The 57,671-nt window shown below is 42.3% G+C and carries 56 protein-coding genes, 1 riboswitch and 1 other annotated feature (2 of these 58 only partly in view); of the genes, 19 read left to right on the forward strand and 37 right to left on the reverse strand.

The genetic code is table 11. The features are described 5' to 3' along the window. A protein-coding gene (locus tag PV403_RS15770) for an NAD(P)/FAD-dependent oxidoreductase (protein WP_213534052.1) crosses the window boundary here: on the reverse strand, window positions 1-895 show its 5' portion. 296 nt of this gene lie to the left of the window's left edge; only the first 895 of its 1,191 coding nucleotides appear in the window; the start codon lies at window positions 893-895; the stop codon falls past the left edge of the window. A 497-nt stretch (window positions 896-1,392) separates the two neighbouring features. Here PV403_RS15770 and PV403_RS15775 point away from each other — a divergent pair, with 497 nt between their 5' ends. Together PV403_RS15775 and PV403_RS15780 are read left to right on the forward strand one after the other, a co-directional pair. Further along, window positions 1,393-2,400, forward strand: coding sequence for an NAD(P)/FAD-dependent oxidoreductase (locus PV403_RS15775; RefSeq protein ID WP_213534053.1), 1,008 nt, complete (start codon window positions 1,393-1,395; stop codon window positions 2,398-2,400). A gap of 84 nt (window positions 2,401-2,484) precedes the next feature. Further along, window positions 2,485-2,763: a hypothetical protein gene (locus PV403_RS15780; RefSeq protein ID WP_213534054.1), complete on the forward strand. Its 279-nt coding sequence runs from the start codon at window positions 2,485-2,487 to the stop codon at window positions 2,761-2,763. On the opposite strand, the gene PV403_RS15785 is transcribed toward PV403_RS15780, so the two are convergent. Together PV403_RS15785 and PV403_RS15790 are read right to left on the reverse strand one after the other, a co-directional pair. Further along, the gene (locus PV403_RS15785; RefSeq protein ID WP_160034807.1) at window positions 2,760-2,903 is read right to left on the reverse strand and encodes a sporulation histidine kinase inhibitor Sda; all 144 of its coding nucleotides are present in this window, start codon (window positions 2,901-2,903) and stop codon (window positions 2,760-2,762) included. The two genes, PV403_RS15780 and PV403_RS15785, sit on opposite strands and share 4 nt — an antisense overlap. Window positions 2,904-3,219: 316 nt before the next feature. Then, window positions 3,220-3,879 carry a YheC/YheD family protein gene (locus PV403_RS15790; RefSeq protein ID WP_332085240.1) on the reverse strand — a complete coding sequence of 220 codons (660 nt, stop codon included), beginning with the start codon at window positions 3,877-3,879 and terminating at the stop codon, window positions 3,220-3,222. A 197-nt stretch (window positions 3,880-4,076) separates the two neighbouring features. Between PV403_RS15790 and PV403_RS15795 the strand changes: the two genes are divergently transcribed. Then, window positions 4,077-4,280: a hypothetical protein gene (locus tag PV403_RS15795; protein ID WP_213534056.1), complete on the forward strand. Its 204-nt coding sequence runs from the start codon at window positions 4,077-4,079 to the stop codon at window positions 4,278-4,280. A gap of 111 nt (window positions 4,281-4,391) precedes the next feature. Next, entirely contained in the window at window positions 4,392-5,921 is a 1,530-nt protein-coding gene (locus tag PV403_RS15800) for a Ppx/GppA phosphatase family protein (protein ID WP_332085242.1), read from the forward strand. Here the strand turns inward: PV403_RS15800 and ppk1 are convergent. Then, entirely contained in the window at window positions 5,896-7,989 is a 2,094-nt protein-coding gene (gene ppk1 / locus PV403_RS15805; RefSeq protein ID WP_332085243.1) for a polyphosphate kinase 1, read from the reverse strand. The genes PV403_RS15800 and ppk1 overlap by 26 nt on opposite strands. 287 nt (window positions 7,990-8,276) lie before the next feature. Between ppk1 and PV403_RS15810 the strand changes: the two genes are divergently transcribed. Then, complete coding sequence (locus tag PV403_RS15810) at window positions 8,277-8,504, forward strand: hypothetical protein (RefSeq protein WP_160034799.1); 228 nt, start codon at window positions 8,277-8,279, stop codon at window positions 8,502-8,504. A 70-nt stretch (window positions 8,505-8,574) separates the two neighbouring features. Here the strand turns inward: PV403_RS15810 and PV403_RS15815 are convergent, their stop codons facing one another. The 4 genes from PV403_RS15815 to PV403_RS15830 form a co-directional block, all read right to left on the reverse strand. Continuing rightward, window positions 8,575-8,952 (reverse strand): VOC family protein, encoded by a 378-nt coding sequence (locus PV403_RS15815; protein WP_442951767.1) that lies wholly within the window; start codon window positions 8,950-8,952, stop codon window positions 8,575-8,577. 230 nt (window positions 8,953-9,182) lie between these two features. Then, window positions 9,183-13,004 (reverse strand): glycosyl hydrolase family 18 protein, encoded by a 3,822-nt coding sequence (locus PV403_RS15820; RefSeq protein ID WP_332085245.1) that lies wholly within the window; start codon window positions 13,002-13,004, stop codon window positions 9,183-9,185. A gap of 445 nt (window positions 13,005-13,449) precedes the next feature. Then, window positions 13,450-14,232: a hypothetical protein gene (locus PV403_RS15825; protein ID WP_332085246.1), complete on the reverse strand. Its 783-nt coding sequence runs from the start codon at window positions 14,230-14,232 to the stop codon at window positions 13,450-13,452. Window positions 14,233-14,436: 204 nt separating this feature from the next. Next, window positions 14,437-14,796 carry a HesB/IscA family protein gene (locus PV403_RS15830; protein ID WP_191801981.1) on the reverse strand — a complete coding sequence of 120 codons (360 nt, stop codon included), beginning with the start codon at window positions 14,794-14,796 and terminating at the stop codon, window positions 14,437-14,439. Between the two features lie 364 nt (window positions 14,797-15,160). On the opposite strand from PV403_RS15830, the gene mqnE reads away from it, so the two are divergent. Together mqnE and PV403_RS15840 are read left to right on the forward strand one after the other, a co-directional pair. Next, window positions 15,161-16,267, forward strand: coding sequence for an aminofutalosine synthase MqnE (mqnE, locus tag PV403_RS15835; RefSeq protein WP_332085247.1), 1,107 nt, complete (start codon window positions 15,161-15,163; stop codon window positions 16,265-16,267). Window positions 16,268-16,444: 177 nt separating this feature from the next. Further along, window positions 16,445-17,506, forward strand: a complete 1,062-nt coding sequence (locus PV403_RS15840) for an NAD(P)/FAD-dependent oxidoreductase (RefSeq protein ID WP_213534068.1) — start codon at window positions 16,445-16,447, stop codon at window positions 17,504-17,506. A gap of 18 nt (window positions 17,507-17,524) precedes the next feature. Here the strand turns inward: PV403_RS15840 and PV403_RS15845 are convergent, their stop codons facing one another. After that, window positions 17,525-17,776 carry a YuzB family protein gene (locus PV403_RS15845; RefSeq protein ID WP_332085248.1) on the reverse strand — a complete coding sequence of 84 codons (252 nt, stop codon included), beginning with the start codon at window positions 17,774-17,776 and terminating at the stop codon, window positions 17,525-17,527. Window positions 17,777-17,857: 81 nt separating this feature from the next. On the opposite strand from PV403_RS15845, the gene PV403_RS15850 reads away from it, so the two are divergent. Continuing rightward, a complete protein-coding gene (locus PV403_RS15850; RefSeq protein ID WP_160034785.1) occupies window positions 17,858-18,106 on the forward strand; it encodes a NifU family protein in 249 nt (82 codons plus the stop codon). A 47-nt stretch (window positions 18,107-18,153) separates the two neighbouring features. Here PV403_RS15850 and PV403_RS15855 read toward each other — a convergent pair whose 3' ends face one another. From PV403_RS15855 to PV403_RS15890, 8 genes are all read right to left on the reverse strand, one after another. After that, the gene (locus PV403_RS15855; protein ID WP_213534072.1) at window positions 18,154-18,924 is read right to left on the reverse strand and encodes an SDR family oxidoreductase; all 771 of its coding nucleotides are present in this window, start codon (window positions 18,922-18,924) and stop codon (window positions 18,154-18,156) included. Window positions 18,925-19,056: 132 nt separating this feature from the next. Then, the gene (locus PV403_RS15860) at window positions 19,057-19,896 is read right to left on the reverse strand and encodes a MetQ/NlpA family ABC transporter substrate-binding protein (protein ID WP_332085249.1); all 840 of its coding nucleotides are present in this window, start codon (window positions 19,894-19,896) and stop codon (window positions 19,057-19,059) included. Between the two features lie 48 nt (window positions 19,897-19,944). After that, window positions 19,945-20,613, reverse strand: coding sequence for a methionine ABC transporter permease (locus tag PV403_RS15865; protein WP_213534176.1), 669 nt, complete (start codon window positions 20,611-20,613; stop codon window positions 19,945-19,947). Beyond that, a complete protein-coding gene (locus PV403_RS15870; protein ID WP_213534076.1) occupies window positions 20,600-21,625 on the reverse strand; it encodes a methionine ABC transporter ATP-binding protein in 1,026 nt (341 codons plus the stop codon). Before PV403_RS15870 ends, PV403_RS15865 begins: the two co-directional genes overlap by 14 nt. Before the next feature lie 101 nt (window positions 21,626-21,726). Then, window positions 21,727-21,859: riboswitch (SAM riboswitch) on the reverse strand. A gap of 118 nt (window positions 21,860-21,977) precedes the next feature. Then, window positions 21,978-22,697 (reverse strand): Cthe_2314 family HEPN domain-containing protein, encoded by a 720-nt coding sequence (locus PV403_RS15875; RefSeq protein WP_213534078.1) that lies wholly within the window; start codon window positions 22,695-22,697, stop codon window positions 21,978-21,980. A 58-nt stretch (window positions 22,698-22,755) separates the two neighbouring features. After that, entirely contained in the window at window positions 22,756-24,531 is a 1,776-nt protein-coding gene (locus PV403_RS15880; protein WP_213534080.1) for a UbiD family decarboxylase, read from the reverse strand. A gap of 161 nt (window positions 24,532-24,692) precedes the next feature. Further along, the gene (locus PV403_RS15885; RefSeq protein WP_332085250.1) at window positions 24,693-25,637 is read right to left on the reverse strand and encodes a COX15/CtaA family protein; all 945 of its coding nucleotides are present in this window, start codon (window positions 25,635-25,637) and stop codon (window positions 24,693-24,695) included. A 262-nt stretch (window positions 25,638-25,899) separates the two neighbouring features. Next, entirely contained in the window at window positions 25,900-26,244 is a 345-nt protein-coding gene (locus PV403_RS15890) for a thioredoxin family protein (protein WP_332085251.1), read from the reverse strand. 140 nt (window positions 26,245-26,384) lie between these two features. On the opposite strand from PV403_RS15890, the gene PV403_RS15895 reads away from it, so the two are divergent. Beyond that, window positions 26,385-27,695: a DUF2515 family protein gene (locus PV403_RS15895; protein ID WP_213534084.1), complete on the forward strand. Its 1,311-nt coding sequence runs from the start codon at window positions 26,385-26,387 to the stop codon at window positions 27,693-27,695. 41 nt (window positions 27,696-27,736) lie between these two features. On the opposite strand, the gene PV403_RS15900 is transcribed toward PV403_RS15895, so the two are convergent. From PV403_RS15900 to PV403_RS15955, 12 genes are all read right to left on the reverse strand, one after another. After that, entirely contained in the window at window positions 27,737-29,368 is a 1,632-nt protein-coding gene (locus PV403_RS15900) for a putative polysaccharide biosynthesis protein (RefSeq protein WP_332085252.1), read from the reverse strand. A gap of 51 nt (window positions 29,369-29,419) precedes the next feature. Continuing rightward, a complete protein-coding gene (locus tag PV403_RS15905; protein WP_213534088.1) occupies window positions 29,420-29,905 on the reverse strand; it encodes a DUF456 domain-containing protein in 486 nt (161 codons plus the stop codon). Window positions 29,906-29,912: 7 nt separating this feature from the next. Further along, window positions 29,913-30,665, reverse strand: coding sequence for an HAD family hydrolase (locus PV403_RS15910; RefSeq protein WP_374705828.1), 753 nt, complete (start codon window positions 30,663-30,665; stop codon window positions 29,913-29,915). Window positions 30,666-30,883: 218 nt separating this feature from the next. After that, window positions 30,884-31,765: a metal ABC transporter permease gene (locus PV403_RS15915; RefSeq protein WP_213534090.1), complete on the reverse strand. Its 882-nt coding sequence runs from the start codon at window positions 31,763-31,765 to the stop codon at window positions 30,884-30,886. Window positions 31,766-31,777: 12 nt separating this feature from the next. Beyond that, window positions 31,778-32,707 (reverse strand): metal ABC transporter permease, encoded by a 930-nt coding sequence (locus PV403_RS15920; RefSeq protein ID WP_213534092.1) that lies wholly within the window; start codon window positions 32,705-32,707, stop codon window positions 31,778-31,780. Window positions 32,708-32,712: 5 nt separating this feature from the next. Further along, on the reverse strand, window positions 32,713-33,519 hold the full coding sequence (locus PV403_RS15925) for a metal ABC transporter ATP-binding protein (RefSeq protein WP_213534094.1): 807 nt from the start codon (window positions 33,517-33,519) through the stop codon (window positions 32,713-32,715). A 29-nt stretch (window positions 33,520-33,548) separates the two neighbouring features. Beyond that, window positions 33,549-34,502, reverse strand: coding sequence for a metal ABC transporter solute-binding protein, Zn/Mn family (locus tag PV403_RS15930; protein WP_213534096.1), 954 nt, complete (start codon window positions 34,500-34,502; stop codon window positions 33,549-33,551). A gap of 225 nt (window positions 34,503-34,727) precedes the next feature. Beyond that, the gene (locus tag PV403_RS15935; RefSeq protein ID WP_332085253.1) at window positions 34,728-36,761 is read right to left on the reverse strand and encodes a peptidoglycan D,D-transpeptidase FtsI family protein; all 2,034 of its coding nucleotides are present in this window, start codon (window positions 36,759-36,761) and stop codon (window positions 34,728-34,730) included. Between the two features lie 124 nt (window positions 36,762-36,885). Then, complete coding sequence (locus PV403_RS15940) at window positions 36,886-38,928, reverse strand: peptidoglycan D,D-transpeptidase FtsI family protein (protein ID WP_213534100.1); 2,043 nt, start codon at window positions 38,926-38,928, stop codon at window positions 36,886-36,888. Window positions 38,929-39,106: 178 nt separating this feature from the next. Then, window positions 39,107-41,173 carry a peptidoglycan D,D-transpeptidase FtsI family protein gene (locus PV403_RS15945; protein ID WP_213534102.1) on the reverse strand — a complete coding sequence of 689 codons (2,067 nt, stop codon included), beginning with the start codon at window positions 41,171-41,173 and terminating at the stop codon, window positions 39,107-39,109. Window positions 41,174-41,212: 39 nt separating this feature from the next. After that, entirely contained in the window at window positions 41,213-42,364 is a 1,152-nt protein-coding gene (locus PV403_RS15950) for a transglutaminase domain-containing protein (RefSeq protein ID WP_213534104.1), read from the reverse strand. Between the two features lie 41 nt (window positions 42,365-42,405). Beyond that, window positions 42,406-42,840 carry a hypothetical protein gene (locus PV403_RS15955; RefSeq protein ID WP_213534106.1) on the reverse strand — a complete coding sequence of 145 codons (435 nt, stop codon included), beginning with the start codon at window positions 42,838-42,840 and terminating at the stop codon, window positions 42,406-42,408. Window positions 42,841-43,021: 181 nt separating this feature from the next. Between PV403_RS15955 and PV403_RS15960 the strand changes: the two genes are divergently transcribed. Together PV403_RS15960 and PV403_RS15965 are read left to right on the forward strand one after the other, a co-directional pair. Next, complete coding sequence (locus tag PV403_RS15960; RefSeq protein ID WP_332085254.1) at window positions 43,022-44,173, forward strand: MFS transporter; 1,152 nt, start codon at window positions 43,022-43,024, stop codon at window positions 44,171-44,173. Window positions 44,174-44,346: 173 nt separating this feature from the next. Next, complete coding sequence (locus PV403_RS15965; RefSeq protein ID WP_213534182.1) at window positions 44,347-44,703, forward strand: toprim domain-containing protein; 357 nt, start codon at window positions 44,347-44,349, stop codon at window positions 44,701-44,703. Between the two features lie 49 nt (window positions 44,704-44,752). Here the strand turns inward: PV403_RS15965 and PV403_RS15970 are convergent, their stop codons facing one another. Together PV403_RS15970 and cyoE are read right to left on the reverse strand one after the other, a co-directional pair. Beyond that, window positions 44,753-45,313, reverse strand: a complete 561-nt coding sequence (locus tag PV403_RS15970; RefSeq protein ID WP_213534184.1) for an SCO family protein — start codon at window positions 45,311-45,313, stop codon at window positions 44,753-44,755. A 272-nt stretch (window positions 45,314-45,585) separates the two neighbouring features. Next, on the reverse strand, window positions 45,586-46,518 hold the full coding sequence (gene cyoE / locus PV403_RS15975; RefSeq protein WP_213534109.1) for a heme o synthase: 933 nt from the start codon (window positions 46,516-46,518) through the stop codon (window positions 45,586-45,588). 317 nt (window positions 46,519-46,835) lie between these two features. Between cyoE and PV403_RS15980 the strand changes: the two genes are divergently transcribed. Continuing rightward, window positions 46,836-47,825 carry a metal-dependent hydrolase gene (locus PV403_RS15980; RefSeq protein ID WP_332085255.1) on the forward strand — a complete coding sequence of 330 codons (990 nt, stop codon included), beginning with the start codon at window positions 46,836-46,838 and terminating at the stop codon, window positions 47,823-47,825. 153 nt (window positions 47,826-47,978) lie between these two features. On the opposite strand, the gene PV403_RS15985 is transcribed toward PV403_RS15980, so the two are convergent. Then, a complete protein-coding gene (locus tag PV403_RS15985) occupies window positions 47,979-48,197 on the reverse strand; it encodes an alpha/beta-type small acid-soluble spore protein (protein ID WP_160034732.1) in 219 nt (72 codons plus the stop codon). Between the two features lie 121 nt (window positions 48,198-48,318). Here PV403_RS15985 and PV403_RS15990 point away from each other — a divergent pair, with 121 nt between their 5' ends. Continuing rightward, window positions 48,319-48,501, forward strand: coding sequence for a hypothetical protein (locus PV403_RS15990; RefSeq protein WP_213534113.1), 183 nt, complete (start codon window positions 48,319-48,321; stop codon window positions 48,499-48,501). Window positions 48,502-48,504: 3 nt separating this feature from the next. Here the strand turns inward: PV403_RS15990 and trpS are convergent, their stop codons facing one another. Next, window positions 48,505-49,485 carry a tryptophan--tRNA ligase gene (gene trpS, locus PV403_RS15995; RefSeq protein WP_213534115.1) on the reverse strand — a complete coding sequence of 327 codons (981 nt, stop codon included), beginning with the start codon at window positions 49,483-49,485 and terminating at the stop codon, window positions 48,505-48,507. Window positions 49,486-49,553: 68 nt separating this feature from the next. Then, window positions 49,554-49,798: a binding site (T-box leader), on the reverse strand. Window positions 49,799-49,983: 185 nt separating this feature from the next. On the opposite strand from trpS, the gene PV403_RS16000 reads away from it, so the two are divergent. Continuing rightward, window positions 49,984-50,961 (forward strand): aldose 1-epimerase, encoded by a 978-nt coding sequence (locus tag PV403_RS16000; RefSeq protein WP_332085256.1) that lies wholly within the window; start codon window positions 49,984-49,986, stop codon window positions 50,959-50,961. A gap of 213 nt (window positions 50,962-51,174) precedes the next feature. After that, on the forward strand, window positions 51,175-51,390 hold the full coding sequence (locus PV403_RS16005; RefSeq protein ID WP_191801921.1) for an alpha/beta-type small acid-soluble spore protein: 216 nt from the start codon (window positions 51,175-51,177) through the stop codon (window positions 51,388-51,390). A gap of 98 nt (window positions 51,391-51,488) precedes the next feature. On the opposite strand, the gene PV403_RS16010 is transcribed toward PV403_RS16005, so the two are convergent. Both PV403_RS16010 and PV403_RS16015 read right to left on the reverse strand, forming a co-directional pair. Beyond that, window positions 51,489-51,893: an O-methyltransferase gene (locus PV403_RS16010; RefSeq protein ID WP_213534119.1), complete on the reverse strand. Its 405-nt coding sequence runs from the start codon at window positions 51,891-51,893 to the stop codon at window positions 51,489-51,491. A gap of 206 nt (window positions 51,894-52,099) precedes the next feature. Beyond that, window positions 52,100-53,896, reverse strand: a complete 1,797-nt coding sequence (locus PV403_RS16015; RefSeq protein ID WP_213534121.1) for a M3 family oligoendopeptidase — start codon at window positions 53,894-53,896, stop codon at window positions 52,100-52,102. Window positions 53,897-54,056: 160 nt separating this feature from the next. Here PV403_RS16015 and PV403_RS16020 point away from each other — a divergent pair, with 160 nt between their 5' ends. Next, window positions 54,057-54,251, forward strand: coding sequence for a YycC family protein (locus PV403_RS16020; protein WP_213534123.1), 195 nt, complete (start codon window positions 54,057-54,059; stop codon window positions 54,249-54,251). Further along, on the forward strand, window positions 54,248-54,484 hold the full coding sequence (locus tag PV403_RS16025; RefSeq protein WP_213534125.1) for a hypothetical protein: 237 nt from the start codon (window positions 54,248-54,250) through the stop codon (window positions 54,482-54,484). The genes PV403_RS16020 and PV403_RS16025 overlap by 4 nt, the downstream gene beginning before the upstream one ends. A 42-nt stretch (window positions 54,485-54,526) precedes the next feature. On the opposite strand, the gene PV403_RS16030 is transcribed toward PV403_RS16025, so the two are convergent. Further along, window positions 54,527-54,907 carry a globin domain-containing protein gene (locus PV403_RS16030; protein WP_213534127.1) on the reverse strand — a complete coding sequence of 127 codons (381 nt, stop codon included), beginning with the start codon at window positions 54,905-54,907 and terminating at the stop codon, window positions 54,527-54,529. 442 nt (window positions 54,908-55,349) lie between these two features. Here PV403_RS16030 and ylbJ point away from each other — a divergent pair, with 442 nt between their 5' ends. Further along, complete coding sequence (gene ylbJ / locus PV403_RS16035) at window positions 55,350-56,570, forward strand: sporulation integral membrane protein YlbJ (RefSeq protein ID WP_213534129.1); 1,221 nt, start codon at window positions 55,350-55,352, stop codon at window positions 56,568-56,570. A gap of 80 nt (window positions 56,571-56,650) precedes the next feature. Beyond that, window positions 56,651-57,457, forward strand: coding sequence for an NAD kinase (locus PV403_RS16040; protein ID WP_213534131.1), 807 nt, complete (start codon window positions 56,651-56,653; stop codon window positions 57,455-57,457). Between the two features lie 24 nt (window positions 57,458-57,481). Here PV403_RS16040 and PV403_RS16045 read toward each other — a convergent pair whose 3' ends face one another. Beyond that, window positions 57,482-57,671: the final stretch of a YutD family protein gene (locus PV403_RS16045; RefSeq protein WP_213534133.1), read on the reverse strand. Its footprint extends 326 nt past the window's final position; only the last 190 of its 516 coding nucleotides appear in the window; its start codon lies off the right edge, out of view — the gene reads right to left on this strand; its stop codon occupies window positions 57,482-57,484.

Raw genomic sequence — 57,671 nt, forward strand, 5'->3', positions numbered from 1 at the left:
GTGAGCTGTCTCCTATAATGTAAATATGATCGTAACCTGGCGCTCTCAAATACTCATCTACTTTGACACGTCCGCGTGTCACCTCAAATCCGGCATTCTCGATCAGCTTGTTACCTCGAATTCCCCCCGTCCACACCACGGTAGAGGCTTCAATTCGTTCGCCATCTCCAATGATGACACCACCGGCAAAACACTCTTTGATCGGCACGCCGATTCGAAGAATAATCCCTTTATTCTTTAGTACATCCATAGCATACTCTACTAGTTCTTTATCAAAGCCGGGAAGCGCCGTGGGAGCTGCCTCGACATTGTAGAGTTCAACTTTTTCTGGATCTACATCAAACTCTTTGCATAGACGAGGTAAGCGGTCTGCCAGCTCAGATACAAATTCTACTCCGCTAAATCCAGCTCCTCCAACCACAAATCGTAGACGGCTTGCTACGTTGTCATTTTTATAACAAGCAAACTGGTATTCAATATGTTCTCGAATTAATCTTACGGAATTAATACTGCGAATCGTCATTGCATGTTCTTTCATCCCGGGAATCCCAAATGTCTCGGGTTCTCCGCCTAGACTGACGACCAAAATATCATACGATAAGGTGCCGTCTTCCAGAATTACTTTTTTCTCGTGCGGCCTAATATCTTTTACAGCAGATTTCACAAGATCGATCTTGAACTCGTCAATCAGCTTAGAAATGGGTACCCTTGCATGATCAATAGTATCCGTTCCAGCAGCTGGCATGTGCAGATGCGTTGTTATGTAGTGGTAGTCATGCCTGTTTACAAGCGTGACATCTGCTTCATTGTAGTTCAGTTCCTTTTGAAGTCGCTGTGCGGTTAATATACCGCCATAGCCTGCGCCAAGGATGACGATCTTAGGAATGTTACTCATGCGCCTACCCCTCCAAAATCATTCAACTCATTAATAAAAGGCCTAAGAATATAGCATGAAATTAACGCGTGAAAGCGATAATTTCCAAGTAAGGATTGCTTAGGCATCCTATAATCCCAACTTATAAAAATTGATTACGATCCACCTAAAGACAAAGATAGTTCTATCCCTATTCATTAAAACGACATGTTATGTCATGAGGTTTCAAAACTTTATAAAATAAACGGAAAATACGTAAAAATCAAGAAAAAAATTCACGCAACAAAAATGATAGCGATACAACCTTAAAATAGCAAGTGAAAATATACCCTTTTATAGGTGTAAAATAATGAACAACTACTTTAAATACAGGAGAAACCGAATGGAAGTCACCTTTGCAACAAATTGCGGTAGTGTCTATAATGAAAATGACTTTAAACTTAAGAATCGACAATCTCGTGGATATCCGTGACGTTATTGATTCACAATAACATATAGAGAAAGGTGTGTTCTATAAAATGACGACCTCTGCATCTGAAACTACTTACGAGATGACCGATTTACTCATTATCGGCGGTGGTCCTTCCGGAATGTTTGCTGCTTTTTATGGCGGTATGCGTCAGGCATCTGTAAAAATTGTGGAAAGTATGCCTCAACTGGGAGGCCAGCTTGCCGCTTTATACCCGGAGAAATTCATTTATGATGTAGCCGGCTTCCCTAAAATTACAGCAGGAGAACTGGTGAATAATCTCCTCACACAAATGGATCGTTTTGATACAGACATTAGACTTGAAGAAAAAGTCATTTCTGTAGAGAAAAAAGAAGAACGGCACTTCGTTGTTACGACAGACAAAGATGTTCATCATGCAAAATCCATCATTATTACAGCAGGTGTAGGCGCTTTCGAACCACGCAGACTGGATCTAGAGGGCGCAGCACGTTTCGAAAAAGCAAATCTACATTATTTTGTAAGTGACTTGAGCCGTTTCGCAGGTAAAAAAGTGCTGATCAGCGGCGGCGGCGACTCTGCTGTTGACTGGGCGCTTATGCTTGAGCCCATTGCTGAACAAGTTACACTAATCCACCGCCGGGACAAATTCCGTGCACACGAACATAGTGTTGAGAATCTGATGGCTTCCAAAGTAAATGTGATCACTCCTACCGAAATCGCTGAGCTGCACGGAGAAGATCGCATTACAAAAGTTACTCTATCTCATGTAAAAACCAAAGAAACACAAGAAATCGAAGTCGATGATGTCATTGTAAACTTTGGTTTCATCTCTTCTCTTGGTCCTATTGCTGAATGGGGAATTGATATTCAAGGTAACTCCATCGTTGTTGACACTCGAATGGAGACAAGCATACCTGGCATATTTGCAGCGGGCGATATTACCACATACGAAGGCAAACTAAAACTGATTGCTGTCGGCTTCGGTGAAGCACCTACAGCGGTCAATAATGCCAAAGTATATGTGGACCCGAGTGCCAAATTATCTCCTGGACACAGCAGCAATATGAAAATGTAATATTAAGTTAAATGATAATTGAAGAATAATACACCAATAAAAAAGGGTATCTTACTCCTGACAACGATTCAGGAGGGATACCCTTTGTCTTATATGTGCCCACTATGTAACGGTCTTAATATACCTGCTGCACAACCTTGCCCCACCTGTGGTGAGCCTATCGTGGATTACGGATTAACGGAAGATTACGCCGGGCCTTACAGCCCATATGTGTCATCTTCCGATTATCTTACGATACCAGAAGCTAAAGGCTACTGCATTCACCTCATGTTCTGTCCTCACTGTCTGACGCAGTCTTCCTATGCTGTAGAAACATGGGAAGTGCAAGGTCATATTAGACCGTCAAACCACGAGGATCTCTAATGAAAAATGGCAGGGACGTCGGTGTTCAGTTCACGCCTGAGGATCTCACCTAATAATAACTCGATGAAATCGCGTTCAAGCTGAAGCTCGATTGCCATGTGATAAGAATCGAGCAACATCTCATCTGAAAGCATAGCCATCTCCGACACAACCTTTCTTTATTTTCCTCGTCTCTATTCTATCAAAGATCAAAAAGTAGAACAAGCGTTCTGTTATCCACAACCAAATGTGGAAATCCTGTGTATATTTTGTTAATAAATAGAAAAATCCGAAGTTCTAAAAGGAAGGATATGTGGACAAAATTTATACACAGGACAATAAAGTCATTTTCCAAAAAAATATATTTTAATTATTATTAGAGAAATTAGCTAGATTCAAAGTGAAATGACTAGAAAAAAAGAAACACCCGAACTTATTAACCATTAATTATCTTCCCTAATCACTTTTTTTATCAAATCATTGCGGTCTCGTGTTCACTTCCAGAATCCATATTTTACCGGAGTGATCGAGCCCATAGTCAAAGCCAAGTTCACCAATGCCTGGGAACCTTTCTTCTAGAAGTACGGTGCAGGTCCGTGTAAGTTTGCGCATCTCTTGCTGTTTCACTCTCGCATCAATATGAGGTAAGGAACGACGTAAAGCCTCCCGGCATTTCAGAAGCGTTCCTCCTTTACATACATTGGTTATGACGAGACCTTTTCGAGCATGCCTTCCAAGCATGGCTGTAATCTTCCACTCTGTCTCTTTCTTCACAAATTTTACTCGGTAGTCAATAGGACGTCCCTTCATACGAGCCAAAGTAATGCCTTGCTGAATAAGATAAGTTCTTCTCAATTTATTTTTTGCAAGTGAACGATACATCGATTTATAGTTAGAGAAGCTATACGTATGAGACATTTTCGTAAAGAAATATTTCTCTCCCTCTTTACTCACACGGATAACTCCGTTCCCACCCCCGCCATGCACTGGCTTAACAAATACCATTCCATATTTCTGTAACATATCTTTCAAATGTTGCTCGGTAAATATCGCTGTTTCTGGGATATGATTTGCGATATGAGGATTTGTCTGAAGAACTTCTGTTTTGATCCACTTACTTCCAATAGTTCGATTCATACGTTTCCCTCCTTCAGAACATAAAAAATGAAGTCAGATCGAGTCCTAATATATATATATTTCTGTAACTCTTTCTTCTCTTGTATGTCTGTCCTTATAGAAACGCCTTTTTATGAGGGAAAAGAGAATTGGGATTTTTAGCAAAGATAGGCTATATTAAGAGGTAGATTACGATTAGGAAAGGAGCTTATTACTTCGTGGCTCAATTTATTGAAAGTTTTTATGGGGTTGCCTATTTTGCCATGGCCATCGTACTCGTGGCGGTCACCCTCCTCACCTTTATCACCGGCATTAAGTTTATTCGTGATAAAAAACATATCGGATTTGGAATCGGCTGTATTGGCTTTTCCATTCTTTTTACCGTAATTATTATAGAAGCCATTAAGTTAGTTAGCGCTTAAGCATTGGATCACAGGGGACCATCTTCTCCAAATAAGAGAGAGGTGGTTTTTTCGTATATCTCTTTTTCGGTTACAATAACAAAAACGAGGAAAGAAGGAGCTGTGCTACCTATGTCGGAGCGTATGGGAATCATTGATATCGGATCAAACTCCATCAGACTTGTCATCTATAAAGTGCTGAATATGGGGGCCTACCGGGTTTTATATGAGAAAAAGTATGCGGCAAGACTGAGTCAAAAGGTAGATACGGACGGGACGATCAGCTATGAATCAATCAGCTCTATTCTGCCGGTACTTCGCAGTTATCAGGATATATGTGCAAGCTACCAAGTAACTCACGTCAGAGCAGCCGCTACAGCGGCGATACGTAATGCACAGAATAGCAGCGACATAACGAAGTGGATTAAGGAAGAAACTGGTCTTGAAATCCAGCTGATCTCTGGCGAAGATGAAGGGCGCCTTGGCTTTTTGGGTGTCATTGAGTCCATTTCCTTATCTGACGGATTTATTATTGACATCGGCGGAGGAAGTACGGAGATTACTCTTTTTCTAAATGGTCAATATGAGGAAAGTCTTTCTATTCCATACGGTGCTGTAAATGCACATGCCCGCTATGGAACTTCTACTCACTGGAGTCGTGAGATGGTAGACGATTTCGTAAGTTCCATACATACCTTTTTAAAAGAACATGATTGGACACAGCAGCATCCAGGTCTTACCCTGGTTGGTCTTGGAGGCACGGTTCGTTCTCTAGCTAAGATGGTGCAGAAAAAACAAGAGTATTCTCTTCCCGTCATGCACAATTACCGAATGGAACCGGAAGATATTCGCGTATTTTATAATACCCTTCCTTATATTCCTTCAGATCAACGAAAAAAAACACCCGGCTTATCAAAAGACCGGGCAGACCTGATCATACCTGGTGTAATTTTGTTGCAAACGATCTTCGACTGGCTGGAATCTACACATTACATCGTCAGTGGAGCAGGTCTTCGGGATGGACTCTTCTATGAACTCATGCAAAAAGACTATCCTGATTACATGAATCAGGAAGTATTAACAAAAAGTATTTGGAATCTGCTTCATTTTCATTCCACAGCCCCCGCAGGGCATATGAACCAAGTCCATTCCTGTATGCAGCAGCTGTATCAGGTGCTTGAAGGGGAAGCTTCGGTATCCGACAGCAGAATTATGTATGCCTCCTCCATGCTGTATCGCATTGGGGAACAAATTCAGCATCATAAAGCAAGCCAGCACTCACTCTACTGGATCAAGAATCACGGAGTATGGGGCCTTAGCCACCGTGAAACGATCATCACTGCCATCATAGCCGACTATCATCCAAAAGGCCGTACTCCTGCTGAGATCGATTTTCATCAAGACATCTTATATTCAGAAGACTATAAACGAATTACTCGCCTTGGTTCATTGCTAAAACTTGCTTCTGCCTTGTATGGAAACGGAGGAACTGCCGTAGAATCGATGACAGTAGACAAAAAAGACGACTTCCTGCAGCTACATTTAACTTGCCGCAGAATGCCGTCTATGGAACAGAAAGAAATGGAAGACATAAAAAAAGAAGTAGAAAAGGCTTGGAAAATACATTTATATTGGACTACCTCGATTTCTTCCAAGTCTTAATCTGAATCGCCTCAAATTGACTCCGAAGTAAAGGCTCCTTGTTATTCACCGGGACATAGGTTCCGTTAGATAATAACAGGCGGGCCTTTACATTGTCTTGAAGCGAAAGTTCCAGCGTATTCACCAGTATTTCTTTTAATTTGCGGTCATTAACCGGGCACATGAGTTCGATCCGGCGATCCAGATTTCTTGTCATCCAGTCTGCACTCGATAAATAAACTTCGAAGTCTCCTCCATTCTCAAAGTAGAATATACGCGAATGCTCTAAGAAACGATCGACAATACTGATAACTCGTATATTCTCGCTGATCCCTTCAAGGCCCGGACGCAGGCAGCAAACCCCTCTAACGATAAGCTGAATTTGTACTCCTGCTTGTGATGCTGCATATAGTTCATCGATCATTTCCTGATTAGAAAGAGAGTTCACCTTGGCAATCATTCTTGCCGGTTTGCCGTTCTTGGCATTTGCTGCTTCTCGCTGGATCATTTCAAACAATTTATTTTTCAGCCCCTCTGGTGCGAGGTGAATTTCACCCAGCCCCTGAGCTTCTGAATAACCGGTAATCTCATTAAATACTTGTGAAACATCTTCACCAATCTGTGGACTCGAGGTTAATAACCCGATATCCGTATAGATCCGTGCCGTGTTCGCATTATAGTTACCCGTGCCTACATGAACATATCTGCGAAGTGTATCTTGTTCTCTGCGTACAATTAGAATGATTTTCGCATGCGTTTTGAGACCTAATAAGCCATAAACTACGTGGCAGCCGGCTTTTTCAAGTTCTCTGGCCCAAGCTATATTTCGTTCTTCATCAAATCTTGCTTTGAGTTCTACGACGACGGTGACCTGTTTCCCCATCTCCGCAGCATGTGCCAATGCAGGAATTAACCGTGAGTCTCCATTGACCCGATACAACGTCATTTTGATCGCCATCACATCTGGATCTTCTGCTGCTTCTTCTAGAAAATCAGTCACTGCATCAAAAGATTCATAGGGATGGTACAAGAGAACATCTTGTCTGCGTAAAATTTTAAAAAAGCTTTCGTCCGTATGAAAAATTTCTGGATATACCGGTTTCAGATTCGGATATTTTAAATGATTATATCCTTCAAGCTGGTCAACAAAACTGCCTAGAAACCCAAGATCCAGCGGACCCTGAATCTCAAACATCTGGTCGTCTTTAATACCGAATTCATGCTTTAAGTACGCAAGCGCATTCGGGTGAATGCCCTCCTCCACTTCAAGGCATACCGGAGCCCCCCGCCGGCGGCGTCTTAGCTCTTTTTCTATTTCTTCCAGTAAATCTTCTACTTCTTCTTCATTAATATAAAGATCCGAATTTCGGGTTAAACGAAAGCCATGAACCGACTCTGGTATGTACCCGCTGAACAGCGTATGAATATGATGTTTTATCAGCTCTTCGGTAAGGATAAATGATTTTTTCTTACTGTTCGAACGGAGTGGAACCTGAATCACTCTTGGAATATTGGAAGGGACTTGGACGATAGCAAAATAAAATTCATTTGCGTCTCCTTCTTTCCGCAAGACGACGGCGAGATAAACAAACTTATGATGCACAAGGGGAAAAGGTCTGCTTTGATCTACAGCCATAGGTGTAAGCACAGGAAAAACAATGTCATGATAATATTGCTCCATTGCCTTCTGCTGGGTTGCATTCAGATCTGTGTACTGCATAAATACAATGCCTTTTTTGGAGAGCTGTCTCATGAGATCCCGATAGGAGCGGTACTGTTCCTGAATCATCTTAGAGATCCGCTTCATTAATCGTTTGTATAGACCCGTTGGTGTGTAACCCGAAAAATCTTTTTTCATCAGCTCTGCCTTTATCTTCTCTCTCGTTTCGGCTACCCGCACACTCATAAATTCATCTAGATTCGAGGTAACAATGGATAAAAAACGAACACGTTCTAATAGAGGTGTATCCACATTTTGTGCTTCCTGAAGTACTCTTCGGTTGAACTCAAGCCAGCTTAAATCTCGATTCAAATAAGAATATACTTCACGTTCCGTCCTGTTTTCTAGAATCACATTCTCTTTTTTCATAAGACCCCTCACAGTAAGAATCATTGTAGTAGCTTATTCTATTGTAAACCTTCTTAAAAGAGTCAATCATCAGCCCTATGTTAAATTTATGTAAATATAATGTAAAATCTTCCATTCAGTTGCATATATATATCATAGATAGAATGAAGAATTCATAAAGTTTCGAGCACGAATCTGCCAAATTCTATCGAATGCTTTACAATAGAGTAGAGAGAAGGTAAAGTGTTTACGTCAGCTCTCTTTAGGGCATTAGAACGTAAATTAACACCTAATAGAAGGAGGATACGATGAATTCTAACAAATCTAGAACGCTGCAAAAAAACATAGAGTTTTTTACCGCCGCCTTATCTCAAACCGTCGTTTCCGTCTGGCAGGAAGATTCCGCAGGCGTATATTGCGAAATCGCTCGCGGATATGTAGAAATGTTTTCTAATGATCAGGTTCGAGTTAGAAGTGAGGATGGGATGGAACACCATTACTCCAGAGATACCGTTATATTTCAAACCGAGGTTTAATATATAGATACGACTACACGACACGAAGCAGTTATCCGTTGTAATGTAGTCGTTTTTTATTACTTACAGGTTAGGATGAATAGGGTGCATCAAATTCAATGATGTTCTGATCAGGATCGAGTATGAAAATTTGGGCAAATCCAGCCACACTGTTTGGTCTTGCTTCGTAGGGGATTCCTACTGATTCAAGCCAATGTTTTGTCTTTTCATAACTTTTTACCCACACAGCGAAGTGTCCGTCAGTTGTATCCACGCCGCTGGTCCGAAGTGTCTCTCCTGCGGGGTGCTGCAATAGATGCAGCTGATACCCTTCTCCGATCGCGTACCAAACTCCTGTTGAATCAAAAGGAGGCCGCGTTATCTGTTTTAATTGTAATTTTTCAGAATAGAACTGATGAGCCCTCGCTAAGTCTCGAACAGCCAAACTCACATGATGGATTCGTTCCATTTCAATCACGATGGTTGCACCTCTTCTATTTCTTTTGTGTATCTATATAGGAAATATATTACAAAATAGTCTGTAATGCTATGCTAACACATCCTGCGCTTCTTGTTGATATAAAATCACGGATTATCGATATACTATTTGTTTTTTTATGATGCAGGTAAAAAATACAGAAAGGCTGTCACCATCTCTGTAGTGATGGTGACAGCCTTTCCTTGTAATCCATAATAAATTTAATTAGACAGTTGCAAATAACGAAGTGTTCTCATCAGAATGACAACGGCTTCTTCTTTCGTTACCTTTTTATGCGGAGCCAGCTGACTCGAAGATACTCCATTCAGCAGTTTCTTTTCGACAAGCAGTGCTACGGACGTCTGGGCATAAGGTGAAATATCTCCACGGTCCTTAAATGGTGCAAGGGAAGCTACGTCATCCTCTTCGTGCTTACCTGCATAATGAAGTACATTCACTATGATCACCGCAAGCTCTTGACGAGTGATATCCGCTTTTCCATTAAATGTACCATCCGTTTTTCCTTTTACAAGGGATGCCGCTTTGGCGGCAGCAATCTCTTTCTCATACTTTGATCCCTTAGTTACATCAATGAAGTTAGTGTCGTTTTCATTTGGAAGGAGGCCTAGACCTCTTACGAGAATAGAAATGACCTCTTCGCGTGAAATCGTTTCTTTACCTTGAATACTGCCTTTTACATCAGACAGAAGAATCTGCTTCATCAAAGCCTGTTCCACATCTTCCCCTGCCCACTTCGAGACTGAACCTGTGAATATACTGCTGCTTTGTGCCAAGAAGTAAATACCGCTTGCTGTTTTCTTCATCTCTACCATAACCTTGCCATTAGCAGAGCTCGTTACCAATGTCGGTACAGGACGAATTTCATTCGTACTTTGAAGATAAACAAACCCGCTCAGTTTTTTCTTATCTACTTCTTTTGCATCCAGTGTAATGAGTTCGCTGATATAAAAGGTGCCGAATCTACTGACCTCCTCTGCTGTTCCTTGAGCATTCATGTGCTCTACCTTCAGGTGCATTGGCTTATTCACAGTCCTCAGGTCTTTAAGCCAAGCATTTAGTCCCTTATCCTCTGTTTCGGAAATTGCTGAAACCGTTACTCTGCTATCCCCTGCTTTTGATAATAGGGACACAGGAATATGTTGTTCCGCTCCGTTAATGACCAAGATCAGTTTTGCTGATGCAGATTTCTTACGGATTTCTTCAATTATTGCTTGCGGAAGTGTAACTTCATTCTGATCTGTACTGGTTTTTACGATCACCCTGAAGTTCGTTTCCGCTGCTTTACGAATGGTTTTTAGAGCCTGATCTGTAACCACTGTAATTTTTGCTGTACTTCCATCTATGACCACTTTCGTCTCTAGCTGATTTGTCCCCAGTTCCTGTGCTGGTGGAGCTGGCGTTACAGTAACAGGAGTAGATGGGCTTGTGTTGGTGTTAGGATTTGGATTCGGCTGTGGGTCAGATCCAGGGGAAGTCACTTTTACTTTTTGAGTTATAAAATTCGATACTTTTTCCACGGAATCGCCCGATCTCTTTGTTGCGAGCAGCCGCACTACATGATCTTTGCTTGGATCTACAGAAATGGTATAGCTATTTTTCTCCGTTCCCCCGATATATTCATTGTTTATGAATACTTCGTAATGTGTCGCCCCTGGCACAGTGTTCCAATGCATTTGGTACTTCTGATCTTCTACTTTTTCAAAGCTAACATTCGTTGGAGCCTTAAGCTCTTCTGTATTCACAGCCCCGTCCATTGGAAGATTGGAGGCCAATTCATTAATTAGTGTATGACTGCGATCACTTGTTACATCCCAGTTCATTGAACCGGCAATATCCAGTGATCTAACCATGGAAGCTGTATATTTCATTGTGGTTTCATCATTATAAGTTATGAATATCTTCGTCTCTGGATTGTATACGTAAGATACTTTGGCTGCCTCATTCCACGTTTGAATGTATCCATTTTTATTCACATAGTTGTTCTCGATATCCGTAAAGTCATAGATGCCGGCTTCCCAAGATCCTTTCGGCGGAGCGCCAGTACATACTGCATATTCTCCTGGCGAAGGACAATCAGACCAGCCTTTACCGTAATATGGTACGCCCGCTAACAACTTGTACTCAGGAACACCTCCGTTTAAATGACCGAGTAAAGCACCCAGCACATTGTTACGAGGAGCAGAACTTTTGGGAAGATTGCGATCATAATACAGCGGCGCATTGTGATTCGCTAATTGTTCCCACGTTCCGCTGTAGTCATAGGTCATAATATTGATGAAATCAAGGTAAGTAACGGAGTTTTGCAAATCCGCATTTACCACGAAATTATCTCCTTGTGCTGATGCAATCGTTAGTAAATAATACTTGCCGTCTTCAGCACCAGCTGCATCCAAAGCTTCACGCGCAGTTTTCATGAGAAGTGTGAAATTTTCCGTATCCTCCGGACCGCGTGAATTATTGTCTTCCCCGCCCTCTACTGGATACTCCCAGTCAATGTCGAGCCCATCTAATTCGTATGCTCTCAGGAAATCTACTGCAGAGTTCGCAAAAGCACGACGAGTAACTTCGGAGTTCGCCATCAATGAGAAATAATCTGACCAAGACCAACCGCCAACAGATATCATCATTTTGAAGTCCGGATTTTCCGATTTTTTTGCATTAAAGCGAGTGAAATTTTGGATGTCTTTCTCCTTATCACCGATGATCATCTCCCCATCAAACACGTAATCTGATTGGAGTGGAATGGCTGCATCCTGACAAGGCTCTCCTTTACTATTGATGCCTTTCCAGCACAGATCTGCAAAAGCATAGTTGACATGAGTAAGCTTTGTAACGGCTACATCTTCAGGCTGAAAATTACGTCCATCGGGATATACAGCCCAGGCAGGAAAATAAGACACATGGCTGTAGCTGCTTCCAGGTACCACAGAAACTCTGCCACTTACTTCTGATGTCCAAAGACTGTTTTTGGCAATAACGTAGTATTCATACTTTTGTCCTTCCGCTGCATGATCTGCAACATAACGAACGTCTGCTGTCGTTCCAATCTGAACTCCGTTCTGGTATACCTCATACTCTGCAGCTCCAGGGACAGGCGCCCAGCCAAGACTTACCTCCGACCTCGTAGCAGTAATGACACTAAGCCCTTTAGGAGCAACCAGCTCCCCCCATGTGATCGTTACGGCATTGCTGTTCTTTGAGACAGGATAATCTGTCTTCTGAGCAGCAACTTCAAACTTGTATGTCTTTCCTTGGGTGAGTCCACCGTCAGGTTTGTACTCATACAATGTATCCTGTTCGTTCCAAGTCCCACCGACCCATCCTCCATTTACATAGACATCATATCCGGTTGCTCCAGGGCTTGCTCCCCAGCTGAGGTTCACCGCATCAGACGAAACATCACTAACCGTTAATGCGCTCGGTGGTGTGAGCGGTGTATCCGGATATTCACTTGTATCCGCAGGAGTTGTGAACTCTAGAATATTACTTTTGTTCCCCGCATCGCCGTTCCAAGTAATGTAGATCCGGTATGTAGTTTCCGGATTCAGTCCGGTAAGGGTTCGCGTATAATAACTTCCCCATGTGATCCAGGCATTTGTATCCGCATTATAGATTTGAATGTCGTTATCCTCGACATCTTCCCGGAAATCCCACTCGATTTTAGCTATATTGTGCTTCAGACCATCTTCCGCTAATCTTAGATGCTGAGGAGCGGTCATATCAACTTCTTCATCAAGAACTTCATCTTCAACAGTGACTTCGCTTTCATCAGTGACTTCGCTTTCATCAGTAACTTCAATTTCAATTGGTATTTCACTTTCATCCGGCACTATACTTTCGCTTGGCAATTCACTTTCAGAAATAGCTTCATCCGCTGAAGTTGTGACAGCGGCAGGTGAAGCAGATGTTATTCCTTCTTCCGCATGAGCATAAGAAGGTTGGACCAAGGGTGTGAAAATTAAGATAAACGCAAGAAAGAAATTAATCCATTTGGTTTCTTTTTTCCTCAAAAATGAATTCATTTTTTTCACCTCTATCAAGTTATTAAATTTGTAAATTAAGTTAATCTCTGAAGTCATCCATAGATTCAGTAGGTTGTTATCGGAAATTTAGCGTGGGTGTGAATTGAATTTTTTTAAAGAAGTACCTGCATGAGGATAGAATATCGAGCGATGTAGGATGGTTTTTTGAAAGCGTTTACTAGATTATCTACAATACTAATGACCGCCTCCGTAAATGTGGCATTTCCTGCTTATTCCCTCCTCTCCGTACGGCTGTAAAATGACCAACTGGAGTTACTTTAATAATGGATCCGATATAAAAAAATAAAAAGGGGAATAAACCTGCAATCCTGGGATAATATTTTCTTATCCTTGAATAAACCTTTGTATAATAAAACAATAAAAAAAAACACCTAGAGTCCATCCAGTGGATGGATCATAGGTGTTAGGTACGATAAGAACCCTATTATTTACTCTCCCACACGACACGACTCGTGACCAAATCGATAATTTTTGCATTTTCGACAAAAGCGGCAAGCTGTAACGCTTCCTGTTTATTTAAAAAAGCATCAAAATAGGAACCATCTACATATAAAGCAACACCATGTTCTTCGGAAGGCACTTCGGTAGAAGTCTCTGCATTCGTCAAAATCGCCTCTGCGCTGTCCTTGCTGGGTTGTTCTGTTTCTTGCGAGAATACGTTCTGTAGCGGCGCAGTTTCTTCTATTGCTATTACTGCTTCACTTTCTACGTTTTCGATCTCTATAGTAAACTCATCGGTCTTTTCAGGCTGATCCGTATCTGTACCATCTGCATATTCAGTCGTAATCTGCTCTGTATCCCCATCTTCTGTCGAAACAAGAAATTCCGTAGTATAAGGTTCCTGATAATAAACCACCTTATTGGAAGAAGAGCTTAGTCTCATAAAGCTCAAAAACGTCTCAGTGTACGATACCGTAATCGTTCCTTCTGTAGCATTTGGAAGCTGCTTATACTCCACGATTAACTGACCTTCTGAATCATACCAATCATTATCCAGTGCTTCCTGTTTAAACTCGCTAAGCGCCACAGATGAGGGCGGAAACTCTAAGTAATCTGAAGCTTTTTTTACTATATGTTCTGAGATGGGCTGTGCAATGTAATCCGAAAATACAGGTTCAACTACCTTTTTCACCAGAATCAATAGAACTGCACAAATAATCAGCATGACAAGGATAGTTCGTAGGACCCTATTTATGTTATTCGCCATCATATTATCCCCTTTTTCTATGTACAAAGACCTGCTTATATAAAAGATATCGGTGAGTACGATCATTATGATGAGTCTAAATCATTCATAAAAAATCAAAAAACCTCCTGAACTAAGCATCACTTTCGCTATACTCAGGTTCAGGAGGTATTGTCCTACACATTTTAAAACCAATATAAAATTTTTATTGTATGAAAACCGCTTTTAGCAAGGCTCTTCATTTGGTTTGCCTGCATCTGTTGCCGTACGGAAAGAAGATCCGCAGCCGCAAGTGGCAATCGCGTTCGGGTTATGAATCGTGAATCCCCCGGTCATACCGGATTCTTCAAAGTCGATTTCCAGACCTTCTAACAGACGAAGACTGTCTTTCTCCACAACTACCTTCATATCCTGAATCGTCATAAATACATCTTGATCTGTTTCGTTATCGTCAAATCCCATTGCATATGAAAATCCGGTACAGCCACCGGGTGCTACGCCAAGACGCAAAAACATATTTGGTGTTTCTTGTTGCTCGAGCATCTCTTTCAAACGCTCTGCTGCTGTATCACTAATGGTAATCATCGGTCATACCTCCTTCTATCTAATAAGATTCAATCATCTCACGTTCAAAGTGACGTAAAAATAAGTTGAATTCCTATATCTTATGTAGAATTATACTCCACCTGTTCTCCTACCTCAAGAGATGAACATGGAATAAAGGCCCTAAGTAAACAAGCTTTTTACACCTATGTATTGAACCGCTCGGATGTGAGGTTTATAATAGTAGGGAATTGTACATGGAAATGTCGAAGAATTGTCACAGAAATCTGCTTTTGTAGCCGTAATTTTAGTTGTAACTTTTTTCACATTCTTAACATGACTACCGTTTGGTCTTTGAATCATTTTATTATGGAAAACATAAAGTCATGACTCAGGAGGAATTAGCATGTCTACATTAATCACACCATTTACAGATACCAAAATGGCTGCCATCGTCGAAAAAGTACAGAATGGACAGCGTTTGACACTGGAAGACGGTGTTTATCTTTATGAGAGCGATGATCTTCTTACGATCGGACAACTTGCCAATGAAGCAAATCTTCGCAAAAACGGTAAAAAAGTATATTTCATCGAAAATATGAGTTTGTATTTTACGAATGTATGTGAAGCACGCTGTGCATTTTGTAACTTCAGAAAAGACCAGGGGAAAGAAGGATCTTATACTCTTTCCGGACAAGAGATGATTGACTATGTAGAACAGCACATCCATCCTGGTGTTAGGGAGTTCCACATTGTTGGTGGACATAATCCTCATGTGCCATTCGAGTATTATGTTGATTCCCTGCGCGCTCTGAACGAAAAATATCCGAATGTTACGCTTAAAGCGTATACGGCAGCTGAAATTGACTTCTTCACACGAATTAGCGGCCTCAGTGTCAAAGAAGTTTTGCAAGAACTGCAAAACGCAGGACTCCAATCCCTCACAGGTGGCGGGGCAGAAATTCTATCTGATGAATATCGTCAGAAAATGAAAGTAACCAAAGCCAATGTTGATCGCTACCTCGAAGTCCACCGGACAGCTCATCAGCTTGGTATGAAGACACACACAACCATGCTTTATGGTTCTGTTGAATCCTACGAAGATCGAATTCAGCATATGCTTCAAATTCGTGAGCTCCAAGATGAAACGGGTGGATTTATGGTCTTTATTCCGCTCTCGATGCAGCCGAAAAGTAAAAATGCCGGTATTATGCGCCGTAACTCAGCCTATGAAGATCTTAAAACCATCGCGATCTCTAGACTCATGCTTGATAACATCGATCATGTGAAAGCCTATTTTATTAATATTGGTCCTCAATTAACGCAAGTAGCACTCAGCTTTGGTGCTTCTGATGTGCATGGTACGATTGTACGTGAACAGATCAGCCACGCTGCTGGTGCGCTTACACCTGCAGGGCTGACTCGTAAAGAACTGATCTGGCTTGTAAAAGGTGCGGGCCGTATTCCCGTTGAACGCGACACCTTCTACAATGAGATTGAAGTTTTCGAATAATGATCTGATACTTGAAAGAGTTCCCACTTGGATTCAGCTCTTTACCAAAGAGCTGAATCCAATTTATTGTTTCCGCAATTTACATTCATTATCCCATCATCCCATCGGCCTTATTATCATGACCGAGCGTAAACTAACATCTTTGCAAGATCGCATAAGAAAGGAAGTTATATCGTCATGAAAAATATCGTTATCCTCGGAGGCGGCTACGGCGGTCTTACCGTAATTAAACATCTTCTTGAAGGCTCTATCCCAAATGATACCCAAATTGTCCTCGTGGACCGCATGCCTTTTCAAGGGCTTAAAACTGAATATTACGCACTTGCTGCAGGGACTGTATCTGATTATGATCTGCGTGTGCAGTACCCTGTTCATGAACGTCTGACCTATAAATATGGTGAAGTTGAATCTATTGATTTAGAAGGAAAAGTGATTCAAATTCAAAATGAGGACCCCCTTCCTTATGATCAATTAGTTATTGGTCTTGGGTGCACAGACCGTTTTCATGGAACCCCGGGTGCAGAAGAATATAGTAATACCATTCAAAGCTTCCGAAGCACACGTGAGACCTATCTGCGCCTTAGTGAAATCAAACCTTATGGCCAAGTTCACATTGTAGGAGGAGGACTCAGCGGAGTCGAAATCGCTGCTGAAATCAGAGAAAGCCGTTCAGATCTAAATGTAACCATCTTAGACCGAGGTGATCGTGTTCTTTCTGCTTTTCCGCAGCGATTATCTGCTTATGTAGGAGAATGGTTTGCAGAACATCAGGTAGAGATTAAAAATCATATTTCGGTATCCAGGGTTGAACCCCATGCCATTTATAATCGGGATGAAGAAATCGTAACTGATGCGGTAATATGGACAGCAGGAATTCAGCCTGTAAAAATCGTCCGTGATCTAAATGTACAGAAAGATCCCCAAGGCCGAGTTACTCTTAATGAGTATTATCAAATTCCTGAATATCCTGAAGTATATGTTGTGGGTGACTGTGCGAGCCTTCCTTTTGCACCAAGCGCACAGGCTGCAGAAGTGCAAGGAGAACAAATTGCACATATCATTCATGCATTTTGGAAGAATGAAAAACCCAAAACCGAAGCTCTCAAACTGCGCGGTACTCTAGGAGCACTCGGCAAGAAAGCTGGTTTTGGGCTTATGGGTAAGACATCGATGATGGGACGTGTTCCGCGGATTCTGAAAAGCGGTGTCCTCTGGATGTCGAAACGTCATCTGGGTTAAAAAAGAGAGTCTCTCCCTTTAAAGATCCAGGTCATTCCATGCGTCAATTTCTGCAATTTTGGACAAAATGGCTTCATGTAGTTCCTTTGCACTTGTTGCTGTGACAACTTCCCCATTCACAAGAGCAAATGGAGTATTGCTGCATTGTCCGCAATTAGTGAGGCATCCGTATTCGATTACATCGTATTCGAGGTTTTCTTCCAGTGCCTCAAAGACCTCATCCGTTCCAAAATGCATGTTGTTGGTACAAAATTCAATAATGGGTCTCAAATTATTCACCTGCTTTAGTTTTGACCATTTTATTTTGACTTTAATTGTACTATAATAAAGGGAAGGAAAGGAGTTGACAATATGAGCGAAAACGTACAAAGCAGCACCATGTATGATGAAGTTCTAGAAGTTCTTGATAAACTTCGCCCATTCCTGCAACGCGATGGCGGTGACGTGGAATTGGTTGATGTTGAAGACGGCATCGTTAAGCTGAAACTAATGGGTGCTTGTGGTAGTTGCCCAAGCTCCACCATTACATTAAAAGCAGGGATTGAACGCGCACTCGTTGAAGAAGTAGAGGGCGTACAAGAAGTAGTTCAAGTATTCTAATCATCCCCTCAGCATATAAGAGAGTCCCGAATAGGGGACTCTCTTCTTTATTCTGTAATGGTTGGACGAATAGGATCGAGTCCTCCCGATATATCCATAATATTCCCAGTTATAAAGTCCGATTGATCCTGACATAGGTAATGAATAACTCTTGCCACATCTTCTCCGCTTCCTGGTCTTCCTCTTGGTGTCTCCTTATCAATTAACCCACTTACTTGTTCAATGGTCATCTCTTTATGCGCTCCCCGAATATCACCAGGGCAAATCATATTTACGGTAATGCCATAAGGTGCTTCTTCGACCGCAAGCGTCTTTGTAAAAGAAACAAGCCCTACCTTCGCGGAGGCATAAACCGCCCGCTGTGGCCAAGATCTCGCTTCACCCGCATGACTGAATCCGAAATGGATAATACGTCCCCAATTTTTCTTCCGCATACCCGGAAGCACCCGGTGATCTAACAACATCGTCCCTACCAGGTTTCCTTGCGTTAACATCATAATGTCTTCTTGCGTATATTCCGAAAACAGCTTCCGCTCCCTAATGAAAGGACCGGCGTTGTTTATAAGTATATCCACTACACCAAGCTTATGCTCTACTGTTGAGATCAACCGTTCGATATCTTCTGCCTTACATATGTCCGCCTGTACTGCGATGCAACGAACACCCAGCTTTTTGACGGCGGCGCATAATTCCTCTGCTTCCTTCTGACTATGCACATAATTCAGAGCAATATCATACCCTTCTGCTGCAAGCCGAAGTGCTGTCATCTTGCCAAGTCCCTTTGCGCTTCCTGTAATCAGAGCGACTTTGTTGTCCAATATCCCTTCCTCCTCCTAAAAAGAGCGGTTCCTACTCAGTATAATATAGCTGGAGTAATAAGAAAAGAAAGGAAGGATTTCTAGAGAAAAAGAACCTGCCTCTGTGAACAGAGCGCAGGTTCTTCGTCATTTTTAGAATGCAGGAACGATCGCTCCCGCATAGTTATCTTCAATGAACTTCTTGATTTCATCGGAATTCAGAGCAGCATTAAGCTTTTGTACAGCCTCATCATTCTGATTGTTCTTACGAGCGACAAGCAAGTTCGCATAAGGAGATTCTTCATCTTCAATGAACAAGGCATCCTCAAGTGGATTTAAATCAGCTTCAAGTGCGTAGTTTACATTGATTACAGCGAGATCTACTTCGCCCAGTTGTCTTGGAAGCATAGCTGCGTCCAGTTCAACGATTTTCACATTTTTCGGATTCTCCGCAATGTCACTGATTTTAGACTCTACATTCGTGTTGTCTTTCAGTTTAATAACGCCGTTTTTATCAAGCAACATCAGGGCACGACCACCGTTCGTAGCATCATTAGGGATTGCGATCTTCGCACCCTCTTTTAATTCATCTGCAGATGTAACGGTGTTGGAATAAGCTCCAATAGGTTCTACATGAACATTGTTAAGTGCAACGAGGTTCAAACCGCGTGTTTCATTCTCGTTCTCAAGATAAGGCTTGTGCTGGAAGAAGTTTGCATCCAGTTGGTTTTGAGACAATTGCACATTAGGCTGTACATAATCGTTAAAGATGGTGATCTCCAGGTCAATACCTTCTTCTGCGAGGATCGGCTTTACTTGCTCCAAAATTTCAGCATGCGGTACAGGTGATGCTCCTACTCGAAGGGTGACTCTTTTATCTGTCTGACCGCTATCGCCACTTCCTGTCGTATCATTACCAGCAGAATCATTTCCACATGCAGCTAGAACTAGTACCAATGCGAGTGTAAGACCAGACAATAACCATTTTTTCATCGTTAAACCCTCCTAATTTAGTAAATCCCTATCTCTTAAAGCGAATTGCTATTTACGTGTAAAATGTTTGACTAATCTGTCCCCTGCCATCTGCAGGACTTGTACCAGAATAATCATAACGATAACCGCAACAATCATCACTTCTCGTTCATACCTGTAATATCCATAGTTAATGGCTAGAGCACCAAGTCCCCCGCCGCCAACCATCCCGGCCATTGCGGTGTAGGATATGAGTGTGACCACCGTGATCGTAATTCCTGCAAGTAAACCAGGAAGAGCTTCGGGCATGAGCACCTTCATTATAATCTGCCCAGTTGAAGCCCCCATCGCTTGCGATGCTTCGATAACACCTTTGTCGACTTCACGCAGAGAAGTCTCCACGAGCCTTGCAAAGAAAGGTGCCGCACCTACCACCAGCGGCGGGATTGTTCCCACCACCCCGATTGTTGTGCTAACAATCGCTTTTGTAATCGGAAGCATAGCAACAATCAGAATAATAAAGGGGACCGAACGCAAGATATTTACGATAAAAGAAAGTACAGTGTATATAACACGATTTGGCATAGAAGCAGATCGTGAAGTTAAAAACAGGATAATGCCCACCGGCAATCCAATAATAAAAGTAAAGATTCCGGATACAAGCAGCATACTTAGTGTCTCTAAGGTAGCTTTTTGAATCTCATCCCAGTTAATTACGGAAAAATCAAGACCCACTATTTAGCACCTCCACTTCAAGACCTTGCATTGTCAAGGATTCAACCGTTCTTAAAATCTGTTCAGGATGTCCCTCTAAACGAACCATCAACTGACCATACGGCATCTGCTTGATTGTAGAGATTGTTCCTTGCAAGATTGCAAAATCCACTCCGGTTTGCCGCACAGTCTGCGATAAAATCGAATCATAGGTTTTACTTCCCAGAAAGGTGATTTTTACCGTTTGTGAATGTTCTAAATGCGAAGCCTGAATGGCTTCCACCATTAGATCGCTAACTTCCGTTTCCCGTAAAATAAATTCTTGGGTAACGGGATGTTGCGGTTTCAGGAATACTTCTGCCACCGGTCCTTCTTCTACAATCCCACCTTGATGAATAACAGCCACCCGATCACAGATGGTCTGAATTACATGCATCTCATGGGTGATGAGTACAATCGTAAGATTGTACTTCTGATTAATATCAAGCAACAACTTAAGTATGGAGTTCGTTGTCTGCGGATCAAGCGCTGAGGTCGCTTCATCACACAGCAGAACTTGAGGATCGCTTGCCAGCGCTCTTGCTATACCTACACGTTGTTTTTGTCCTCCGGACAGTTGAGAAGGATATTTGTTACTGTGGTTTGTAAGTCCAACCAGTTCAAGTAATTCCTTCACCTTTTGATCCACTTTCTTGTTGTCCGTTTTTACTAAACGAAGCGGGAATGCGATATTCTCGTAAACGGTGGCAGAACTCAGCAGATTAAAATGCTGAAAAATCATCCCTATTTTGCGCCGCTGCGCTTGAAGTTGCGATTTATTTAATTTCGTCATATTAATGCCGTCTACATATACTTCACCCGATGTTGGACGCTCTAATAAGTTAATCAACCGAATCAGTGTACTTTTCCCTGCTCCGGAATGACCAATCACACCAAAGATTTCGCCTTTATGAATAGACAAATCAAGCCCTGAAAGCGCAGTGGTTACCTGCTTTCCTTGTCCGTAATCTTTGCGGATATTTTTTAATTCAATCAATACGGTACCTCCTTGCCTTGCGGTCATTCTCATTTTGACTCATAGACACAAAAAACCCCCTTTTTCACAGAAAAAGAGGGCATCAATAGTTAAACGACTCCTTCTCATCTGCCAAGACCAAAACGTATGATCTTGAAGGATTTAGCACCATGTCATCCTATATAGAAAAACGCTCTATAAAGAATCGGTTGCCGGGCTTCATAGGGCCTGTCCCTCCGCCACTCTCGATAAGAATGATATGCAATTATGAATAATGATAATGTCGAATGTTGACGTTTGCTAAACAAAATTAATTGTTTCAGAAACTTAGTGAAAGTATATGATATTTCATAACACTTGTCAAAGGAAAATATTAAGAGCGAACCGTTTGTTTTTTCCAAGTGCTAATCATGTACTCAAAGGATTCATGTAAGCTTCTCGAGACTAAATCCACACCAAGTTCCAGATCGGAAGTAAATGCTTTAAGGTCTTCCAGTTTCACTTTTCCATGCAGTGCTTGATGCCTTTGCCATAAATCATCTTGCATCTCCACATTCATATGATGAATCTCTGTGTTTCGCCTTTTACGAAGACGGTTCATGGGCTGATGATACTTATCTTTCAGGCTGCTTAATTTGATGAGAAGCGTCTTATGCTTTGGTTGCCCTTCGAGCTGTTTCAGAACCGTGAAATAGGAAAAATGTGCTTTGATTCTGGATGTTTCTAAATGATACCAGTCATCTAGAACATTACCCAGTTTGTCTAAGGTTGCAAACATACGGATGAAGCCGTCCTTGTAAAAGTATACGTATCTGGCATAATCGGCTTTTTCATCCGGCCCCATATCATCCGTTGATGCAGCATGGACCTTCGCCGCATAAATAGAAGCAGCAAACGAACTTTGTTCGAGCTCATCTAAAGATGTTATTAGTCCGCGGGTCCATATTTCCAATTCACGATAATCATGTGTTGGGTCAGTACTCTCTTTTATTTCATTCATAAGTAACTGCAACATACGCGCCATTGCATCCATGGCTTCTTTCAAGTATCCCGAGTTCACCCGGGGTGGTTCACCTAATAAAGTACGCAGCATATGAACATCCTCCCTGCACCTCATTTTTCCCCATCCAGGCACACAGAATCCCTGCTTCTTATTGGACCTTTGCGAAATATGATTTCCAGCGCGAATCGACGAGTTCCACAATATCTTCCCGCGGAATGACTTCTTCAGGGTAACCCGGCTTCATCCGTGCATCAATCACGATCGGCAAGGAGTACCCAATATGATTCCGTTTCACTGAAGTATCTGCATACATGTCACTTGCTGGATTAAAGCGAGTAAACACGGTCCATAAGAAGGACATCTGATTTTTCGCTGTTTCTTGTGCATGATCGACCAGAATGACGAGCGGCCAAGTCTGTTCTAGTGCCCCAAAACGTTCTACGAGCCGGCCTGCAAGTTCTGGTTCTTCCTCATAGGAAGCTCCCTCTACAAGCAATACCCCGCCGCAGTAAGGTTTGATATCGGATATTTCATTCACAAATCCACCTTCGTATGTGCGAGGAAGATCGCGCATTTTTTCTCCAACACCGACTAGGATGGCTTTACTTCCATGGTTCAGCTTATGACCGGTATAATCCAGCGTATCATGTGAAGTATGATCAAAAATAAACAGATCCGTCTTGGGATCAAACCGTTCTAGTACCGTTTCAATCAATGTCGTAAAGTTAGATAAATCAATCGCCTGATCGGTTAAAATCAAAAATTTGGTCAAAGACAATTGTCCTTGTCCAAGTATGCTGAATCCGGAGACTAATGCCTCACGCGAATAGCTTTCCCGTACAACAGCAGAAGCAAGCGCGTGAACTCCGCTTTCCGCATAGGCCCACAAATCTTTCACCGTCGGCATGACAATGGAATAAGCGGGAGATAATAAGCGCTGCACGAATTCTCCGAGATAGTAATCTTCTTGACGTGGTTTACCCACAATCGTCATCGGATAAATCGCATCTTTGCGGTGCCACATCCGTTCCACGTTCAAGATGGGAAACTCATGAGCCAAAGAATAATAACCGAAATGGTCGCCGAATGGCCCTTCCATTCTACGCTCGTGAGGCGGCACAATTCCTTTGATTACAAATTCTGCTTCAGCCGGCATGCGGTGTCCCCCGAACGGGTCATCAACCATTTTCAGCTTGTCCCCCATGATTAGAGATGCCATGAGCAGTTCCGGAAGTTTCTCCGGGATAGGAGCAATCGCAGACGCAATGAGAGCGGGAGGTCCACCTAGAATGACAGATACCGGTAACCCTTGCCCGCGCTGTTCAGCTTCATGGTAATGAAATCCGCCGCCTTTTTGAATCTGCCAGTGCACGCCTGTTGTATGATCATCATAAATTTGAATCCGATACATCCCAAGGTTATGATCTTTATGATCATCCGGATGTTCTGTATAAACAAGCGGCAATGTTAAAAATGGACCTCCGTCCAGCTGCCAGCTCGTTACCTTCGGAAGCATCTTCAGCGGGGTTTCTGTTTGATTTGCAGATAAAATGGGTGCCTCACTTCGCTGCACTGTTTTTAAACCTACTTTTAGCGCCTCTTTAATCAAGCCTCGTTCATTCCAGAGTGCTTTTGGTGTAGGGGGCATAAGCGTTTTCGTTGCACCAACAATGGATTTCATGAGTTCTTCAGGTCTTGGTCCAAATGCCATATCTACTCTACGGCTCGTGCCGAACATATTCGTGAGTACCGGAAAAGGAGTTCCTTTTACGTTTGTAAATAACAAAGCAGGTCCCTGCTCCTCAATGACACGTCTATGGATTTCTGCTATCTCTAAGTAAGGATCAACAGGCGCGTCGATAATAACAAGGTCTTTTTCCTGTTGTAATTTGGTTACAAACTCACGTAAATTTGAATAAATCAATGTGGAAGATCCTCCTTTATAAAACAAAGCCCTGCGAAATCTAATTCGTGGACTTTGTCATTTACATATGCAGCCTTCGGACAGGCACTAGCATTTATTGTACACTGTCCCGCTATTTTTTTCCAAGATACATCTGTTGTATCCAGTTATTTATCTACCTTTTATGAGCGATGAATACCTGCCGGTTTAGCCAGTTTCCACACTACATAACTCATGTAGGCAAGAAGCCCGAACAATACCGAAATAATGGTCATATGAGCAAGTACAACAAACATGTAAATCTCAGGACGATCCATGGTCAGCATAAGGCCTACACCGGACAACACTTGTATAATTACGAGCGAGATCGCTGTAATCCCAAGCATTTGTAACTCCCTGTTCCCTTTATTATAACGGTAAGCATAGTAACTGAGGACTGCAATAATGACGACAAGGAAAAATGCAGCAACACGATGCAGGAATGCAACAGCTACACCGCCGGAGAGTTCAGGAATCACAGCTCCATTACAGAGCGGGAATCCGCTGCAGCCGCCTGCAGACTCGGTATGGCTGACGAAAGCCCCTGTATAAACAACGATATAAGAATAAATCATCGTTAGCCACACTAAATTACGAAATTGTTTGCTTACCCGCGGCAGGCTGTCGAACTTAGCAAGTCCGCCAAATTTCTGTTCTTGCCTTGCACCAAGGGTAGTCATCAAGGAACTTGCAAGCGAAATAATGGCAAAACCAAGATGTAGTGCCATAACAGCGGGTACCTGAGAGAATACAACTGCGAGTGCTCCCATCATCCCTTGAATAACAACGAAGAACAATGTTAAAAGTGAAAAAATTTGTAGATCACGGCGCTGTTTAGCAAACAGCATAAAGAGTACAAATGTGGTAATGGAAAGCAGCCCTGCTGACGTACTGACAATCCGGTGTGAATATTCAATGAGCGAAGCAAGTGTATGCGCAGGCACAAATTCCCCGTGACATAATGGCCACTCATTCCCGCAACCAAGGCCCGAATCCGTACGTGTAACTACCCCGCCGCCAAATGTAGCAAAAAACATGAACAGCGTAGTCACAAAACTAAACCATTTTAAAAGTCTGATATGCTTCAACCTTATTCACCTGCAATTATATGATATGGCGGAGAAAACTCTCCGCATGCTGATTGTATAAGCAATTCTCAGCAACTCTAATTATTATAACGGATAAAAGAATTCGAAACATAAGGGGATTGTGACAATATCTTAACGGCTGTTAAAACGTAACATTTTTCATTGTTTCCCCAGATCCTATCCAAATTTATTCTATCCAGCACAAAAAACACCGTTCTCTCCTTATCGAAGAGTACGGTGTTTTAATTACTTTATGATCATTTTAGCTGCGCAGTGTTTGATACACTTCAACCGCCCGCTTAAGGAATTCTACAATTTCCTCACGTGATTTGCGATTTTTATTTACGAAACGAATGAGCTCGCGTCCATCAGCATAAGCCACAAAACTAGGGATTCCTAGAATGTTCTGTTCCTGACTTAGATCACCGGTTTGTTCTACATCGACTTCAATCAGGGTAAGCAGCTGGGAAAACTCCTGCTCTACCTCCGGCATGAAAGGATCAATAAATCTGCAGTCTACGCACCAGTCTGCTTTAAAGACAGCGACCGTCAAATTAGAAGATTGGGTTAACACATCGAATTCCGCTTTAGAAGTAATTTTTTTCATCCTTATTCATCCTCTCTAGTTACAGCTCGTATAGACTTTCTGGTTTAGTGAATCATTCTTGACGAGTGGAAGTCAAATCATTCGTACATACTATTATATAACCAGGCAAAGTCTGTAGCAAAAGAGGAGGCAAGAAATAGATGAAAAGTCAGCAATCTTCTGTCCATTCTTTAGACGCAATTTGGCAAATGTTAAAGACCTTGCCTATAACTGCAGCAGAAGTGATTCGCGGGAAACAGGCCGCTATTCGGTCATCGAAAAGGCTGCGTCATCCGCTTCGTCCACTCACCTGGCCTACTTCATCCGCTTCCTGGATACAGAATGAACTAGAACAAACCCTTGCTAGTGTACGGGCCAGCGGAGTCCAGCCTGCTTCCATGCGGAGCAGTCAGCTCGATCCTTATAGTGTGGAAGAGCTGAATCTCGTGCGCGAGATCATGGAACAAACTCAGCAGCATAATCAAAGCAATTTAACAAGAACTGCTGCTTATCTGGCTTGCTATGAAGCTTACCCGGAGCTTCACTGGGCTCTGCTTGCTCATTTTGTATCTCGTAACGGCGGCTACAATATGACCGATCTAAAGAGCGAGCTTTTGCTTAATGTACTTAAAAATCAGGATAATAAACAAGTTTATCTTCTCTTAGAACGGTGTAATGCACTTATTTTTCAAGATGCCTATCCGCAGCTGATGTTATATATGAAAAGCCGGGAAAAAGGTCGAAGCTATTTTCATTTGCTATCCGAGTTTCATGTTTCTGCCTTTATGAGTCCTTTTTGGGAACAATTCTGGCTTGAACGTAGCAGCGAGATCTTGACCGTCGGTCTCATTATTAACGAGCAAAATTATATCGAGAACCGGGTCATTCGCAATCCCTATTATCAGCATCATGTCATGGCTACCCTCTCTTTTCGTTCTCATGAACTGGCTGGGCTTAATCATATTATTATTCCGCTTGGCGTGGATCAGGAATTGGTCGGTTTGACCATTACTCATTTCAACAAACTGCATGAACGGATTGAGTTCGGCAAAGCACTGTATGCCCTGCTATTCGGGTATTCGCAGGTACTAGAGAGAGCCACCGCCTTTTCTAAAGAAATACCTCACGAAGGTTCCCGAAGTGAATATTGGCCTAAATATTATACTTCACTCTATGGTCAGAAACGGGAGGAGTCCCTTCTCACAGCTGCACTAAGTAATAAAGATGTTCTTTCTACAGACAATAAAATATACAGTCCTACACTATATAAAGCTTGGTATGATATGCCCTATGAGAAAATAACCCGTGAAGACTGGCTTACGCATACTCCTCATACAGACACACTTGGCCACCTCAACCTTCCAAGGAGACCGCGTATATTTGATGTGAGTTACCGGCACCGATTCGCTCTATGGAAACTTGGAATTGTTCATGATTTGAGCGAAATGAGAAATACCAATAAGATCCTATAAAAAAAGAACGAAGCCCTTTAAGAGCTATCGTTCTTTTTATCTTATCCTCTGCTGCCTTGCTTATTTCCTCGCTGTAATTTCATCAAAGGTCGAAGCACCTTCTGAATCATCCGCGGATAGTTCGCAAGCTCGTCCTGACGAAGTACACGCAGCGCAATAAGCAGAACAAAATAACTGATGACTACCGCGACTCCAACGATGATACAGTTCAGTAGAAATGCCACTCTTGCAGGCATCATACCTACCATAGACAGCCCAAGCTGATGAAGTCCATATCCAATCGCACTGGATATAATAACGGTCATCAGAAAACCAACCCATCTCTTACCGAGAATGGAGAAGGCAACTGTCTTTTTAAGTACACGAATATTGAGAAGGGTGATGACAAAGAAAGCAAGACCCGTTGAGATAATAATTCCATAAATTCCAAAGAACTGAGCAAGAATAAAGCTGGACAACAACTTGACTATAATCCCGATAAACACGGTTACCATTGTAATTCTTGGTTTGCCGATACCCAGTAGAATGGAATTTGAAGTCATCATTGTAATTTGAAAAATCGTCCCGAACGTCAATAAAGCAACAATTCCGCTGCCATCCAAACTACTAAACAGGAGACCATTAATTGAATAAGCAGCTACACAGAGAGCAATAACCATCGGCATCCCTGTCATGATAGCAATCCGCATAGCGAGTGTCACTTGATTACGCAGATGCGTTTCATCTTTTCTCGCAAATGCTGCCGAGATAATCGGGATCAGCGATGTACTAAGTGCAATCGCCAGGATCGGCGGAATCCCCGCAACGGGCTGAGCGCGGTTTGTCAAAATACCAAGTATCGTTGTAGCCGTGTCTGAGCCCACCTGACCGCTGATCAGGGGTTTAATAATAGATGAATCAATAAAGTTAACGGCCGGTACAGCTAACGATGACAATACGATTGGTATCGAAAGTGTGAAAATATCACGATAGATCCGAGATAATGGAATGCGCGCAGTTTGCAGATCATGGAGACCAAGTTCTCGATCTTTCCGAATCTGTTTCCGAGTGAAATACAACATTACTGCGAATGCACCGACACTACCGAGTACTCCCCCGAAAGTTGCACCTGCTGCAACCTCACTATCTCCATATCCCGCTCTTAATAAAATATAAGCAAGCAAGATTGCCGTACCGACCCGTGCGAATTGTTCGACAATCTGCGAGATTCCGCCTGCTGTCATGTTGTTGCGACCTTGGAAGTAGCCGCGCATCATGGCAATCGTCGGAAACAACAAGAGCGCCGGAGCCAGTGCACGAATGGCTAAAGCCGATTCCGGAACTTGGGCAACATACGTTGCGTAGAATGGTGCTAATGTCCATAGCAGTATCGTCATTACAATCCCAGCAAATGCGGAGAAAATAAGTGCAGCTTGATAAATTCGTTTTGCTTCCGCAGGTTTATCCAGTGCATAGCGCTCGGAGACCATTTTGCTGAGCGTACTAGGAATACCTGCGGTAGCAACCGTAAGCAGCATTAGATATACGCTGTTCGCAACCCCAAAAGAGGCGTCCCCCACATCTCCGAGCAAGTGTTCAAGCGGAACGCGCTGGACAAGCCCAAGCAGCCGGGCAACAAGAGCTGCCACAGCAAGGATAATCGTACCCTTGATGAATGATTCCTTTTTAGACAAGACGTAATTCCCTTCTTCCTTCCCCCGAACGAAACGTTTAGGAACCTAATTTTAATGAACCGTAATCCATATAAAAAATATGATAACCATCGCTACTTGCAAGATGATCTTCATGACTGTACTTGCAAATAAACCTAACACCGAACCAAATCCAACTTTCGCGGACTTTTGGACCGTCGATCCGCCAATCAGTTCCCCGACAAAAGCGCCTAAGAAGGGTCCAATAACAAGTCCAAAAGCCGGTATTACAAAAGGTCCGATAATGACACCAATGGTACTCAGTGTGGTCGACAGCTTTGAACCTCCATATTTCTTCACGCCCCAGGCATTAACGACGTAGTCTGCAACAAACAGCACCACGACGATCAGTGTCTGAATAATCCAGAACCAGACTCCAAATGATTCAAATCCGAAGAACCATCCATATACGAAAAAGGCGAAGTAAATGGCAAGAGCGCCAGGTAAGATGGGGAAAATCGCTCCCGCAAGTCCAATCGCAAATAATAGAATAACAAGAATCCAACCAAGGATTGTCATCAGGCGATTATGCCTCCTTCAAAATATAGTCTCGTATCACTTCCACGATTCCATCTTCATTATTCGTGCCTACTACGAGATCTGCTGCTTCTTTTACCGTTTCCTGTGCATTCCCCATAGCGACTCCAAGACCTGCTGCTTGAATGACAGCAAGATCATTCAGACTGTCGCCTACCGCAACCACCTCTTCCATCGTAATTCCGAGCAGTTTACATACTTCCTGAATCCCGCTGGCTTTAGAAATACCCGCCGGATTAATCTCGAGGTTCGTTGTTGAAGAATTCGTAATCTGAAGACCACCCAGATCTTGAAGCTCCATCAAAATCTGATGACGGACTTCATTATCTTCGGTTGTATAACCGAATTTCAGCCACTCATGATCGTAGATGGATTCCACCCACCGTTCGCTGTTATACAGTTTATCTACCGAATAAGCCCAGAACCAGCAATCATGCTTTATCGCAATCTCATGCATTTTAGATACAAGTTCTGGATCAAGCAAGGTTCTAACTTGCAGTTCATTCGGCGACTTCCATACTTCGCTTCCGTTCACCGTAACCATCGGTGTCTCAAGTCCAAGTTCCTGGCCATAAGGAAGCGCATGATGAGCAGCACGTCCTGTAGATAGGCATACATGTATACCCGCTTTCATCGCCTTATGAATCCAGCTGGACGTCTCGTGAGAGATTTCATGTTCATCGGTCAGCAGCGTGCCGTCCATATCTAGCGCAAGTAGTTTATATCGATATTGATTATTCAAAATAAGTTTCCTCCTTTTTTTCTCTTATCCATCCATTCTTTATCTTTATTGTTCATTTATGAATCACAATACATATCGCATTTTATCATAAACAAGGAAATGCAACAAAAGAGGTTTAATGGTACAAAGTCAAATGTAAGACATACATAAAAAGAGCAGGTGGCCTCACCTGCTCTTTTCTATGATTTTATTTCTATGCATTTCATATATATTCCATATTACAGTTGTACTTCCCTGCTTCCCCTGCCTCGCATGAATCTCCGAACGAGAACACCATGAAGCGGCGAGAACAGAAAAGCAAGTACGAAGAACCCTCCTGCCGAGGCCACCATGCACCCCGCAATCGAAGCATCAAGCAGGAAGGCCATATAATATCCAGCAACGGAACTTGCTGCTCCGATAAGAACACTATAAGTCAGCATGACCCCAAGACGATCCGTCAATAGATAGGCGGTTGCAGCAGGAACAATGAGCATCCCGACAACGAGAATAGCCCCTACGCTATCAAAAGAGGCAACCGAAGTCATGGAGACCATCCCCATGAGTAAATAATGAAACAGTGCCACCGGAATACCGCTTGCTGCGGCAAGTGCTGGATCAAATGAACACAGTTTGAATTGCTTATAAAATAAAGTTAGTAAGAGCAATATGACAAACAGGGTTATCCCAAGCATCCATACCGCCCTTGGCCCTACGTCAACACCGCCCAAAGTCAGCTGATCCCACTGAACATAAGCAATTTCCCCAAAAAGCACATGATCGAGATCAAGATCAATATTTTGTGCGTTCAAGCTGATCAAGATAACCCCTACGGCAAAGAGTGCCGTAAACACAATCCCAATCGATGCATCGGACGATAGACCGCCCCCTTGTAACATTTGAATGAGAAAAACAGCAATGAGTCCAAAAGCAGTAGCGCCTGCCAAAATCCACAGCGACTCGCGCCCGCTGATTAGAAAGGCAATTGCTATACCTGGCAGCACAGCGTGACTAATGGCATCCCCGACCATTGCCATCTTTCTCAGCACTAGAAAAGTCCCAAGAAGCGCACAGGCGGAGGAAACGAGTATCGCGGTGAGTATAATCCAAAATCCTGACATAATAATTCTCCTCTACTTCCTGATTTCAGCCTGCTGCTTACTTGACCGCTGATTATAATCTGTTTTCACTCTCCGGCCACGAATGACTCTTGCAATCCATCCTCTATCTGGGGCAAAAAGAACAGATACAGCAAACAATCCTGTAGCAACGAGTACGGTTACTGGTCCTGTAGGTAAATCGGGTGTTGTTGCACTAATCACCGTACCGATTACTCCACTAAGTGCTCCGAATAATCCAGCCAGTACAACCATCAGACCCAGCCGATGTGTCCAATATCTAGCCGCTGCAGCGGGCGTAACGAGAAGTGCAGCAACAAGCACGACACCTACAATCTGAACCCCTGCTACGACGGCAATTACCGTAAGGAACAACAGCAGCTGCGCTAGTAACCCAGAGGGATACCCCATTCCTCTAGCAAATCCCGGATCAAAACTAATTAACTTAAATTCTTTAAATAAAAGACAGCATACAACAAGTAGAAATATAGAAACGCCAAGCATCGTATAGACATCGCTTCTAACCATAGAAGCCGCTTGACCAAACATATATTTATCCAGTCCGCTCTGACTTCCATAATCCCCGTGTTGAATGCGGGTTAACAACATAACCCCTACTCCAAAAAAGACGGACAATATAACACCGAGTGCAGTGTCTTGTTTTATACGGGAATACTTCGTTATGACTGATATTCCGACTGTCGCAATTATTCCGGAAACGAGAGCACCCAGCATAAATAAGAAAGTTGATTTTACCCCGCTTAGCATAAAGGCTATACAGATGCCTGGAAGAGCGGCATGGGCTAACGTATCTCCAATCAGACTTTGCTTACGAAGATAAGTAAATGATCCCACCATTCCGCTGCTAAACCCAAGCAGCATCGAACCAAGCATGATCCACCTTGCATTTGGATCTGTCATAATGGAGAATATCCAGTTCATCATACGTACTACTCCTTCCACTTCTCCGCAGCGGCTGACTGACCAATCATCGCAATACGGCCGCCATATGTTTTTTGAAGCATCTCTGATGTAAAAGTGGTTGGTGTTGGACCTGCTGCCACTAACTTTCCGTTCAGCAGTATGACATGATCGAAGTATTCCTCTACTGTAGCAAGGTCATGATGAACAACAAGCACTGTTTTCCCCTGTTCTTTCAATTCGCTCAGCAAGGCGATGATCGCCTTCTCTGTTGTCGCATCCACACCTGCAAAGGGTTCATCCATGAAATAGATATCCGCATCCTGCGCAAGGGCTCTTGCCAGGAATACACGCTGCTGCTGTCCACCGGACAGCTGACTAATCTGTCGGTGACAGAAATCGGCCATCCCTACTTTTTTCAGACAATCCATTGCGATTTCCTTTTCTTTCTTCCCAGGTCTCTTAAACCAACCCAGTCTTCCGTACCTCCCCATGATCACTACATCAAGGGCATTCGTCGGAAAATCCCAATCCACAGATTCTCGCTGAGGTACATATCCAATTCTTTTGCGCTGTTCTTTATAGGGTTTTCCGTAGATTTTGACATCCCCACTGAGGGAGGGCACGAGCCCCAGCGCTGCTTTAATGAGCGTTGACTTTCCGGCTCCATTCGGTCCTAATATTCCTATTAATTTCCCTTCCGGTACGGAGAATGTGATGTCTTCAAGCACCGGTTTTTTATGATAGGCAACGGCCAGATGCTGAACAGAAAACGGAAATTGCACTTCACTTGATTCTGTTGCATTCACGGTGTCTTCCTGCGTTAATATGCCCATTTTCTCCACTCCTCTTATCCTTGTGTATCCTATTTCAAAGCTTCAACGATAACCTTCGTATTATGTTTTACCATACCAATATACGTTCCCTCTTCGGTTCCTTCTTGGCCCATCGCATCGGAGTATAATTGACCGCCAATCGTAACCGTATGCCCTTTCTCTTTTGCCCCAGCTACGATCGCTTCCATCGCTTTAGGTGAAATACTGGATTCTACAAAGACGGCTTTAATTTGGTTGTCTACAAGGAAATCCCTCAGCTCACTAACATCGTTCACTCCATATTCAGCAGATGTACTGATTCCTTGTAAACCAAGCACTTCAATATCGTAAGCCTGACCAAAATAGCCAAAAGCATCATGTGCAGTGACGAGCACCCGAGAAGCTTTAGGAATGGAAGCAATACTTTCGCTGACTTCTTCGTGTAAATCTTGCAGCTTCGCTATATACGCATCCGCCTGGTCATTATAGTCTTTCGCATGTTCAGGATCTGCCTGAGTAAGAGTGTCCCGAATTGTATCCGTAACCTGTATCCACTTTGTCACATCGAACCATACATGAGGATCCGCCTCTTCCTTATCCCCATAAGGAACCATCAGCAGTTCGCTTTCTGGAATATCCTTCGTCACTTGAGTCACGGTCTTAGACTTGCCTAGATTGATTAGAATATCGGACATCTTTCCTTCAAGATGTAAACCGTTATATAAAATGAGATCCGCTTGTTCCAGTTTTCTAATGTCTCCTTGAGAAGCTTTATACAAGTGGGGGTCCACTCCTGGTCCCATCAGTCCGGTTACTTCTACATGATCTCCGCCGACTTCTTTAGCTGCATCTGCAATCATACCCGTTGTAGTCGTAATCTTTAATTTCCCCGTCTCTTCGTTTCCCCCAGCTTCACTTGATGTACCGCAAGCTGCTAAAACTAGGATTGAACTCATTACTACAACAGCTATAACGATTCGATTCCATTTACTCCTCTTTTTCATTGTCCACTCTTCCTCTCTGCGGTGATTTCCAAAATTCCAAAACCCAGATCTTTACCATGTACAAGTTGTTTAACCTACAACAATTAATTTACATATAACCAATTAAGTTTCCCTAAGGCAAATTTTATGGGAGACAAAATAAAAAAGCAAGAGAAATTTTCTCTTGCTTGTCTTCGATTTGGCTACAATACGCTATGGCCCATATATAATTCTGTGCGCCTATTTTTATTTCTCTTTGGTTGCCTTCTGTTTCTTAGGTGTGCCATCCAAACCGTAATACATATCATATGCATCGAAGATTTTACGAGCGATCGGGGCAGCACTGACCGATCCAAAGCCACCTTCCGGAATCATAACGGCGACCGCAAGTTTTGGATTTTCACGAGGAGCAAAGGCAATAAATACTCCATTATCGACCCGCTTTCTGGTTCCGTTAAAGAATATGTCCTGCTGAGATGTACCGGTTTTCCTAGCAAAATCATAAGGAAATCCATCGAAACTCGTCCCCACATTGGTTGCCATCGCACTGCGAATCAGATTCCAGTTCGCATCACTAAACTTCACTTCATTCAGCACCTTTGGCTCTATTTTACGGATGACATTCCCTTCAGAATCCCTAATCTCGCTGACAAGATGCGGTTCCATGCGTTTCCCTTTATTCGCAAGCATGGCTACGTACTGAGCAAGCTGCATTGTCGTATACTTTCCCTGCTGTCCAAAAGAGGCGAAAGCAAGCCGGGAGAGGGCTGTTTCCTTTTCGTTCTTATACTCAATATTTCCTCGGTATTCATTAGGGAGATCCACCCCAGTTTCTACCCCAAGCCCAAACTTTTTCATATATTGATCCCAGATATCGATCGCCTTGCTGCTGCCATAACGTTTCCAAAGCCCTTCCCCAATCAAATCCACCATAAAAGCATTGGATGATCTACGAATGGCCTCCCGTGGAGTCAAGCTCCCCATCACTGAACCACCAGAATTTCCTACTCTTGAGCCATCAAGACCAAATTCAGCATATCCTTTGTCTGGATACACGGTTGATGGGCTGATGAGTCCTTCTTCTAGACCTATGAGAACACTCAGAGGTTTAATGGTTGAGCCCAGCAGAACAACGGATTCAGTTGTATTCGTTTGATCTGTAGGAAAAAAAGAGCGTATCGTACCATTTTGGTATACATTTTTTATTTCGTTATACACCTTAGGAGAAACGCCCCCATTCTCCCATACATTCGTATCGTAATCCGGCATGCTTGCCATAGCTATTACATTTCCGGTATCCACTTCCATCGCTACTGCGAAGCCCATTCTTGCATTTTGTGATTCCTTTCTACCACTCGTACGAAGCGCTTTGATCTGATCTGTAATAGCCTGTTCCGTTATCCGCTGCACATCTTTATGCAGATTTGTATATAGATCATTCCCTTTTTTAGGCGGCACTAGCTCCCCTGGACCTGTCGGCATATTACGCATATCTACTGGTATTAACTGATAGCCCGATTCCCCGCGCAGTTCCTCCTGATATTGTAATTCAAGCCCGCCGAAGCCAACATTCTCATTCTCTTGATAAAAAAGACCTGGATTTTCTAGACCCACTTCTGAATTATGTTCACTAATTTTCTTATAGAACGGATCATCCTTGGCTCCTTTATATTTAAACAGGTATCCAACGGTTTGCGTAGCAAGCGTATCTTTATGGTATTTACGTACCGTTTCTTCAATGATTTGAATCCCTTTAAACTGATCTTTATTCTGTAAAAAGTAGGCTACTTCTTTATCTGATAAATTGCTTTTGATGAGACGTGGAACATATCCGCCGAATTTGGAATAATTAAGATCCAGGCTCTCGATAATCTGCCCAGCAGTGATTTCCGGGGCATTCTTCTCCCCATATTTCGTAAAGATATCTGCTATTTTCTCGGCCATCAAATTCATTTCAATTCTTCCCGCTGTAGGAATCCCGTTAGACAATCCATAATTCTCGTATAAAGAAATATATAAAGAATGCGAGGGCTCTGAATAAGCCAGTGGTGTATGAGTAGAATCATAGATCGTCCCACGGATCGGCATCATGGGTACTGCTCTTTTATTCTCTCCTCGTTCTAGATTCGCTAGTTCCTCCCCTTCCACAAACTGTATAAACGCAAGTCTTACGATAAGAACACAAAATAATATAAAAACGGCGAAAAAGGAAATATTCATACGAAAAGTCCGTCTCCGCTCGATCTTTATATTCTCTTCATCCTGTTCATAACGATTCATTAGTAGTCCCCCCATAGATAAAACAACAACTGTACATATACGCTAATTATACCAAGATTTACCACTATTGTACAAAAAAGAAGACGCCCTTTGCTTTTATGCAAAAGACGCCTTTCTTATCAATCTATTCATTCTGTGAAGTTTCTTCATCATCTTGCGGGTTCCCTTTTGGAACACCATCCAGACCGTACACTTTATCATAAGCATCAAATATTTTACGAGCAATAGGAGCCGCACTGCTGGAACCAAATCCACCCTCTGGTATAACGACGGCTACAGCCAGTTTCGGATTTTTACGCGGTGCAAAGGCAATAAACACACCATTATCAATCCGGTTTCTTGTCCCATTATAATAAATATCCTGCTGCGAGGTACCTGTTTTCCGAGCAAAGTCATATGGGAAACCTGAGAAGGCCATGTCCACATTGGTTGACATCCCGCGGTGAACCGTATTCCAGTACTCATCTGCAAAATCCACTTCATTGAGTATCTTAGGTTCAATTTTCTTGACTACATTTCCTTCAGAATCACGAATTTCTTTGATGAGATGCGGTTCCAACCTTTTTCCTTTGTTAGCAAGCATCGTTGTGTATTGAGCAAGCTGCATAGTCGTATACTTACCCTGCTGCCCAAAGGATGCATACGCAAGACCTGTTAACGCAGTTTGATCCTCTTGCAAGTATTCAATCTGCCCTTTAAATTCACGTGGTAGATCCACACCGGTCTCTACCCCAAGACCAAATTCTTTCATGTATTTATCCCACACACCAAGTCCTTGATCCGGCTCACTCTTATATTTCTGATATAATCTTTTACCTATCATGTCGACCATAAAAGCATTAGACGAGTGCTTGATCGCTGTATCTGGATACAAGAGTCCGTATACATGGCTTTGTGAGTTACTAATTCTTTTATTTTCCCTACCAATCGTTGCATAACCTATATCTTGATAGGCGGTATTTGAAGTAAACAATCCTTCTTTCAGACCAATCAGAACACTTAACGGTTTAATCGTAGAACCCAAAAGTACGGTCGACTCCATCCGTCTTCTCGAATCATCCGGCGGGTACGATTCTGTTGTACCGTTACGATAAATGTATTTAATTTTGTCATAATCCCATTCATCATTAGGATCGTAATCCGGCATACTCGCCATTGCCACAATGTTGCCTGTATCTACTTCCATCGCAACAGCATAACCTCTTGTAGCATTAAGATGTAATTTACCAGAGACAGGATTACGATGCAGCCAATCAAGCTGATCCATTATCGCTTGTTCCGTTTCCACCTGAATCTCCTTATTGATGGTAGATACGATATCTTTTCCTTTCTCAGGGGCCTGAATAACTGTCCCTTCTTCTGGAAGATTCAGTGGATTGATTGGAATTTGACTATAGCCTGCTTTACCACGAAGTTCATCCTGATACTGCATTTCAAGGCCGTCTACACCAACCTTTTCCAGTTCAGAATAGACAAGTCCTGGATCTGTCTGATCTTTATTTGTTTCATCTACTTGTTTATATTTCTCGAGTGTTTTTGAGGTCTTAAATGTTTTAAGATAGCCGATTGCCTGAACAGCAACTGTATCCTCATCATATTTTCTTACCGTCTCTTCGATTACGCTGACGCCAGGAAACTCTTTTTTATGTTGCAAAAAATAAGCAATTTCTTTTTCTGATAAGTTACTTTTAATCAGCCTAGGTGTATAACCATGCGTTTGCCGATAATTAAGGTCCATTGCCTTTTCGATATCAGCTGCAGTTAATGTTTCCGCGTCCGGGTCTTTATACTTTTCAAAGACTTCAGCAAGACGCTCAGCCATCTCCAATGCTTCTTCATGGTTTGGATTTACCGAACCGTCTGTCGGCTTACTATAATTTTTATATAAAGTAATGTACAGTGACTGAATAGGCTCTGAATAAGCAAGTTTCACCTCACCCGTAGAGTCAAGTATGGAACCCCTTACCGGAAGTAGCGGTATATTCTTAGTCACACTGCCGCTTTCCTGCTGCGCGAGCTCTGGCCCTTCTACAAACTGAAGCACAGCAAGCCTAATGATAATAATAGAAAAAATAATAAAAGAGCTAAAGAAGAAAAAATTAAGACGAAAACTAAATCGGCGCTTATTGGACAGTTCTTCCTTTTCATGATTTTGCTGCTGAGTCATACCATACCTCACTTTTCTTTCTGTTCCATAGATATCCTTTTTTATTCTACCACAACTGTGATCTAAATTTCTCTTTTGCTGATTACAATTTCGTCATAAAACGACAAAACCGCGTGTGCCTCAATCACGTGGCACACGCGGTTTTGTCATAATATATTGCAATTGGATATTTTAAAGCCTACTCACCAGAATCATCTTGTTCGGAAGCTTCGCTCTGATCTTGTGAATCTTGAATTTTGGGTGTTCCGTCAAGGCCAATATACTGATCGTAAGCATCATAAATTTTACGTGCAATAGGCGCTGCACTGACGGAACCGAATCCTCCTTCAGGCACAACAACAGCAATCGCAAGTTTCGGGTTATCTCTAGGAGCAAATGTGATAAAGACGCCGTTTTCTACGAGTTCGCCGCCTACACTTTGCTGAGATGTTCCTGTTTTGCGAGCAAAATCATACGGGAACCCCTCAAATCCTTGAGCATTACTGTTCATGCCTGCTTTGATTTCATCCCAAAAAGAAGAATCAAACTCAACGGTGTTTAGTATTTCTGCACCAAATTCTTTCACTACATTGCCTTCTACATCCGTAATCTTGCTTGCAATTTGGGGTTTCAGTCGTTTTCCTTCATTCGCAAGCATGGCTGTATACTGAGCAAGCTGGAGTGTTGTGTACTTTCCTTGTTGCCCAAAAGAAGCATAGGCAAGCGCTGACTGCGAACTGCTATTCTCTGCTTCATTTATATATTCGCGCAGACCAGACTGTTCATTAGGTAGACCGCTCTCTGTCGATACCCCTAGCCCAAACTCCTTCATGTATTTATCCCATACATCAACGCCATCTGCACCATACTTCTCATATAATTTATTTCCGACCATTTCTACCATGAACGCATTGGAAGAATGCTCAATAGCTGAAGCAGGGTCGATCAAACCGTAAGCGTGGCTCCCCGAATTTCGAACGGAAGTTTCATAACCCTTCTTACCAAACTTCCCTACCCCCACATCATTATATAAAGTAGAAGTCGTAAACAAATTTTCTTGCAGACCAATGAGAACAGATAATGGCTTAATAACGGAACCGAGCAACACCGTGGAAGAAGGATGTTTATAACTCTCTTCTTTACTGCTGTAGGACTGATACACTTCACGAATGGCGCCATTTGAAGCATAAGGAGCAATATTATTAAGTTCTTCTTGTGACATGCTTCCTTTTGTCCAAATGTTCGGGTCATAGTCAGGCATACTCGCCATCGTTACGATCTTGCCTGTGTCCACTTCCATGGCAACTGCAAATCCCGTTTTGGCATTTGGTGCTTTAATACTAGAATTACTTGTCGTTTGCAAATATTCCAATTGGTCCATGATTGCCTGTTCGGTAGCCAACTGAACATCTTTATGAATCGATAACCACACGTTATTCCCTTTTTTAGGAGCCGTAATCTCTGCTTCACCAGAAATTTGATTTTGTGAGTTCACCGGGAATGTCTTAACACCCTTCGTCCCTCTTAGCTCCTCTTGAAACATAAACTCTATGCCATCATATCCGACTTCCTCGTCATCTAGATATTGAAGCTTAGGGTCGGTTTCTTCTTTGGCCTTCAGATAATAACCGAGTCCATAATCCGGATCAATTACGGAACGGAATGGTTTCATATAACCTACCGTTTGTACGGCAACGGTATCCTCGTCATAACGTCTCACATTTTCTTCTACCACTTCTACGGTTGGAAACTCATCCTTATGGGATAGAAAATAGGCGATCTCTTCATCTGTCAGATCTGTCTTGATTCTTCTCGGCGTATATCCGTAATTCTTGCGATAGGATATATCAAGAGCTTCCTCAATTTCATCTTCTGTCATTGTTTTGCTCGAATCTCCATACCGGTCAAAAACATGTTTGAGACTCGAAACAAGCTCTTGTAATTCATCTTTGTTTTCTTCACGGGTGTAGTTTTTATCTAAACTCACATACAAAGACTGAGTCGAGGTCGAATAGGCGAGCCGATTCTCGCCCGTAGAGTCAAATATCGTTCCCCGAATGGGTGAAAGAGATACACTTTTCGTTGCGACACTTGCTTCTTCTTTTTTTAGCGTAGGACCCTGAACCAGCTGCAGATATGCCAGCCTGATGATCAGTACACCAAAGATCAAAAAGGTTGCAAGGAAAAAGACATTAAGCCTGAAAGTAAACCTTTTCTCCTTTACAATCTCTTTTTTCATATATGGGTCTGTTCCCTCTTTGCTCATTCCTAAACTATCCTTTCTAACTGCGGTTTAACAAATACATTATAAGGACTGATCTTTGATATGGGTGTCGTAGAAGTTAGATGGATTGAACCAATTTCCACTATTCGCCCAAGTTGGATCAAGAGGTACCCACTCATCTGTCTCACTTAAATACACTTCGTTCCATGCATGAGCACCGTATCCGCCTTGTCCATTATATCCAAGACCTGTAATGACTTTTACATCCAATCCTTCTGACCGGGCCATAACCGCGTATAGCCTTGCATAGTCGATGCAAACACCTTTCATCGTTTGAAAAGTATCCTGCGGTGTTTGCTCATTCCAGATGCCTCTTTGCTCATAGTCCTCTACTTTGCCGTAATCATACCCAACACGAGTACCTACCCATTGATAGAGCGCCTTTGCTTTTTCTTCATCAGTGGCCGCATTCTCTGTCACTTTCGAAGCTGCTCCTTCTATATCCTTAGGGATACTCCGATCAATCACTTCATATCTTCGGTGCATCATGCCGGTTAGTTCATTTTTTGCCGCTTGGGTAATGACAGGAAGCCGTTCCTTAATCAGTGTTCCCGAGAGCGGTTCAATTACTTTTTTGGCACCCTGCTGATACAAAGGGGAGGATTCCACATAATTGCTGAATGTACTTCCCGGATATAGACTCACTAATATAAATAACAGCGCAATCACCAGTATGCTTCTCGCTACACCGACAACAACTCCGAAAGCAGCACCAAGAAGGCGGCTGATCATCCCTGGATTCTTACGTGATCTGGTATTTGACCTGCCAAGACCAAGTCCTGTAAGCAAACCACCAACTACAGAAAGAACAAAACGTATCACTGCATAACTAATCATAAAAAGAACAGCAAATCGCATTAACGGAAAATCAGTTAGCCCGGTAATGGCAGTATAATAAATTTGCTCCCATACTTTCAAATCTCGATTAGGTATGTTCTCACTGTATTGTGCCAGCCACGTTTGAACCATTGGAGATAATTTCATAGAGAGAAAAAAAGCACCAGCTAGACCAATGACGGTAAACATTCCTTCCGTAACCAGGTTTACCAGCGCTCCAGCTGAGCGTGATGCTCCTCTTGCAAATCCTTGTATCAGTGATACAAGGAGAATAACCAATAGAACAAGCGTGACCGCATTTCCATTCAATAGGCTGTCGATCCATGATTCGAACATGCTATCACCCCTGTTTTACCTATACGAATATTTATCTTTATTTAGTTTTGTGCGGTTTCCATGTACTGTTTCACTGCGGCATTATTAATACTCCACTCACCCACAGATACACCGCGCAGACTTACCTTCACTTTGTCTTTACCTTGCTCTCCTGTAACTTCCACATTGGGACTCGTAATTGTGAACGTTCCATCCTCGTGAAGAACATAGGTCGCTTGCTTCGCTTCATTCTGCATCAGTTCTTGTGCTTCTGTTTTCACTGTTTCCACAGTAGACGAACTTACATCCGTAACTACATCTTTGATCTGATCTAAAGAAACACCGCTGTATATGATCAGTGCGGCCACAATTACAAGAACGATAGCCCACTTTAGTACCGTCTTAAGCACATTAATGACGATAAACAACAAAATCAAAGCAACAATAATAACCAGCCAATTTTGCTGAACGAACTCTTTCCATACTTCTAAATCCATTGTGATCATCCACCTCCCGAACTCCATTCATATGAGTTCCCGAATATTATACATGATTACCGATACTGCTGTCAGCTAAGCCCGGGTTTACGCAAAAATACGGTATAAGACTGTCCCATTAGGCGTACAAGTATATCATACGATGTTCTAGCTATATATTGAAATGGGAGGTGCTGTTTCCTTGAAAACGGCCATATGGCTTTATTTATTTCTTTTTTTAGCCTTCTTCGATTTACATGCACAGTATCCTATTCTTACGCCTTTTGCGATTTCATTAGGCGCAGCTCCCACCTTTATTGGTTGGATGATGGGCATTTATTCCTTAACCCATCTACCGGGAAATCTGATTGCAGGCACAAAAATTGATAAGCATGGAAGCAAGCGTTACATTATTTTCAGTCTAACAACTGCTGGGATCCTTTTGTTGCTTCAAGCCTATGTTGATACCCCATGGCAACTACTTATTTTACGGGCACTCAGCGGATTTGTTCTCGCTTTTCTCTCTCCTGCCTGTATGACTCTGCTTGCTCAGTTGTCTTCTGATCCAACCACGCAAGGAAAGTATATGTCAGGACATGGTGTGGTCCATACACTGGCTTCTGTGGTCTCTCCCGCAGCCGGCGCCTTCATTGTTGCAGGCATTGGCTTCTCCGGGACTTTTCAGATTCTTGGAATTCTGCTGATCATTACTGGGCTGATGGCATTTTTTACGATTCCTGCCGTAAAGGCAGCCAGTACGGCGAGTGCCAAAGTGCTGCCTCCTATGGAAGGCCGTTTTCTTCCGATATCTTGGCGTTATTTTGTTTTACCGCTAGTCATTGCATGCTCTCAAGGCGTTCTTTTCTTTGAACTCCCCCTGAGAGGCAGCGGCTCAGCTTCGATATTATCAACAGGCCTGCTATTCTCCATCATCAGTTTAGGAGCACTTACTACACTCAGTATGTTGTTTCTCAATCGTTATTCGACAAAGCTTCGTCTTGCCGCAGGCGTATTACTGATGGCAATCAGCTTCTTTCTGCTCGCTTCTGTACCTGAACTGCCTTTATGGCTTGTTCTCTATGTCCTTGGCACATCCAAAGGAATCATATTCCCGGCACTAGCAACCATGTTTGTGCAGCTGAGTGGCGGAGCCAGGCTTGGGCGGATTTTTTCTATTCAGTCCATTGCGACTTCATTAGGTTCTTTTGTAGGTCCCATTGCAGCCGGACAGATTCGAATGGAGATCTCTCCTTACTTTCTTGCTTTCCTTGTTCTCATGATTGGTCTCTTATTTTTACCTTTTTCAAAACAGGTGCGCACTTCCACACTTACTCCCGAACCAAAACACATCTAATAAAAAAGACGGTAGGCAAACGAGTGGTGGTTAATTTGTCTACAGTCTGAGATCAGTCCAATCATGGACTGATCTTTTTGCATGAAATCCTTACTTTGCGATAAAATAGAACATAAACATTTCCCGGGGAATTTCGAGTCCATATGCGAATAAAACAAGAGGTGAAGCATACGATGCCGATTCATGTCATTGTGGAAGGCAAAAATGATCGCAGCAAACTCCGTCGGTTGTTACAACCCGAGATTTCTATTTTATGCACGTATGGAACACTGAACAGCATGAAGCTAGAAAAACTTCGTAAACAGATTAAATATGATGAAGTTTATTTGTTTATGGATAATGACAGCTCTGGAAAACGCATTCGAGGTGAACTCAGAGATACCTTCCCGGATGCAGAACATATTTATACCAGACGAGGTTATGCTGGGGTGGAAGGTACGCCTGATGAGTATCTTATTGCCCAGTTAGAAAAAGCAGGTCTTGATGAATACATTATCTACCCTGACTTTAGCAGCCATTTTGATAATTAAAAAAAGCTGTGCCTTTAATGGACACAGCTTTCTCACTACATAGATCAACTTATTCACTCACTACATTCCTAACGTCTCTTGCAATGATCTCCGGCGCAGCTTCTTCTGTATTAGAGGCATTATAGATTTTGCGAATATTGTTGTCCTGATCTACTAATGCAATAAGATTAGCATGCACGAAATTATCCACACTATTTCCTTCAATGAGAATTTTGAATGATTCTCTTGCTAACTGCTTTGTCTCTTCTGCATCTCCTCTCAGGAAATACCAGCCAGAATAATCTGCTTTGAACCGATCTGCAAAAGCTTTGATGGTTTCTCTAGTGTCAACTTCCGGATCAAATGATATGGAAACAAATGAAGCTTCCTTGCCAAACGTTTCATCTTCCTTCAGCAGTTCCTGAACCTGAGACAGGCTGAAGGTCGTTACCGGGCATACATCAGGACAACTTGTAAAATAGAAATAAAAAAGACGTGTTTTCCCTTCCGTATCCTCTAGAGAAACAGTACTTCCATCTACATTCTCCATCGAAAAGGGTTCTACTTTTCCTAACTTCGGATATTCCTCTTTTCCAAAATCGAGCGCATTATAAATGAGATAACCTGCCATAACTGCTGCGATCAATAATAAAATCCAAGTCCATATGTACTTTTTGAAAATCAAGAAGATCCGCTCCTTCTTCAATAAATGGTTTTTCCTGATGAAAGCAGCCAAATGTATTATAAAATCGATCCAACTATGTAACAATTTTGAAGTTAGAGAGTAAAAAAAGGAGGAGGCCATCCGGTTTGGAGCGGGTCTCCCTTTTATTTCATGATTAACGCAAAGTTCCTTGGTGTAATAAAAATAGATATAGTATTTGAAACATAGTCTGTTTCTGCTTATTTATGAACGGTATCTAGAATCATAAGAAGGAAACTGATCGTTAGGTAGTTAATTGAGAAGAAAAACATTTTTTTGGCCCAAGCATCGGTGTCTTTTGCTTTGAAACCTTGGAAGCCGTAAAATAACCATATGAGTGATAAGATTAGCGTAACAATCATAAACACAAGACCTGTGTAATTGTACACATACATGAGAATTGGCACAGGAACCAGAAGGATTAAATAAGGAATCATCTGAATTTTTGTGCGTTCGATCCCTTTGACCACAGGAAGAAGCGGATATCCTGCAGCACGGTAATCTTCTACCCTGCGAATCGCCAGTGCCCAGAAATGCGGAGGCTGCCATAGAAACAACAAAGCAAACAAAAGTAGAGCGCCAAGATCAAGTTTTCCTGATGCAGCTACATAACCGATAACGGGAGGTACCGCACCGGAGAATCCGCCTATGGATGTACTCCATGTAGATGAACGCTTGAGCCATAAAGTATAAATGATGACGTAAATGAACATCCCAAAAATACCAAGGACGCCTGCAAGCCAGCCGGAATAGGCAAACAAAACAATAAGTCCCAGAATTCCTAAACTGACAGCATAAGTAAGCACTACCTTCGGGCTGAGTTTCCCAGTGGGTAGTGCGCGATTACGAGTCCGTTCCATTTTTTTATCTAATTCACGATCAAAATAATTATTGAACACACAGGATGAGGCCATTACGAGCATCGTTCCGATCATGGTAATAATCATTCTTAAATAATCAACATCCCATTGAGATCCAAGCCAAAAACCACCAAATGCTGCAACCAGGTTTGTTCTCAGAATGCCCGGCTTTGTCAAAACCACAAAATCTTTCCATGTTGCAGATTCTCGCGGCGGCGTAGGCCGTGCGGGGATAGCTGCTGTATCGGAAGATGCCTGATATCTATTATTCACGCTTGTAAATCCTCCTTACGATAAACGTCTTATTGGAGAAAATAATTATTGCCTCCGATATAAATTTTATCATAACAAATAAGGAAAGTCTTTGACAAAGATCACTCAATTATGAATAGGCTATGACAAATTTCCTATTTGTGAGGTAAGTTATTGGAATATCATATACCTTTATGTCAAAATACGAGCATTCTATCTTTTTTTACTTGAATAGAGATTTTCTCAATAGGGAATTAAATAATTTAGTATCTTTAGATTACAAAATAACAAATTTCAGCAGAATTTATGATTCGATTACTAAAAAGGAGAGTACCTACATGGATACAGCTACACATTTTGTTATGGGCTTTGGTCTTGCTGGCCTAAGTTTCGTTGACCCTGTCGTGGCCTCAAATCCAGAACTGGCTGTTGCCGTCATGGTTGGCACCGTTGCAGGATCACAAGCTCCAGATCTTGATACGGTTCTTCGAATTAAAAAAAATAATGCTTCCTATATAAGAAATCATCGAGGGATAACTCATTCGATCCCCTTTCTATTTATATGGACAGCGCTGATTACCGCAGTAATTTCCTTGTTATTCCGAGACGTACCCATCCTGCATGTTGCCTTATGGACCGGAGTAGCCGTATGTGTTCACGTATTCACCGACGTATTTAATACATACGGAACACAAGCTATGCGTCCTTTTACAGAGAAATGGATTTCTTGGAACATCATTCATATTTTTGATCCGGTTCTCTTTACAACCCATGTGATCGCTATTTTATGTTGGTTCTTTGGGATTTTCGATCCTGCACCCACTTTTATTGTCTTATATTCATTCTTGGCTCTTTATTACGTCTGGCGTACACTAGTTCATTATTCCAAAACAAAACAAGTAAGAAAGATGGATCCCTCATCAGCACCTGAAGATAAGTATTATGTTATCCCTACGATTCATTTAAATCGCTGGCATGTGGTCAAAGCTCACAAAGACGGCAGCTACGAGATTGGGAAATTAGATGGACATCTCCTCGTCTGGAGTAAGCATGCTGTGTCCTCTGATCATCCTGCTGTTGAGATTTCTAAATCTCACCCAGATATTCAGGCATTTCTATATTTCACTTCCTTTGCTGTTGCAGAAGTTGAAGAATTAAGCTTTGGCTATTTTGTCAGATGGGGAGATGTAAGGTATCGTCATCGTAAACAGTACCCCTTTGTTGCCTGTATGGTAATGGACAGAAATTATGAACCGATCAGCACTTATGTGGGATGGCTTAGTGAGGATAAGATGGAGAAAAAATTATCCCTTGGCTCTCACACCTAAGTATCAAAAAGAGAAACGGCCCCAGGAGGCCGTTTTTTTATGCTTGACGTAATATACCGCTTTCATGCAAAATCAGCTACATAGGCAACACAAAAAGCTTGGACGGTAGAAATACCGTCCAAGCCCGCTAATGTGATTGTTGAGTTATTACATTTATTTACTTTGACCAGACAATTGCTGTTCAGCGATTTGTACTAGACGTTTTGTGATATATCCCCCGAGTGAACCTGTTTCGCGGGAAGTGTAGTTACCGTAGTAACCATCCGCCGGAATGGTGACGCCCAGCTCTTGAGCAGCTTCCATTTTCAGTTGTTGAAGTGCAGCGTTCGCTTGTGGAACTACCAAATTGTTAGAACGAGATCCTGATGCCATGTGTGTAATCTCCTTTCGCCTCGCGCGTGATGTTTGCTGTTGCAAGCTTGCAAGATTATTATGGCTCTCTCTCGAAAAGCTATACTTCTTTTTAAAAATATTTTTTTGGAGGTACTTTCACATGAGTAAAGGTCTGTCTCTTTGGTTTGCTGCTTCTTCTATTATATTACTTATGGTCACCGCAGTTTCACTTAGCCATTCCTTATGGTTAGCTTTACTTTTTAGTATTTTAGCCATCTGTAATATCGGCTGGGGATTCGTCATTAAGGCAAAACGGAATCGTACTGAGATGAACCGGTCTTAGAGTTTAAACAACAAAACCCATCCGTTTCTTCACTTCTGTCAGATTTGCAGCGGCGATCTCTCTTGCCCGCTCTGCAGATTCATTTAGAATACGCATCAGTTCATCGGACTCACGAATCTCACGGAATCTCTCCTGCATCGGTTCAATAACAGAAACCACCACTTCCGCAAGTTCCTTTTTGAAAGCCCCATACATTTGTCCTTCGTACTGTTTTTCGATCTCTTGCAGAGAGAGTCCGGAACATTCGCTGTAAATACTCATTAAATTACTGATCTCCGGTTTGTTTGCAGGATCGAATCGAACCGTACTGTCCGAATCTGTTGTTGCACGGCTGATTTTTTTGCGAATGTCTTTAGGTGTATCCAAAAGCGAGATATAGCTTCCTGGATTTGGGTTACTCTTACTCATTTTCTTAGATGCATCATCCAGTGACATAATCCGTGCCCCGACTTTTGGAGTATAGATCTCAGGAATGGTAAAGAACTCTCCATAACGACGGTTAAAACGCTGAGCGAGGTCTCTTGTCAGTTCCATATGCTGCTTTTGGTCATCTCCAACCGGTACGAGATCCGCGTTGTAGAGCAGAATATCAGCTGCCATCAAGGAAGGATATACAAAAAGTCCTGCACCTACGGATTCTTTACCTGCTGATTTATCTTTAAATTGTGTCATACGTTCAAGTTCACCCATCGCTGTCAGCGTAGTCAGCATCCATCCGAGTTCTGCGTGCTGAGGTACATGAGATTGCAAGAACACATTCGCCTTCTTAGGATCAATTCCAGCTGCCAAGTATAACGCAGCAACGTCTTTAGATTGTTCGTAGAGCGCAGCAGGGTCTTGTGAGACCGTAATTGCGTGCAAGTCTACAACTACAAAATTACAATGATATTCGTCTTGTAACTTAACGAAATTTTTCATTGCCCCAATATAATTCCCTAGCGTTAGCTTTCCACTAGGTTGAATACCCGAGAATACCGTTTTCATTTTCTAGTCCTCCTACAATTCATATCCTTCAAAAATGTAACAAAATACAAAAAGGCCCCACATCCCGTGAAAGGGACGTGAGACCGTGGTGCCACCCTAATTCGCTGCTTAATCGCACATAAAAAACACTCATAAGCAACCTTATCTTCCTTAACGCGGATTAGTCGTCCTGACCTACTAAAGAAGCATCGCTTCTCGTTAAGCCGGGCTCTCCAGGGTCCATTCAGTCAAAGTCCGCAACACCGATTCGCATCAACCATCGGCTTTCTGCAGTTGCATCACTAAGCTTACTTATCCCTATCAACGATTATAAGTTATATACTTGCTTTATCATAATCATGATAAAGTTCTCATGTCAACATGAAATATGAGAAGTAACAATTACATAAATTCCATTCGTGAATCTAAGGTACCTTTTTACTACAGATACAATTATCTGTTATGATAGACTTACGTGTAAGATGTTTAAGATCTTTCGTGGGAAAAGGAGCAAAAAAGATGAAACAAGTGACCAAAGGGCTTTGGAACGGCTATGACACTTATATTTTGCACAGTCGTGATCTTGAAGTCACCCTGCTACCCCGCCTCGGTAACAACATTATATCCATTTATGATCGTATTCAAAACCGGGAAGTTGTTCGTAAACCTGACGAACAGGATCTCGCTTTTTATCTTCAGAAACCTTACCATTTTGGTGTTCCGATGCTGATCCCCCCAGGGCGTATCCACCTGGGTCACTTTGAATATGAAGGCCAAGAGTATCAATTTGCTCAAAATTCCGTAAATAATAACCATATTCACGGACTTCATCGTACACAGCCTTGGTGCGTTAGTGACATAGAAGAAGATGACGATGGATGCACCGTAACAACGGAGTGGAAGACATGTGAAGATGAACTCTGGATGAAGCATTTTCCCGTTCCTATGACATTCTCAATGACCTTTAGACTGCAAGGTTCTACTCTGACACAACAACTTCGTGTTACTCATCAAGGTGATCATGCAGCACCGTTTGGTATGGGATATCACACTTGGTTTATGCTTGATGGAGAACCACATCGTTGGAATATTAAACTTCCGGTGAATGGAATTTATCCGCTTAATGATGATTTACTGCCAACCGGAGATTTAGAGGGTTTAGGTTCTCTTGCCAGCCTGCCTTATGGAATCAATCTCGCAGGACAGAATTTAGATACCATATTTAGGTCTGATCGCGAACAAGACACTGCTTATCTAACGCGTAATGATGGTTATGCCATTAAATATACAGCGAATAAAGATTCTTTTTTACATTGGGTATTATTTACCAAAGGGGAAAGCAGTGATTATTTGTGTATTGAACCTTATACTTGGTTGCCCGATGCTCCAAATATGGAGAGAGATGCAGACTTCACAGGACTCATACATATGGAGCCAGGTCAGACTATTGAACTCTCTACACAGATTGAGATCGTTCAACCTGCAGATTCAGAATAAGAAAAGTATAGCTTACAAATAGACAGCTGATTCAGCTGTCTATTTGTGTTATATACACTTGAAATCGATAATAAGCTGACCTTTTGCTTTCACCTCGAAACTTACCTCAGACTATCTTCTTCATTTCCACTTGTTACCTGCTTATTTTTTGAGTATATTTTCTCTTCCTAAAACCATACTAATCTCACAAAGCACAAAAGGAGGTGACAACACATGGCATCAGGATCTCGTTCTAACAACTTGGTAGTGCCACAAGCAAACGCTGCACTTCAACAACTGAAATTGGAAGCAGCACAAGAGCTAGGCGTAACAATTCCTGCAGATGGTTACTACGGTAACTATACTTCCCGTGAGACTGGATCTCTCGGAGGTTATATCACAAAACGTCTGGTACAAATCGCTGAACAGCAATTGGCTGGTCGTCAATAACGTCGTTATTTTCTCATAAATCTAGCTAGGTTCCACGCAAGAATCTAAGCGGGTTAAACGAAGCGGTCTTCTCTTTATAAGAGAGGGCCGCTTTGTTATTATGATGGGCCTAATTGAATATCTGTATATGTAGTACGTGGGTAACGAATCATCAAACTAGCCAGGTTATAATTGGACTCTAAGGTTGAATCTACAACAATCATGTCATTTCTAACGGCGAAATCATAAGTGATTTCTCCATGCGTCCAGTGTTTTTTTAACTTTAGTGATTCCAGGGCCATGAGCCTGAAAGAAGAACGCTGAGTTTCTGTGAGTCCTTTTGAAGAACTCTCCATCACTTTTTTCATAGGTACCGGATAATGTCTAATCCCGAATTTACCTATTACATTATTTCGAATTTGCACAAAAACGATTCCTGAATCAAGACCTGTAAGTTCTTCATCAAGTGCTCTAAAGACAATATCCAGTTGTCTAGGTAGAGAAAGCTGATCAAGTGAGATCATATACACCATCCTCTTATACTTTTAGCCTTTATATAGGGCTTGTGACTCAGTATATGTCAAATTTTTCTATTTTACAACAATTTTATGCAAAAAAATAACAGTTTTTTTATTATATAATCATATTTCGACAAACTTCTGGCATAAATCAATAACTTTTATAAAAAAAAGACCTCAGCATCACTGCTAAGGTCCTATTTATTCAAAATCTATTGTAGGTTTTCGGTCATACGAAGGAATTGCTCAATATCAGCGATACATAAGTCAGCAGCTCCCTGCCAGAAATCAGGTTTCGTTACATCTGTACCTAGATGTTTTTCAGCAAGTTCCTCTACGGTCATCCGGCCGGTATCCCGCAATAAATTGTCATATTTCTCAGCAAATGCGGTTCCTTCTTTTTGTGCCTGTGCATAAATCCCTGTACTGAACATGAATCCAAATGTATAAGGGAAATTGTAAAAAGGGACTCCTGTAATATAAAAATGCAGCTTCGATGCCCAAAATGTTGGATGATATGAACCAAGAGAATCACAGAATGCTTCCCGTTGAGCTCTCTCCATTAACTCAGACAGTTCCCCTGCACTGAGAAGACCTTCTTTACGTTTCTCATAGAAACGTGTCTCAAAAAGGAACCGAGCATGAATATTCATAAAGAAAGCCACTGTATTTTGAATTTTTTCCTCCAGTAAAGCAAGCTTTTCTTTTTCATCTGCTTCTTGGATCAGTGCATCTGCTACAATCAGCTCTGCAAAAGTAGAAGCCGTTTCTGCAACGTTCATAGCATAGCTTTGATTCAAGATCTCCATATCATCCATTACATGCTGGTGATAACCATGTCCGAGCTCATGCGCTAGTGTAGACACATTAGAGGCGGTACCTGCATAAGTCATAAAAATACGCGTTTCCTTGCTTACAGGAAGTGATGTACAGAATCCACCTGGACGTTTACCTGGGCGATCCTCTGCCTCAATCCAATGTTTATCAAAGGCCATCTGTGCGAAGTCAGCCATGCGAGGGCTAAATTTGCGGAACTGAGTCACAATACTCTCCGCTGCCGCATCATAAGTAATCGTTCCTGTAGATTCACCTATAGGTGCAGATACGTCAGCCCAGGATAACTCCTCAACGCCGAGAAGCTTTGCTTTGCGTTCCAGATATTTTACAAGGACTGGTTTCGCGCGTGTTATCACATCCCACATTGCATCAAGAGTCTCTGCAGACATTCGGTTAATAGCAAGTGGTTCTTTGAGAACGGAGTCCCATCCTCTTCTCTCGTATAGTTTCAAACGGAAACCGCCGAGATGATTGAGGGTGTCAGCACAGTAGTCTGCTGCCTCACTCCAAGCTTTTTCCCAACTCTTAAGCATCGATTCACGCACTTCGCGATTAGGATGCTGTAATTTGTTCGCCGCTTGTCCCGCCGACAAGTATGTCGTTTCCCCATTCTCTTCATAAGGAACCCGCACTTTACTTACGATCGTATCATAGAAATCTCCCCAACCGTGATATCCGTCCACTGCAAGATCAAGCGCTAAGCTTTCCAGTTCAGGTGCCATTTTTTCTTTCGCTTCTTGGCGGCTCTCATTCATAACAAAAGAGATCGGCATGATCTCAGGGCGCTTCATCCACCCTGCCCATACTTCGTCATCTGTTTGCTGCAGCAAGCTGTCAAACCTAGTCTTCACACTCGCTAACTGGGCATGAAGCGAAGCAATTCTGCCCGTGAGTTGTACCGCTTTTTTATCATCTTGATTCTCTGCACCAAGGCATGACACAAAGGCAGAGCCTTCCGACAATCGTGCAATAATATCTTGAAGCTGATCAATCATTCCATCGTAAACATATGTATCTTCCACTGTCACAGGAACTTTTGCATCAGCCACTTGTGTGTTTAGACTTGCGATATCCTGCTCGAGTTGTTTAAGATAAACAGCAAAGGTTTCCGATGAGGAACCTCCGCTAAAAATTGTTTCCAAATCCCATGTTTGACGCAGTGTTTTACTCATACTTTTGCCACCTTTTTTATTTATTTTCCAAAAAAACATCGAGAAACAGGTTTGAACAACCCCTGTTCAAGGTGTATAACTAATACTATATCAGAATTATGCTATTATTGATTCCAGTCTTTACCTAAATTCTATATATAACATTCAGGAGGAAATATAAATGAGACCTTTACAGATTTCTGCAGAGACAGCCGTTACGTTATCTAAAAAATTAGGTGTTCCTATTGAGCATCTCATGCATATGCCGCAACATATCCTGATGCAAAAGCTGGCTGAACTGGCTAAGGAGGAATCTACTCCAGCAGCAGACGATTCCGATGTAAGTACAGACCAAGACAAGGATAACCGTTTATGATTCCATTTGAAAATACATGGCCCTATGACATTGTAATGGGTGACATTTATGTTCAGGAATGTCCCTTCTGCTCGGCAGAGAATGTATTACTTCCGTTGAAACCGAAACAGCTTTCATTAATACATGACGGAAAAAAACATCTGCTTGTCTTTCCGTGCTGCAAAAACCGGGTAACGTTACTCGATAACGATCAGGATTATCTGCTCGCTGATCAGCGTTTAAGATCCTTATAACAGAAAAGCACCGGTGAAAACCGGTGCTTTTCTTGTTCATCATTAGGAGGGAGTATTAATAAAATGATAGGCCGGGCCAGATAATCGCTGAATGGTAACATCGACAACCGTCTCCGGTATATCCATTTCTTTTAAAGCTTCATACATACAAGATAACCAAGCCTGAGCCCGCTCTTCCGTAACAGGAAAAGGTAAATGTCTTGCTCTCATCATCGGATGTCCATTTGCATCAGAATACAGAGAGGGACCACCGAAAAATTGACTTAAAAACATATACTGTTTCTCCAAAACCGGAGTAATATCCTCTGGAAAAAGCGGAGATAGCAATTCATTTTTTTGTACCTTCGGATAAAAAGCCTCAACAAGTGCTTTTATACCCTCAGCGCCTCCCAAGTTTTCATAAAGCGTTTTGTTCGGATCCATTCTCTCGCCTTCTTTCTCATGCTAAGTTCTTGATCTAGTATAACAAAAAAAGACAAGAGCTCCTATCTATCTAGGACTCTTGTCTCATACCAACTGTTCTTGCCTAAGGTATATATTTGCAGTTGATCCTTAATAACTCCGCCAGTCTTCTTCACCGGGATGGATATGCGCTGCCCGCATCACATATACAATAGCGCAGACGAGTATCCCTGCAATTACTCCCATCACGACATCACTCCATCCTTTAGATAATAGAAACCAGGCATATCAAAAGAGGACTTTAGATCTATTCACTAATTACTATTTATATTAGCATACATTTCCTTAAATTACAGTAAATTTGCAAACGCTTTCTATTTTTTTTGTCCTGTTTGTCCATCTTGGCTCATATAGTATTCATAACCAGCGAACAGCTTTTAGAAAAAGGGGCGAACCATGGCATATGAAGCGTCTAGCCTTACCACTTTTGATCACCTTCGGTCTACTCAGTATATGCATGTTAATGGTGGTCTATCCTTTATCCGTGTGGGAGTCCGGAGTTCGCGGTCTTTCCATTTGGTGGGAGGTCCTCTTCCCTTCTCTATTTCCCTTTTTTGTCATATCGGAGTTACTCCTTGGACTTGGCATCGTCCACTTCATGGGCACTCTTCTTCACCCGTTTATGAGACCCGTATTTCGAATTCCAGGAACAGGCGGTTTTGTCGCCGCTATTAGCTATGCTTCAGGATACCCTGTTGGAGCTAAACTGACAGCTAAGTTATGGGAACAAAAACAAATCACACGTGAAGAAGGAGAACGACTCGTTGCTTTTACTACAACATCTGATCCTATATTCCTAATCGGGGCAGTATCTGTTGGTTTTTTTCACATGCCTGCTCTAGCAGGAATTCTCGCTATTGCTCATTATGGATCTGGACTCATTGTTGGTCTTCTGATGCGGTTTCATGGTCCAAAAGATCCTTTAGAGACGAATACGGAAGCTTTGCCTGAGGAAGTTAACCGTTTGAAGCATGCATTCCATGCAATGCACCAGGCTCGTGAGAGCGATGGACGCTCTCTTGGACAACTTGTACAGCAAGCAATCCGTTCTTCTTTACAGCTGATGACCGTTGTGGGCGGACTTGTCGTATTTTTTTCGGTCATTCTCGAATTATTTACGGAAGCTGGATTTATGAATGGGATGTACCACTGGCTTGAACAAGTCCTCTTATTTCTAGGATTGCCTACAGAATTATCTCAGTCGCTTGTTGGAGGATTGTTTGAAGTTACCCTCGGAGCTCGGTATGCTGGAACTTTAGAGGGGGTACCCCTCATCTATAAAGTTGCTGCGGCTGCTTCTATTCTTTCTTGGGGAGGTTTATCCGTTCATGCTCAGGTTGTGAGCATTCTGAATTCTACACCGCTGCGTTATTTACCGTTTATGTTTGCAAGAGCGGTTCATGCGATCCTTGCAGCCGGAATTGTATTTTTGTGCTGGAACCCAATAATGAATACAGTAGATACGATCAATTGGTCTGGATCTTCCGACTCTTCTTCTCTTCTTACGGGTATCCACCTGCTCCCATCGCAACTAGCAATCACTATGATGCTGATTGGCGGATTAATGTTGATAACCGCTGTCTATGTATGGATTAAACAGCTCACTGCAAAAACTCAAGACTAAAGGAAATGTGTTGCAGCGATTGTTTTCTGTCCTGAAATTGGATATCATCAAGTTATACTTATTACAAAGGAGCTTTCATCTTGAGATATTATGTTCAGGACAGAGGAGACTCTTTATCTATGGATTTGGCCGAGCAATTTCACCGTCTTGCTGAAGAGCAGGGATTTATACTTGATGCCAAATCTCCAGAGATCGTTGTTTCTATTGGCGGCGATGGCACCATGCTACAGGCTTTTCATACGTTTATTGATCAAATCCCTGATATTGCTTTTGTTGGTGTTCATACAGGTCACCTTGGTTTTTATGCAGACTGGAAAGCGGATGAGCTTCATGAGCTGATCAAACTTATGAGTAACGGTCTAGATACGAGTCAGCAGTTGCAGCCACGTATTGTGGAGTATCCTTTAGTTGATCTGGAGATCCACCGAAAGTCAGGGATTACCTCCATGGTTGCACTTAATGAGTTTACCCTCAAAGGTGTCGATGGAACAGTTGTAGCTCAAGTCGATATTAATGATATTACTTTTGAGATGTTTCGTGGTGACGGCATTTGTGTATCCACCCCTTCCGGCAGCACGGCTTACAACAAAGCACTTGGCGGAGCCATGATTCACCCCACGATTGAAGCGATGCAAATTGCTGAGATCGCCTCCATTAATAACCGGGTCTACCGTACGCTAGGATCGCCTATCGTACTGCCCAAGCATCATCATTGCGATATTTTCTCTAGAAAATCCCAAAGACTGCTACTTACTATTGATCACGTTAATATGACGATTGATGACCTTATATCTGTAAGGTGTCAGGTTTCCAGACAAAAAGTTAGTTTTGCAAGATATCGTCCTTACCCATTTTGGGATCGGGTTCGTACAGCCTTTCTGGATTAAGCTACAGCAAAAAGCGGTTCCTACTCAGGAACCGCTTTTTGCTGTAGCTTCTTCTTTTGTTTTGTTCTCCTTAGAGAACTTGCGCTCTCTAGATTCTTTATGTTCTTTATGTTCTTTTGACTCTTTTGGTTCTTTTGGTTCTTTTGGTTCTTTAAACTCTTTAAGCTCTTTAGGATCTTTAGGCTCTTTAGGCTCTTTTGGTTGGGATTCTTTA

Source organism: Paenibacillus sp. GYB006 (assembly GCF_036577645.1).
Classification (GTDB): domain Bacteria; phylum Bacillota; class Bacilli; order Paenibacillales; family Paenibacillaceae; genus Paenibacillus.

What these genes read in the sequence shown, in the direction of transcription:
- PV403_RS15775 (WP_213534053.1), top strand. Translation starts at nt 1,393, where the DNA reads ATGACGACCTCTGCATCTGAAACTACTTACGAGATGACCGATTTACTC.
- PV403_RS15785 (WP_160034807.1), bottom strand. Translation starts at nt 2,903, where the DNA reads ATGGCTATGCTTTCAGATGAGATGTTGCTCGATTCTTATCACATGGCA.
- PV403_RS15790 (WP_332085240.1), bottom strand. Translation starts at nt 3,879, where the DNA reads ATGAATCGAACTATTGGAAGTAAGTGGATCAAAACAGAAGTTCTTCAG.
- PV403_RS15800 (WP_332085242.1), top strand. Translation starts at nt 4,392, where the DNA reads ATGTCGGAGCGTATGGGAATCATTGATATCGGATCAAACTCCATCAGA.
- ppk1 (WP_332085243.1), bottom strand. Translation starts at nt 7,989, where the DNA reads ATGAAAAAAGAGAATGTGATTCTAGAAAACAGGACGGAACGTGAAGTA.
- PV403_RS15810 (WP_160034799.1), top strand. Translation starts at nt 8,277, where the DNA reads ATGAATTCTAACAAATCTAGAACGCTGCAAAAAAACATAGAGTTTTTT.
- PV403_RS15815 (WP_442951767.1), bottom strand. Translation starts at nt 8,952, where the DNA reads ATGGAACGAATCCATCATGTGAGTTTGGCTGTTCGAGACTTAGCGAGG.
- PV403_RS15820 (WP_332085245.1), bottom strand. Translation starts at nt 13,004, where the DNA reads ATGAATTCATTTTTGAGGAAAAAAGAAACCAAATGGATTAATTTCTTT.
- PV403_RS15825 (WP_332085246.1), bottom strand. Translation starts at nt 14,232, where the DNA reads ATGGCGAATAACATAAATAGGGTCCTACGAACTATCCTTGTCATGCTG.
- PV403_RS15830 (WP_191801981.1), bottom strand. Translation starts at nt 14,796, where the DNA reads ATGATTACCATTAGTGATACAGCAGCAGAGCGTTTGAAAGAGATGCTC.
- mqnE (WP_332085247.1), top strand. Translation starts at nt 15,161, where the DNA reads ATGTCTACATTAATCACACCATTTACAGATACCAAAATGGCTGCCATC.
- PV403_RS15840 (WP_213534068.1), top strand. Translation starts at nt 16,445, where the DNA reads ATGAAAAATATCGTTATCCTCGGAGGCGGCTACGGCGGTCTTACCGTA.
- PV403_RS15850 (WP_160034785.1), top strand. Translation starts at nt 17,858, where the DNA reads ATGAGCGAAAACGTACAAAGCAGCACCATGTATGATGAAGTTCTAGAA.
- PV403_RS15860 (WP_332085249.1), bottom strand. Translation starts at nt 19,896, where the DNA reads ATGAAAAAATGGTTATTGTCTGGTCTTACACTCGCATTGGTACTAGTT.
- PV403_RS15875 (WP_213534078.1), bottom strand. Translation starts at nt 22,697, where the DNA reads ATGCTGCGTACTTTATTAGGTGAACCACCCCGGGTGAACTCGGGATAC.
- PV403_RS15890 (WP_332085251.1), bottom strand. Translation starts at nt 26,244, where the DNA reads ATGAAAAAAATTACTTCTAAAGCGGAATTCGATGTGTTAACCCAATCT.
- PV403_RS15895 (WP_213534084.1), top strand. Translation starts at nt 26,385, where the DNA reads ATGAAAAGTCAGCAATCTTCTGTCCATTCTTTAGACGCAATTTGGCAA.
- PV403_RS15905 (WP_213534088.1), bottom strand. Translation starts at nt 29,905, where the DNA reads ATGACAATCCTTGGTTGGATTCTTGTTATTCTATTATTTGCGATTGGA.
- PV403_RS15915 (WP_213534090.1), bottom strand. Translation starts at nt 31,765, where the DNA reads ATGTCAGGATTTTGGATTATACTCACCGCGATACTCGTTTCCTCCGCC.
- PV403_RS15920 (WP_213534092.1), bottom strand. Translation starts at nt 32,707, where the DNA reads ATGATGAACTGGATATTCTCCATTATGACAGATCCAAATGCAAGGTGG.
- PV403_RS15925 (WP_213534094.1), bottom strand. Translation starts at nt 33,519, where the DNA reads ATGGGCATATTAACGCAGGAAGACACCGTGAATGCAACAGAATCAAGT.
- PV403_RS15930 (WP_213534096.1), bottom strand. Translation starts at nt 34,502, where the DNA reads ATGAAAAAGAGGAGTAAATGGAATCGAATCGTTATAGCTGTTGTAGTA.
- PV403_RS15935 (WP_332085253.1), bottom strand. Translation starts at nt 36,761, where the DNA reads ATGAATCGTTATGAACAGGATGAAGAGAATATAAAGATCGAGCGGAGA.
- PV403_RS15940 (WP_213534100.1), bottom strand. Translation starts at nt 38,928, where the DNA reads ATGACTCAGCAGCAAAATCATGAAAAGGAAGAACTGTCCAATAAGCGC.
- PV403_RS15945 (WP_213534102.1), bottom strand. Translation starts at nt 41,173, where the DNA reads ATGAGCAAAGAGGGAACAGACCCATATATGAAAAAAGAGATTGTAAAG.
- PV403_RS15950 (WP_213534104.1), bottom strand. Translation starts at nt 42,364, where the DNA reads ATGTTCGAATCATGGATCGACAGCCTATTGAATGGAAATGCGGTCACG.
- PV403_RS15955 (WP_213534106.1), bottom strand. Translation starts at nt 42,840, where the DNA reads ATGGATTTAGAAGTATGGAAAGAGTTCGTTCAGCAAAATTGGCTGGTT.
- PV403_RS15965 (WP_213534182.1), top strand. Translation starts at nt 44,347, where the DNA reads ATGCCGATTCATGTCATTGTGGAAGGCAAAAATGATCGCAGCAAACTC.
- PV403_RS15970 (WP_213534184.1), bottom strand. Translation starts at nt 45,313, where the DNA reads ATGGCAGGTTATCTCATTTATAATGCGCTCGATTTTGGAAAAGAGGAA.
- PV403_RS15980 (WP_332085255.1), top strand. Translation starts at nt 46,836, where the DNA reads ATGGATACAGCTACACATTTTGTTATGGGCTTTGGTCTTGCTGGCCTA.
- PV403_RS15985 (WP_160034732.1), bottom strand. Translation starts at nt 48,197, where the DNA reads ATGGCATCAGGATCTCGTTCTAACAATTTGGTAGTTCCACAAGCGAAC.
- PV403_RS15990 (WP_213534113.1), top strand. Translation starts at nt 48,319, where the DNA reads ATGAGTAAAGGTCTGTCTCTTTGGTTTGCTGCTTCTTCTATTATATTA.
- trpS (WP_213534115.1), bottom strand. Translation starts at nt 49,485, where the DNA reads ATGAAAACGGTATTCTCGGGTATTCAACCTAGTGGAAAGCTAACGCTA.
- PV403_RS16000 (WP_332085256.1), top strand. Translation starts at nt 49,984, where the DNA reads ATGAAACAAGTGACCAAAGGGCTTTGGAACGGCTATGACACTTATATT.
- PV403_RS16005 (WP_191801921.1), top strand. Translation starts at nt 51,175, where the DNA reads ATGGCATCAGGATCTCGTTCTAACAACTTGGTAGTGCCACAAGCAAAC.
- PV403_RS16010 (WP_213534119.1), bottom strand. Translation starts at nt 51,893, where the DNA reads ATGATCTCACTTGATCAGCTTTCTCTACCTAGACAACTGGATATTGTC.
- PV403_RS16015 (WP_213534121.1), bottom strand. Translation starts at nt 53,896, where the DNA reads ATGAGTAAAACACTGCGTCAAACATGGGATTTGGAAACAATTTTTAGC.
- PV403_RS16020 (WP_213534123.1), top strand. Translation starts at nt 54,057, where the DNA reads ATGAGACCTTTACAGATTTCTGCAGAGACAGCCGTTACGTTATCTAAA.
- PV403_RS16025 (WP_213534125.1), top strand. Translation starts at nt 54,248, where the DNA reads ATGATTCCATTTGAAAATACATGGCCCTATGACATTGTAATGGGTGAC.
- PV403_RS16030 (WP_213534127.1), bottom strand. Translation starts at nt 54,907, where the DNA reads ATGGATCCGAACAAAACGCTTTATGAAAACTTGGGAGGCGCTGAGGGT.
- ylbJ (WP_213534129.1), top strand. Translation starts at nt 55,350, where the DNA reads ATGAAGCGTCTAGCCTTACCACTTTTGATCACCTTCGGTCTACTCAGT.